The sequence below is a fragment of the Duganella sp. 1411 genome (genome assembly GCF_017833525.1).
Lineage (GTDB): Bacteria > Pseudomonadota > Gammaproteobacteria > Burkholderiales > Burkholderiaceae_D > Rugamonas.
Map to the genome: position 1 here is coordinate 517,255 of NZ_JAFICD010000001.1, position 57,671 is coordinate 574,925.

Genomic DNA, 57,671 nt, shown 5'->3' on the forward strand with positions numbered 1-57,671 from the left:
CAGACAGCCGCTCTGCCTCAAGCCCACGACGCGCTGCAGAGGGCCGGCGAGTTTCTCATCATGCACCTCGAGCGATAGAAGTCGCAGACATGCGATGGACGTACTGTAACGACTACTGACACCAACCTAGGAGATTGTCATGACTACCAACACCAACACACCGGCAACGGCATGGATGCAAATCGTCAAAAAGAAAGGGACGAGCGACTTCGCGACCTCGTTCACCGCCGACGCCAGCCTTCAGACCTCGGCCCTCGGAAAAGCCGTGGTCGGCCCAACACTCATCGGAGCATTCTTTACCGCGACGAGCACGATGTATGAACACTTCGCGTTCACCGCGGAGACAGTGGACGGCGCCAAGACTTACCTTGAGTGGGATGCCGTCCACGGTGGCAAGCCGATCGCCGGCGTCACCATCCTCACTCGGAACGCGTCTGGGCTCATCGACAACATCAAGCTCTTCCAGAGCCCGTTTCCCGTCGTGCGTGAGTTCTCGTCCGGCCTCAAGGAGCGACTCGAAGGAACGCTCGGCCAGGACTTCTTTAGCTAAGCCTGGAAACCAGCCCACGTCATCGCCTCGTTTAACCTGAACAACACAACGGAGGAAACACCAATGCCTGTCTTTCACGCCCACCTTCCGGCTCAACAGTTCTCCAGCGACGAAAAGCGGGCCCTGGCCGACGCCTTGAATCTTGCGCTGCATGAAGCCATGGAGACGCCGATGGATGACCGCTTCGTCATCATCAGCGAGCACAAGGACGATGAATTCTTCATTCATCCCACGTTCCCCGGCCTGAACAGGTCCGACAAGCGCATGGTCGTGACGGTGACTGCCGGTACGAGCAGGACGGTGGAGCAGAAGCGCAAGCTCGCCGAGCTGGTCACCCGCTACGCGGTGGAGAAGGTCGGCGTCAGCCAGGACGATGTCACGCTGCTGATTTATGCCATGCCCTTGGAGAACATGAGCTTTGGCGGTGGCAAGCTGGTGTCGGACATCGACCTTCCCATGCCTTGGGTAAACAAGTAGCAAAAACGAGGCTGCCCTGTGCTTTCCTTGCACCCACCCCAAACGAGATAACACCGTGACCGACTGGCATTCCTACGAACCGGCGCAGGGGCATTCCCTGCGTCACGATCCGCTCAACGCCATCGTCGGGCCGCGACCGATCGGCTGGATCAGCACCGTCTCCAGCGACGGTGTGCGCAACCTGGCGCCCTACAGCTTCTTCAACCTGTTTAGCTACAAGCCGCCGATCGTCGGCTTTTGCTCGCTGGGCGCGAAGGACTCGCTCGCCAACGCGCGCGACACCGGCCAGTTCGTCTGGAATCTGACGACACGGGAGCTCGCCGAGGCGATGAACGCCTCGGCGGCGATGGTGCCGGCGGACGTCGATGAGTTCGAGTTGGCCAGGCTCGAGACGCTGCCCTCCGCCAAGGTGCGGCCAGCGCGCGTTGCGGCCAGCCCGGTGCAGTTCGAGTGCGTGGTCACCCAGATCGTGCAGCTCGAGGCCGTGGGCGGCGCGGCGCTGCCGGCGTGGCTGGTGTTGGGCGAAGCGGTCGCGATCCACATCGACCGGCAACTGATCAAGGACGGCGTGTACCAGACTGCGCAAGCGCGCCCGATCCTGCGCGGCGGCGGGCCGGCCGACTACTTCGAAATCGGCGCGGGCCAACTCTTCAGGCTGGAGCGACCCGGTGCTTGACTTGGCTTCCGGCGAGCGCGGCAAAACGGTGGACGGCGCGGGCCGTCGCCACGCCGGGGGCGGATGCTCCCGGCCACCGCCGCCGCCAAGGCAGGGCCGGTGCCCGTCGCTTTGACGGCGCCGCCCGACATCTTTCTACAAGGAGAACTCCCGATGTTTCAACGTACCGATATCGCATTCGAAGCCGAGGGCGGCGTCACGCTGCGCGGCTGGCTCTATGTGCCCACCGGCGGCACCGGCCCCTATCCCGCCATCACCATGGCGCATGGCTACGCCGGCGTGAAGGAACACGGTCTGGAGCGATTCGCCGAGGCCTTCGCCTCCCACGGCTTTGTCGTCCTCCTGCACGATCACCGCAATTTCGGCGCCAGCGACGGCACGCCGCGCCAGGATATCGACCCATGGCGCCAGATCGCCGATTGGCGGCGCGCCATCAGCTTCCTCGAACAACAGGACGTCGTCGACGTGCAGCGCATCGGCTTGTGGGGCACGAGCTATGCCGGCGGCCACGCGCTCGTGCTTGGCGCAACCGAACGCCGCTTGCGCGCGGTCGTCGCGCAGGTGCCGACGATCAGCGGCTTCGAGCAGGGACTGCGCCGCATTCCGCCCGACGCCGTCGCCGCCATCGAGGAGGTCTTCGCGGCGGACGAGCGCGCGCAAGCACGCGGCGCGCCGCCGCGGAGGCAGACGATCGTCAGCGCCGATCCGGCCATCCCTGCTTCGTACCGCGCCAAGGATGCCATCGAGTTCTATCTGCAGCCCGTGCCCGACGGGGCGTGGGAGAACAGCGTCACGGTGCGCTCGACGCGCGCCGCGCGCATGTACGAACCGGGCGCGTGGATCGCGCGCGTGTCCCCCACGCCGCTGCTGATGATCGTCGCGCTGCAGGACACGATCACGCTGACCGATCTCGAGCTGGCCGCCTACGAGCGCGCCCTTGAGCCGAAACGCCTGGTGACGATCCCCGGCGGCCACTTCGATCCGTACATCACCAGATTCGATCAATCCAGCGCCGCCGCGCTGGACTGGTTCAAGGAACACCTCGCGTAACCTCAACTTGCGACAACACAGGAGCCCGGCATGTCTCACCTCACCCATACCATCGAACACGGCATTGCCACGATCATTCTCGATCGCCCGGCGCAAAACCGCATCGGCGACCAGATGGTTGACGAACTGGCCGCGGCGATCCACGCGATCGAACGCAGTGACGCGCGCGTCGTGCTGGTGCGCGCCGAAGGCGAGAACTTCAGCTTTGGCGGCGACATCATGCCCTGGGCCGACGATACCCCCCGCCGGTTGCGTGCACGCTTCGAGGGCTACATGGACGTCTTCAATCGCTTCGAACGCCTGCCCTTGCCTGTCATCGCGGTGGTGCACGGCTTGTGCGCCGGCGGTGGTTTCGAACTGGCGCTGCGCGCCGATGTGATCTTCGCCGCCGAAAGCGCAACGTTCTGCCAACCGGAACAGTCGCTTGCCCTCGTCACCCTGCTGGGCGGCATCTACCGCGTCGCCGAGCGTGCGGGACGCGCACGGGCCATGGAATGGGCGCTGACTTCCGAGCGCGTCCCCGCCGCGACGATGGAGCGTTTCGGCGTGATCAACCGCGTCATCGCCGATGCCGGGCTGCTGGCGGAGGCGCATGCCTTCGCCGCCAAGTTCGTGCACGGCCCGACACGCGCCCACGCCGCCCACAAGGCTTTGCTGCGCACGGCGGCCAACGGCGGTGTTCAGGCGGCCGACGATGTGATGTTCGACATTGCCATGCCCTTGTTCGAGACAGAAGACGCGAAGGGCGGGCTGGCTTCGGCCACCAGGGCCCTGGTGGCAGGCACGCCGCGCCCTGTGCTCGAATTCAAGGGCCGCTGATCCGCCGCGCCGTACATTAGCGGATGGCTTTGCGCTCCATCGCGCATGTCATGACGCAAAAATCAGTACCAGCTGGTGATTGCCTTGCCGTCCTCGGTGCGGAGCTGGTCAAATGCTGAGCGCGCCGGACGCGGCGCACCCAGATGCAGGTGACGCAGGTCGTCCATAAAGGCGCTCCAGAGTGAGGGACCGCCCTTTTCCAGCAGTATCGCCGGCAAAGACGCCTCCTTGCTCGGATGCGTATGCCGAACGCCCCAGGCCGCCATATGTGCGAGCAGAGGTACAAGCTGTATCGCCGCTTCCGTGAGGCAGTAGATTCCCTTCTGCTGATGATTCGGATCCGGAGATCGTGTCAACAGACCGGACGCGGTCAAATGCTTCAGGCGGCTTGCGAGGATGTTCGACGCAATGCCTTCCTCGTTTTGCTCCAACAGGGCGCCATAGGTGCGTCTGTTCGCGAACATAACATCGCGAATAACGATCAGGCTCCAACGGTCGCCGATTTGTTCAAGCGTCAGGTTGATCGGGCAGCCCGATCGTCTTGTTTGCGGCACCACTATTCCTCCCCTTCATTACACCTTGCATTATGCAACTAGTAGCGGGTTTTTTCAAGCACTCATTGCTAGTCCACAGTTCCTGCGCGACGGGCCCCGTGGATTGAGCATCAAGGCGCCTTCCGGTAAGATGGAACGATCAGTCCATTTATCGTGGAACGAACGTTTCACCTTGTCAACCGGAGAATTTATGAGCGGGAAACCCCAATATGACGAATCCGCCGTCATCGACGCCGCAATCGCTGTGTTTTGGCACCACGGCTACGCGAGCGCCTCTGTCAGCGACCTGACCGAGGCGACCGGCCTGTCGCGCTCCAGCCTCTACCAACGCTTTCGCGACAAGGATGGATTGTTCAACGAGGCGCTTGCGCGGTATAGCGAGCGTGTCGTCGCGCGCATGCGATCGGTAAAGGCGAACTCAGCCAAAAAACGCATGGAGGCCCTGCTTCGTGATTTCTTGCCGAAGGATCGGGCTGCGCCGCGGCCTGCAGGCTGCCTGCTGGCCCGTAGTTGCACCGAGCAATCAAGCCTCACCACAATCGGCAAGGAGGCCGCCAACGCCGGCGTCGGTCGGCAGCGGGAAGTCCTGCTCGATATTCTGAAAGCGGCGAAGACGGAGGGCGAAGTCCGGCGGGACGCCAATCTGGAATCTCTGTCTTGGTACTACTTGGGGACCTTGCAGGCCATCGTCAACCTGCCCCCCGCCGGCGCATCCATCGATGCGCTCGAAGATCTGGTCGGCATCGCCATGTCCGCTTGGCCACCACCGGCGACCCCGCGCATAAACTTTAGCCACTCGTGAAGGCTTGTGGGTCAGAAGTAAAAGCGCTCGGAGCTATGCGTGCTGTCTCAGAAAAAGCGGCGAAGGGCCTGGCTGACGGGCTGGTGAGGAGAATGCCGCTTATTGTCCGCGCTCCACCTGAACTTGACAGCTGGGTGGAATCAACCTACGCTAGTGCAACTATCAACGTTGCTTCACCCATGAAAACCTCCCGTTCCACGCGCCTTGTGACGGCCATCGTCGCGCTTCTCAGCATGCTGTACATGCAGCTTGCGGTGGCGTCGTATGTGTGTCCGGGCGTGCCGGCGGGAAGCAACGATAGCGCGGTATCGGCCCAGGCCGCCATGATCGACATGCCAAACTGCCAGGGCATGGATGCCGTCCAGCCCCAACTCTGCGATCTGCACGCGCATGGCGAACCGGCCAAACAGGCGCTCGACAACCCCGCGTCCGACGTGCCGCCTTTCGTGCCCGGCGCGTTGATGTTGCAACTGCAGCTATTCGACGCGGTCGCCATTCCGGACGCCGCATCCTACCGGCCGATCGCGTTGGCGCGCACGACCGCTCCGCCTGTCGCCATCCGCAACTGCTGTTTCCGCATTTAATCCACCAGATTGCCTAGTTCGTCATCGCGTCGCCGAGGCCGGCGAGCGTGATGTTGTCCATCGCATTCTGGAGGTAACATGTCTTCCCCGCAATTCGTGCATGCCTATGCGCGCCCTGGCCGTCCCCGCCCATGGTCGACGATCAGTCTCGTCCTCGCCCTCCTCGCCGCCGCCCCCGCCGCGCCGGCCGAGCCCCCGCAGCTCACGCTGGGTCAGGCCCAACAACTAGCGGTGGCCCGCTCGCGCCAGCTCGGCGCGCAGGATCAAGCGGCGCGGGCGGCCCTGGAAATGGCGGTCGCGGCCGGCCAGCCGCCCGATCCCGTGCTCACGGTCGGCGTCGACAATCTGCCCGTCAGCGGCCCCGATCGGCTCAGTGCGGGCAGCGATTTCATGACCATGCGCCGCGTCGGCGTGTCGCAGGAACTGACGCGCGCCGACAAACTGCGCTGGCGCGCCGCGCGCCTCGAGCGCGAAGCCGACAAGGCGCATGCGGAAAAGGAGCTGGCCACGGCCGCGATCCAGCGCGACACCGCGCTTGCCTGGCTGGATGTGTTTTACACGGAACAGATGGCCGAGGTTGTTGCCGGGCAGGCAGCCACGTCGCGCCAGGAAATCGAAGCCGCCGAGGCCGCCTATCGCGGCGGGCGCGGCAGCCAGGTCGACATCCTCGCCGCCCGCGCCGGCTTGCTCACGCTCGATGACCGTGGCAGCGACATCGGCCGCCGGCTGCGTGTCGCCCAGACCATGCTGGCCCGGTGGACCGGCGGCCAGGCGGGCGTGGCCGGCGCGCCCGACATCGACAGCGTCCGCCTGGACCCGTCCTCGCTCGACCGCGACCTGGCCCACCATCCGCAAATCGCGGTGCTCAACAGGCAGGAGGACATCGCCCAAGCCGAGGTGAATCTGGCGCAGGCCAACCGGCGCCCGGACTGGAGCGTGGAGCTCGCGTTCCAGCAACGCGGCTCGGCCTACTCGAACATGGTGTCGATCGGGATTTCGGTGCCGCTGCAGTGGGACAGGAAGAACCGGCAGGACCGCGAGCTGGGCGCGAAACTGGCGCTGGTCGAGCAGGCCAAGGCCGAGCGTGAAGAGAAGCTGCGCGACCACGTCGCCGAGACGCGCTCGCTGATCGTCGAGTGGCAAAGCGGAAAGGAGCGGATCTCCCGGTACAGGCGCGAGGTGCTGCCGCTGGCCGGCGAACGCAGCCAGGCCACGCTGGCCGCCTATCGTGGCGGCAAAACCACCTTGGCCGAAGTGCTGGCGGCAAGGCGCAACGAGGCGGAAACGCGCATGCAAGCGTTGCAGCTGGAACTCGATACCGCGCGGCTATGGGCGCAACTGAATTTCCTCGTCCCGGAAGGCGAATCCGCCCGGCCAGCCGCCACCAACTATCCACAGGAATCCCAATGAAGAACAAGAAAATAGCGGCGCTTCTGATCGCAATCGCCGTCGCCGCCGGCGGCTACGCGGCCTACCGGTACGGCCTGCGCCAAGGCATGCAAGCCATGCCGGCCGAGACCGGCGCAACAGCGGCCCCCTCCGGCGCGGCCGCCGGCAAGCCACTCTATTGGCACGATCCGATGGTGCCCGGCCAGAAGTTCGACAAGCCCGGCAAGTCGCCGTTCATGGACATGGAGCTGGTGCCGGTCTACGCGAGCGCCGGCGCCGATAACGATGATGGCGCCGTCGCCGTAAGACCCGGCGTCCAGCAGAACCTGGGCGTGCGCACGGCGCTGGTCACCACCGGCAGGCTGCCCTCCGGGCTGGTCGCGGTCGGCAGCGTCGCGTACAACGAGCGCGAGGTGGCGCTGGTCCAGGCCCGCGGCAACGGGTTTATCGAGCGCTTGTACGTACGCGCTCCGCTCGATCCGGTCAGGCAGGGACAGCCGCTGGCCGAGCTGTACGTCCCCGACTGGATCGCGACGCAGGAGGAATACCTGGCCGCCCGCCGCATGCACGGAGGCGACACCGCATCGTTGGTCGATGGGGCCCGCCAGCGCATGCGGCTGGCCGGTATGAGCGACGCGCAGATCCGGCTGGTCGAGTCCAGCGGCAAGGTCCACCCACGCGTCACCGTTTCGGCGCCGGTCAGCGGCGTGGTCGCCGAGCTGGGCGCGCGCGAAGGCATGACTGTGGCATCGGGAGCGCAGCTGTTCCGCATCAACGGCCTGTCCACGGTCTGGGTCAACGCGGAAGTGCCGGAGAACCTGGCTGCCAAGGTGCGGCCCGGCGACGCCGTCGAGGCCCGTACCCCGGCGCTGCCGGGTCGCGTCTTCAAGGGCAAGGTCGGCGCGGTCTTGCCGGAGGTGAGCGCGGCCACGCGCACGCTCAAGGCGCGGATCGAGCTGACCAACACAGGCGGACAACTGGTCCCCGGCATGTTCGCCACGATCACCTTCGCCTCCGGCCGTGGCGCCGACACGCTGCTGGTGCCGTCGGAGGCGCTGATCCAGACCGGCGCGCGCAGCGTCGTGATCCTGGCCCTGGACGGCGGCAAGTTCCAGCCGGTCGACGTCGAAGCGGGCGCCGAAAGCGATGGCATGACCGAGATCCGCAAGGGCCTGGCGGCGGGGCAGAAGATCGTGCTGTCGGGCCAGTTCCTGCTCGACTCCGAGGCCAGCCTGAAGGGGACGGCGACCCGCATGGACGACATGCGGAGGTCCCCTGCCCCGGCGGGAGCGAAGAAATGATCGCGAAACTGATACGCTGGTCGATCACCAACCGCTTCCTGGTCCTGCTGGCGACCGTTTTCATCGCCGCGTGGGGCGTGTGGTCGCTGGCGCGCACGCCGCTCGACGCGCTTCCCGACCTGTCGGACGTGCAGGTGATCATCCGCACGACCTATCCGGGCCAGGCGCCGCAAATCGTGGAAAACCAGGTGACCTACCCGCTGACGACCACCATGCTGTCGGTCCCCGGCGCCAAGACCGTGCGCGGCTATTCCTTCTTCGGCGACTCCTTCGTCTACATCCTGTTCGAGGACGGCACCGATCCCTATTGGGCCAGGTCGCGCGTGCTCGAATACCTGAACCAGGTGCAAGCGCGCCTGCCGGCGCAAGCGAAAACGGCGCTCGGCCCGGACGCGACCGGCGTGGGCTGGATCTACGAATATGCGCTGGTCGACCGCAGCGGCAAGCTCGACTTGTCGCAGCTGCGGGCCTACCAGGACTGGTTCCTGAAGTTCGAGCTGAAGGCGGTGCCGAACGTGTCCGAAGTGGCCAGCGTGGGCGGCATGGTGCGGCAATACCAGATCGTGCTCGACCCCGACAAGCTGCGCGCCTATGCCATCCCGCACGGCAAGGTGATCGAGGCGGTCCAGCGCGCCAATCAGGAAACCGGCGGCTCCGTGCTGGAGCTGGGCGAGGCGGAGTACATGGTGCGCGCGTCCGGTTACCTGCGCTCGCTCGACGACTTCCGTAAAATTCCCCTGATGACGTCGGAGGGCGGCGTGGCCGTGCGCCTGGGCGACGTGGCGCGCGTGCAGCTGGGGCCGGAGATGCGGCGCGGCATGGCCGACCTCGACGGCCAGGGCGAAGTGGCCGGCGGCGTGATTGTCATGCGCTCCGGGAAGAACGCGCTGCAGACCATCGACGCCGTCAAGGCCAAAGTCGCCAGTCTCAAGGCGAGCCTGCCGGCCGGCGTGGAGATCGTCCCCGTGTACGACCGCTCCAACCTGATCAAGCGCGCGGTCGACAACCTCGAGCACAAGCTGATCGAGGAGTTCATCGTCGTCGCCGTCGTTTGCGCGCTGTTCCTGTTTCATCTCCGCTCGGCGCTGGTGGCCATCGTCTCCCTGCCCCTCGGCATCTTGATCGCCTACATCGTCATGTCGTACCAAGGCGTGAACGCCAACATCATGTCCCTGGGCGGCATCGCGATCGCCATCGGCGCCATGGTTGACGCGGCGGTCGTGATGATCGAGAACGCCCACAAACACATCGAGGCATGGAATCACGCCCATCCGGGCCCAAAGCTGTCGGGCGACGCCCAATGGACCGTGATCGGCGACGCGGCGGCCGAAGTCGGCCCGGCGCTGTTTTTCTCGCTGCTGATCATCGTGCTGTCCTTCATCCCGGTGTTCACGCTGGAAGCTCAGGAGGGGCGCCTGTTCGCGCCGCTGGCGTTCACGAAAACCTACGCGATGGCGGCGGCGGCCGGCCTGGCCGTGACATTGATCCCCGTGTTGATGGGCTACCTGATTCGCGGGCGCATCCCGGACGAACAGAAAAACCCGCTGAACCGATGGCTGATCGCGCTCTACCGGCCGTTGCTGGAGATCGTGCTGCGCCATCCCAAGGCCACGCTGGTGGCCGCCGGCCTGGTCGCGCTGGCGACGGTCTGGCCGATGGCGCGGCTGGGCGGCGAATTCATGCCGCCGCTGGACGAGGGCGACCTGCTGTACATGCCATCGGCCCTGCCCGGCATCGGCGCCGGCAAGGTCGCGCAGCTGCTGCAGCAGACCGACCGCCTGATCAAGACCGTGCCGGAAGTGCAAACCGTGTTCGGCAAGGCCGGCCGGGCCGAGTCCGCCACCGATCCGGCGCCGCTGGAAATGTTCGAGACGACGATCCAGTTCAAGCCGCGCGACCAGTGGCGCCCGGGCATGACCACCGACAAACTGGTCGCGGAGCTCGACCGCATCGTCAAGGTGCCGGGACTGTCCAACGTCTGGGTGCCGCCGATCCGCAACCGGATCGACATGCTGGCCACCGGCATCAAGAGTCCGGTCGGCGTCAAGGTGGCCGGCGCCAGCCTGCGCGAGATCGACCGCATCGCCGGGGACATCGAGCGGGTCGTCAAGGGCGTGCCGGGCGTGTCGTCGGCCCTGGCCGAACGGCTCAACGGCGGCCGCTACGTCGACATCGAGATCGACCGCGACGCGGCGGCGCGCTATGGCCTCAATATCGCCGACGTGCACAGCGTCGTGGCTAGCGCCATCGGCGGCGACAACATCGGCGAGACGGTCGAAGGCTTGCAGCGCTTTCCGATCAACGTGCGCTATCCGCGCGAGGTGCGCGACTCGGTCGAGAAATTGCGCGGCCTGCCGGTGCTGACCGCGCGCGGCGCCCAGATACGCCTGGGCGACGTGGCCACGGTCCGCATCGACGACGGACCGCCCATGCTCAAGAGCGAGAACGCGCGCTTATCGGGCTGGGTGTACGTCGACATCCGCGGCCGCGATCTGAGCTCCGCCGTCCATGAGATGCAGCGGCGGGTGGCCAGGGAGGTGGCGCTACCGGCCGGCTACTCCGTGTCCTGGTCCGGGCAGTTCGAATACCTGGAGCGCGCGACCGCCAGGCTCAAAGTGGTCGTGCCGATGACGTTGTTGATCATCTTCGTGCTGTTGTACCTGACCTTCAAACGCGTCGACGAGGCGGCGCTGATCATGGCGACGCTGCCGTTCGCGCTGGCCGGCGGCATCTGGCTGCTGTGGGCGCTCGGACACAATCTGTCGGTGGCGAGCGGTGTCGGCTTCATCGCGCTGGCTGGCGTGTCGGCCGAATTCGGCGTGATCATGTTGCTGTACCTTAAGCACGCGTGGGAGGCGCGGCAGGCGCGCGGCACTCCGGGCGAGGCCGAGCTGCTCGACGCCATCCGCGAAGGCGCCGTGCTGCGGGTCCGGCCGAAGGCGATGACGGTTGCCGTGATCATCGCCGGCCTGGTGCCGGTCATGGTGGGATCGGGCACCGGCTCCGAGGTCATGCAGCGTATCGCGGCGCCGATGGTCGGCGGCATGATCACCGCGCCGCTGCTGTCGATGTTCGTCGTGCCGGCCGTGTATCTGCTGATGCGGCGCCGCTCCATCCAGCCGCGGACCGGGGCCGGCCAGGTGGAGGTTGCTTAAGATCTAGTGCCGATGGCGATGGTGGATATCCGGGTAGTGTGGATGGCTGTGCCTTAGCGGCGCGTGGTGGTGCGCATGCGTGTGCGGCTCGGCGCCGTCCCAGTCGAAGTCGTGCTCATGCTGGTGGTGCTCGTCATGGCGGTGCCCATGCGCGTGCGACATCGGCGGGTGTTCATGCGTGTGCGCATGCGATTCGGTCAGGTGCAACCAGATCCCGCCCGCCATCAACGCCGCGGCGACCCAGAACAAGGGCGCGGGCACCTCACCGAGCATCAGCAGCGACAGCGCCGCGCCGGCAAATGGCGCGGCGGAGAAATAGGCGCCGGTGCGGGCCGTCCCAAGATGGCGCAGCGCCAGCACGAACAGCACCAGGCTCAGGCCGTAGCCGCAAAAGCCGACCACGCCGGCCAGCAATACCGTAGGCGCCGCCGGCATGCTTGCGCCCAGCGCCAATCCAATCCCCAGGTTGACCGTTCCGGCCACCAATCCTTTGGCGCCGGCGATCTGCAACGGGTCGCTGGCCGATACCTTGCGCGTCAGGTTATTGTCGATGGCCCAGCACAGGCAGGCGCCGATGATGGCGAGCGCACCCCACGGCGGCCCGGTAACGGGCGCCTGGTCCCACGACAGCAGCGCGCCGGCCGCGACAATGAGCAGCATGCCGGTGAAAATGCGGCGGTCGAAGTTCTCCTTGAACACGAACCAGGCCAGCATCGACGTCAACACCCCTTCCATATTCAGCAGCAGCGAGGCCGCCGAGGCGGAGACGCTGATCAGTCCCGCCATCAGCAGCAACGGCCCGGCCACCCCGCCGGCGGCGATCGCGCCGGCGAACCAGGGCAGGTCACGGCGGGTCAGCGCGACCGGTTGGTCCGGGTCGTTGCGCTTGACGAGCGCGCGCACCGCGTAGCAGATCAGCAGCCCGATGCCGCTGCCGAGGTAAAGCAGGCCGGCCAGTGTCAAGGGCGGCACCTGGCCGACCAGGGTCTTGGCGAAAGGGGTACTGGCGCCGAACAGGGCGGCGGCCAGCAGCGCGTAGATGACACCTATATGCATAACATGATCCAGAACCGAGTGGGCAGAAATAGCCGGGTCCGGTATGACCGATCCCATGGCCGTTCATTTTACGGCCACGTCGCCGACACGGGTGGTTTTATCGGTAGGGCAAACACCGGCGCCTTCCAGGACTATTTTGTCCTGGCCCGCCAAAAGCCCCCCCGGCTGCCCTGGTGATGCGCGCCGACCGCGATTTCCACTCCCGGGCCATGACAAATTTGTCCTGGCGCGCACCGGCGCGCGCTAAAAACGTCTTTTAAATCAGCCGCATAGATTCTTCGCCCGGGTGGCATCGCATTTGCTCTATCAGAGGGTAATTGGCCTGTGGGCTGCGACATGGAACCGAACCCATCCGAATGGAGACTTGTCACCGAGCTGTCGACCTATTGGTGTGAACATCCGCTCGCCTGCGACACCGCCGAAGGTATACGGCGCTGGTGGCTGGCCGGCGGGCTGGATGTTCCAGGCGATGTCGTCGCGGCGGCCTTGGCGTGGATGGTGGCGCGCAATCTTGTCGCGGTGTCGACCGCTGCGGACGGACGCATCCGTTTTCGCCGCCGGGTGGACGTCGACATGGCCAAGCTGCGGCGTCTGGCCGGGATGCATCCGGACGCCTCCGAACCTGATGGATATTGATCGAGACGCTATGTACACCAGCCTGGCCGCGACAAGTGGAACCATCCGTCAATTGCTGGCCGAAGCGATGGCCAGCGATATCGGGCCGTCCGGCCTCGCCTCGTTTTTCACCGGGACCACGGTGGTGTCGCTCGAGACGCCGCAGGAGATGATGTCGGCCAGCCGCCAGGGTTTGTCGGTCTGGCTGTACCGCGTCACCCGCGACGACAATCGCCTCAACGATCCGCCCGTGGTGCGCACGCTGCCCACCGGCCGCACCGAGATCGTGCCGCCGCCGCTGCCGCTGCGGCTGCACTACCTGATCACGCCGATCGCCACCGGCAGCGCGGACAGCCCGGAGACCGAACAACGGATACTGGGACGTGCTTTGCAGCTGTTCCACACCTACCCGGTCCTGGCCGGCGCGCTGCTGCGTTCCGACCTGGCCGGCAGCGACGCCGAGGTGCATGTGCATCTGGAGGCGCTCGGGCTGGAAGAGATCACCCGCGTATGGGAGGCGCTCGAGGGCTCCTACCAGCTGTCGGTGTCGTACGAGGTCACGCTGGCGAACATCCAGAGCGAGGCGGCGCCGCTGCGCGTCGAACTGGTCGAATCGGTGCGGGCCGACATGGCCGCCATCGTGGCGCGGGGAGCCTGACATGCCGCGCCGCCTGGTCTCCGCCGAAGCGCTGCAGTACACCATCGCCGATGACGATCCGCTGCCGGCCGGCATGGCCTGGTGGGCCGTGCTGCGCGCCCGCGTGATCGACGAGCTGACGCTGGCGCCGCCGCGCACCCCGATCCGGCTGACCAGCAACCTGGTGGCGGCCACCCCGCGCGTGGGCGACGGCGGCTATTGCGGCCTGGTGGCACGGCCGCGCGATGTCGCCCATGCGCTGCTGACGCCGGGCGCGCTGGCGGCGGCGGTCGAGGCGCCGGGCTTCCTGCCGCGCGACCTGACCCCGGCCGTCGACGCCGCGCGGCGCGCGCTCAACACCGCCGCCGCCGCCGGCGACCCCGCGCTCGACGTGCTGCCGCCCGATGGCCTGCCGCCGCAGTTCCGCCCCGGGCGCGGCGTGCTGGTGGCGCGCCCGGCGCCGGCCGGCGCCGATGAATTCAACGCGGTCGCCGCCAGCGCCAGCCCGCCGCCGCCCGGCCAGGTGCCGCTGGCCGATCCGGTCGGCGCGCCGCATGCGCTCAACACGCGCGTGGCCGGCGTGCCGCTGGTGCTGCCGGACCAGCACCTGCACCGCGCCGGGCCGGTCAGGCTGCGCGGCCGCGCCCAGCGCCGCACCGGGCCGACCAGCATCGTGCCGGCGCTCGGCGCGCAGATCGGCATCGCCGGCATCTGGCTGGCCTACCCGCATACGCAAACGCAGGCGCCGGTGGCGCCGGATTTCTGCGCCATCGCCCCCGGCCTGCGCTTTCCGCACCCGGTCGGCGCGCCGATCCAGCGCGGCACCTTCAACGCCGCCGGCGCGCCGCGCGGCCTGCGCCAATTCGCCCCGGCCGGCGCGCGCGCCATCGTGGTGGCGCCCAATCTCGGCCTGAACCCGGCCGGCGGCGACCTGTTGCGCCTCGGCGATCCGCTCGCCAGCGAGGACGAGATCGTCGTCAGCGCCGGCTTCGACGCCGTCGGCGACCCGAACGCGCCGGTGACGCTGCGCCTGACCGCGCCCACAGCCCACCTGCACCGCGCCCCCGGGGTGGTGCGCGACATCGCGCCCGCCGCGCTGGTGGCCGCCGGCGCCGTGGCGCGCGAGACGCTGCCCGGCGACCGCGTGCTGTTCGCCGCCGGCATCGGCGCCCTGCCCACGGCCAGCATGCTCGCCGTCGAACACGGCGCCGCGCGCGCGGCTTATTATCACGCCACCCAATATCCGTCGCACAGCGGCGGCGCCTTTTTCCACCAGCTGCCGCTCGACGCCGAGGGCCGCTTCGTATCGCCGCCGCTGGCGCGGGTCGCGCAGTTGCGCGTCATCGCCAGCCACCCGCTGCACCCGGCGCAGCAGCTTGACGTCGCCCTCGATTACGGCGGCGACAACGTGCTCGCCATCGTATTCAGCTAACCCCAAGGAGAATGTCGATGCCTGAATATCTCGCCCCCGCGGTCTATGTCGAAGAAGTCGATACGGGCAGCAAACCGATCGAAGGCGTGTCGACCAGCACGGCCGGCATGATCGGCGTGACCGAGCGCGGGCCGGTCAACGTGCCGATCCTCGTCACCAGCTTCGGCGAATACCAGCGCTGGTTCGGGCAGGCCCTCAATCCCGTCTTCTACGGCGAGCACCGCTTCCTGCCGCATGGCGTCGAAGGCTTCTTCGCCAACGGCGGCCGGCGGCTCTACGTCACCCGCGTGCTGGACTTCACGCAGGCGCTGGCGGCCAGCCGCCAACTGGTGGCGCCCGATCTCGCCGCGCCCTTGCAGACCAGCCTGATCCTGCCGGCCGCCCCCACCGCCAGCGCGATCACCCTGGTGGCCGATCCCGGCTTCGTGGCCGGCAACACCGTGCAGATCGGCGCCGGGGTCGGCGCCGAGTTCATGCAGATCGCCGGCGCGGCCGCCGCCGCCAACACCGTGACGCTGCGGCTGCCGCTGTCGTTCGACCACGCCGCGCCGCAAGCGGTGGACCACGCGACCATCGCCGACGCCGCCCCGGCGGCCAACCACAGCGCCACGCTGGCCCAGGATGCCGCCGCCGGCGCCGGTTCGGTCGTGCTCGGCGCCGCCGCCTTCGTCCCGGCGCTGGCGGCCGGCGACGTGCTGCGCGTCGGCAGCGGCGACCAGGAGGAGCTGGTGGTGGCCGCCGGCCCGGCGGCCGCCAACCGGGTGACCTTGCGCGCGCCGCTGCTGCTGCCCCACGCGGCGGCCGGCCAGGTGGTGCGCCAGCTGGTCACGCCGATCGCGCCCGCCACCCAGGTCGGCGCCAGCACCGCGCCCGGCAGCGTGGTGGTGCCGGTCTTGCTCAACACGGGCCTGACCACCGCCGGCGACGGCATCCGGTTCGGCCATGCCGACCCGGCCCGCACCGAGTACCGCCGCATCGGCGCGCTGACGCGGCTGGCGCTGTCCCAGCCGGCCTATGGCAACTACCCGGCCGGCACCCGGGTCGAGGGCGTCACCCTGGGCGCGGCCGGCGCGGCGGTCGACCTGAGCGCGAAGGCCGACCCCGGCGCGACCGTCATCACGGTGTCCGACCGCACCGGCATGACCGAGGGCGCCATGCTGGCGATCGGCCTGGGCGCCGATCTGGAACTGGTCGAAATCGTCGGCCTGCCGGCCCACGCGCCGGCGCCCGATGCCGGCAACGTGGTGCTGCGCGCGCCGCTGCGCATCGCCCACCTGGCGACGGCCGGCATCGTGGTGCCGCGCGCGGCGCCGACGGCGCCCGTGCTGCAGACCGTCGTCGCCCTCGACGCCGCCGACGGCGCCGACCAGATCCTGGTCGGGCGCGCCGGCTTCGCGGCGGCCGGCGCGATCCGCGTCATGCCCGCCTCGGGCGGTCCGTACTACCATCTGGTGAACGGGGCGCCGGCCGCGGTCACGCCGCAAACCATCGCGCTGAGCAATCCGCTGCGCAATCCGCACGCCGCCGGCGCGCTGGTGGCCCGGCGCAGCCCGATGATGACGGTGCGCGCCATCGACGCCGGCGTCTGGGGCGACCGCCTGCGGGTGGCGATGGAGCCGCAGGACAGCGCGCTGCTCAACACCCGGGTGCGCCAGGTGCTGCCGGGAGGCCGGCTGCGGCTCGATTCGGCCGCCGGCGTCGAAACCGGCACCGAGCTGCTGGTGACCGACTCCAGCGCCACCGTGACCGCGCTCAAGGTGCTGTCGATCGACCGCGGCGACGACTACCTGATCACGCTGGAGGCGGCCACGCCGCTGCCCGGCCTGGTCGTGCCGGGCGACGCGGTGCGCAGCCGCGAGTACCGCTTCCTGGTGGAGTTGCTGCGCCAGCCGGATCCCTCCAACCCGGCGCGCGACAATATCGCCATCGACCGCGAGGTGTTCGGCGCGCTCTCGCTCGACCCGCGCCACACGCGCTACTTCCAGCGGGTGATCGGCTGCACCTGGAACATGGGCGTGGCCGCCACCACGCTGGACGACATGGGCCGGCCGCTGCGCCGCGCCGACCGCCGCTCGGAGGGCGAATCGGTCTACGTGCGGGTGATCGACGCGGCGCCGTCGACCGGCCTGCGCGCCGGGCCGGTGGCCACCTACGACGTCCGCCCCGGCATCCCGCGCCGGCTGGTGCTGCTGCCGCTGGCGCAGGGCAACGACATGATAGGCGCGATCGGCGACGCCACCTATATCGGCCTCGACGACGTCAACCCCGAGCTGCGCACCGGGCTTTTCACGCTGCGCAACGTCGAGCAGATCAGCATCATCGCCGCGCCCGGGCGCACCAGCGCGCAGATGCAGGGCGCGCTGATCAACCATTGCGAGTTGATGCGCTACCGCTTCGTCGCGCTCGACGGCCTGGCGCCGCCGGGCGACTCGATGACCGACATCCAGGCCCAGCGCCAGCAGTTCGACACCAAGTACGCGGCGCTCTACCACCCCTGGCTGCTGATCCCCGACCCCTACCCCGGCAACCCGGCGGCGCCGGCCGACTACCCGATCCCGCCGGTCGGCCACGTGCTGGGCATCTACGCCCGCACCGACATCGAGCGCGGCGTGCACAAGGCCCCGGCCAACGAGGTGGTGCGCGGCGTGACCGGCCTGCAGCGGCTGTTGAACAAGGAGCAGCACGACATCCTCAACCCGTATCCGGTCAACATCAACGTGATCCGCGATTTCCGGCCCAACAACCGCGGCATCCGCGTCTATGGCGGGCGCTGCATCACCAGCGACTCGGACTGGAAATACGTCAACGTGCGGCGCCTGCTGATCTTCATCGAGGCCTCGGTCGACCGCGGCCTGCAATGGGTGGTGTTCGAACCGAACGCCGAGCCGCTGTGGGCGCGCGTGCGCCGCGCGATCAGCAATTTCCTGACGCTGGTGTGGCGCAACGGCGCGCTGGAAGGCACCAAGGTCGAGGAAGCCTTCTTCGTCAAATGCGACCGCACCACCATGACGCAGACCGACATCGACCAGGGCCGCCTGATCTGCCTGGTCGGCGTCGCCCCGGTCAAGCCGGCCGAATTCGTGATCGTGCGGATCGGCCTGTGGACCGCCCACGCCGAGGATTGAGGAGAACACCATGGCAACCGACCAGCGCAACGACCCCTACCGCGGCTACAACTTCGTGCTCGAGATCGACAACCTGCCCAAGGGCGCGTTCTCCGAGGTGGGCGGGCTCACCGCCGAGGGCGACAGCGTCGACTACCGCGAGGGCACCGACCTGCAATCGAACGTGCGCAAGCTGATGGGCATGCGCAAATACACCAACCTCACGCTCAAGCGCGGCTACACCCAGGACAAGGCGCTGTGGCAGTGGTACACCAACATCATGAACGGCGTGCCGGACCGGCGCAACGTCACCATCGTGCTGCTCAACGAGCGGCGCGAGGCAGTGCTGCGCTGGCACGCGGAGAACGCCTGGATCAACAAGATCGAAGGGCCGTCGCTGAAGGCCTCGTCCAACGACGTGGCGATGGAATCGATGGAGCTGATACACGAAGGCCTGACGCTGGAAATGTAAGCGGACGGCGGCAAGCGGCCGGCGCCACCGGCAGTCACGCAATGGGAGCGGCGATGCGAGTCTATGAAACGCCAGGGGTGTATTACGAGCGGGCCGACGCCTCGGGCGGCGGCATCGCCGCGCTGCGCACCGACGTCGCCGGCTTCGTCGGCATCGCCCAGCGCGGGCCGCTGGGCATCGCCGTGCCGGTGGAGTCGGCGCGCCAGTTCGAGGCCTGGTTCGGCGCGCCGATCGACAACGGCTACCTGGCCTACTGCGCGCGGGCGTTTTTCGAGAACGGCGGGCGGCGCATGTGGGCGGTGCGGGTGGCGTCGGCGGCCGCCTCCAGCGCCGCGCTGACGCTGGAGGACGGCGCCGGGCCGGCGTGGCGCATCGAGGCGTCCAGCCCCGGCGTCTGGGGCAACAACCTGAGCGTGCGCGTCACCGAGTCGCGACGGGCCCAGACCCGCGCCACGGTCGACGCGGTCGACCCGGCCCGGCTGCTGGTGGCGGACGGCGCCGGCTTCGGCCGCGCCAGCCTGGTCGAATGCCAGGCCGGGCCCGTGCGCGAGCGGGCGGTGCTGGCCGCGCCGGACGCGACCGCCGGCGCGCTGGCGCTGGCCCGGCCGCTGGCGCTGTTCGCGCCCAACAGCCGGCTGCGCGTCGAGACCATCGCCTACGCCATCGAGGTGTTCGACGGCGGCCGCCTGATCGCGCTGTACGACGACGTCTCGCTGATACCGGAGCATCCGCGTTACGGTCCGCTGCTGCTCAAGCAACCGTGGCAGACCCCCGACCTGCGCCAGCCCGAGCTGGACAACCGGCGCGCGCCGGAGCCGGACCTGGCGCTCGACTACTTCCGCGCCGCCCGCAACCGCGGCGCCATCGCGCCGCCGGCCATCGTCATCCGCGAACTGCGCACGCCGGCGGCGCGCGACGCGCTCACCCTGCTCGCCGGCGCCGGCGGCGCGGCGCCTGCCGCGCCGGTCCCGCTGGCCGGCGGCGCCGACGGCCTGGCGGCGCTGGCGGTGGCCGATTTCGTCGGCGCCGACCAGCCGCCCGGCGCCGCCAGCGCGGCGCTGGCGGCCGCCCGCAGCGGCATCGCGGCGCTGGCCCCGGTGGAGGAGATCGCGCTGCTGGCGGTGCCCGACATCCATATCCAGCCGCGCCAACCGAACCCGCTGCGCCCGCCCGCCGGCTGCGTGGCCGATCCCTGCCTGCCGCTGCCGGTGCTGCCGCCGGCGCCACGGCCGCCGGCCGTCGGCGACCTGCCGCCGCGCTTCACGCTGGCCCAGATTTACCAGGTGCAGGCCGCGATGGTGGCGCAGTGCGAGGGCCGGCGCGACCGCGTCGCCCTGCTCGACGCGCCGTTCGACACCTGCAACCGGCTGAGTTTTTCGGTCAACGAGCTGCGCGTCTGGCGCAGCCGTTTCGATACCCGCTTCGGCGCGCTCTACGCGCCTTGGCTGCTGGTGGTCGATCCGGCGCGCGCCGGCGCCACCCCGGCCAGGGCGCCGACCCGGGCGGTCCCGCCCAGCGGCCACGTGGCCGGCCTGTGCGCGGCCATCGACCTGCGCGCGGGCGTGCATGTGGCGCCGGCCAACGTCCCGCTGCTGTGGGCCCAGGACGCCTCGCTGGCCTTCGACGACGCCCGCCATGGCGAACTCAATATGCTGGGCGTCAACCTGCTGCGCGCCCTGCCCGGGCGCGGCGTGCGGGTGCTGGGCGCGCGCACGCTGTCGTCGGACCCCGACTGGCGCTTCGTCAACGTGCGGCGCCTGATGTCGATGATCGCCAAGGCCATCGACCTGTCGATCCAGTGGGCGGTGTTCGAGCCGAACGACTGGCACACGCGGGCCAAGCTGTCGATGGTGATCGGCTCCTTCCTGCGCGGCCTGTGGGCGCGCGGCGCGCTGGTCGGCGCCGCCGCCGACGAGGCCTACTACGTGCGCTGCGACGACAGCAACAACCCGCCCGGGACGCGCGAGCGCGGCCAGCTGCTGGTCCAGGTGGGGGTGGCGCCCAGCGTGCCCTTCGAATTCATCGTGCTGCGCATCGGCCGCGACGCCAACGGCTTCGCGATGAGCACCGACGCCGCCACGGCCGACGTCTAGCACCAGGAGAACGCCATGGCCCTGCTCTCGCGCGCCGACCCGGTGCTCAATCATAACTTCGTCGTCAGCCTGCTCGACACCAGCAGCGTGCTCGCCACGCTTGGCTCGGCGGCGCTGTCGGCGGTGCTGGACGTGGCCGTGGGCGGCTTTTCCGAGTGCTCGGGCATCGAGATGACGATGAAGACCGAGGACTACAAGGAAGGCGGCAACAACGGCGCCGTGCTGCGCTTCCCCAACCGCGTCGAATGGGGCGCGCTGACCTTGAAGAAGGGCCTGGGCTCGGGCAGCACGCTGTGGGACTGGCACTACGGCTTCGCGGTCGGCAAGGGCAAGCGGCGCGACGGCCTGGTCATCCTGCTCAACGACCAGCATGTGCCGAACAACATCTGGTTCTTCCGCCGCGGGCTGCCGACCAAGTACAGCGGGCCGCAGCTGAACGCGACCCAGAACAGCGTGGCGATCGAGGCGCTCGAAATCGCCCACGAGGGCATCTTCCAGCTGCCGCTGGTGGGCGCCGCCAGCGGCATCGGCGCGGCGGTGGCGGGCGCCGGCATCGGTGGCGCGATCGCGGCGGCGGGCAGTCTATCGGGTTCGATCGGGAATTTTTGAGGCGCGGCTTAGACGGGAGGGACAGAGATGACACAGGTCCGGATACGCGAGGTGGTCGGCACGCTGCAGGCGGTGGACAGCGAATCGCTGCTGTCGCCGCAAATCATGGAACGCATCGTGGCGGCGGTGCTGCAGGCGACCCGCGGCGCCCAGCGCGACGAGGCGGCGCGCCAGCGCGACACCCGCATCGGCGCGGCCTGCTGCCACGGCGGCGACGAGCATGGAGGCAAGCCGTGAGCGAGCCCGCGAAAGCCATCTTCCGGGTCTACTGGCACGGCCGCGGCCAGCCGGAGGACATCCCGGTGCAGTACAACCCGAGCGAGTACACGCTGGACAAGCAGGTGCAGATCGCCGAGGTGCAGATTCCCGGACTCGACGCGCCGCTGCAGCAGTTCGTGCGCGGCCAGGCCGAGAAGCTCACGCTCGACCTGTTCTTCGACACGACAGAACACGGCATGGGCGCCGGCGCCACCAGCGTGACCACCGAGACCGACAAGATCTACCAGCTGATCAAGATCGAACCGACGCGCCACGCGCCGCCCATCCTCGAATTCATCTGGAGCGACCAGATGGCCGGCACCCACATCGGCGGCGCGCCGGGCAGCGTGGCGGCCGCCGCCGCGAAGGCGGTCAGCGGCGCGGCGCAGGCGGCCGGGTCGGCGGTGGGCGCGGCGCTGGGCGCGGCCGGCAGCATCGGCGCGGCGGCGCAGGCGGTGGTCGGGCCGCCGCTGGGCAGCCAGCGCCGCAACGGCTTCCGCTGCCTGCTCGACAGCGTCAAGCAGAAGTTCACGCTGTTCTCGCCCGAGGGCGTGCCGCTGCGCGCCACGCTGACGGTCAGCCTGCGCGAATACAAGCGGCTGCGCGACCAGTTGCTGGAGCTGCATCTGAGCTCGCCCGACCGCACCCACGTGCACGCGCTGCAGCAGGGCGAGCAGCTGGCCAGCGTGGCGCAGCGCTATTACGACAGCCCGGTCGACTGGCGCGCGATCGCAGGGCACAACGCGATCGACGACCCGCGCCGCCTGGTGCCGGGCCGCCTGCTCACCGTACCGCCACTCGACTGAGGCCGACCATGCCCGCCATCACCTTGCAGCAAGCCGCCGCCACCTACGAGGACTTCTACGTCCCCCGCTTCGAGATCAAGGCGGGCGGCAAGGCGATTCCGCCGGCGGTGCTGCGCGACGTGGTGCAGGTGACGTACAACGATTCGACCACCGAGATCGACAGCTTCGACATCACCGTCAACAACTGGGACGACAGCACGCGCAGCTTCAAATACGTCGGTTCGGAGCGCGCCGCCAGGCTGACCGGCGCCACGCCGGAGGAACAGGTGCAGCGCCTGTTCGAGCCGTGCGCCGGCGAGTTCGAGCTCAAGCTGGGCTACGGCTCCAAGCTTGCCAGCGTGGTCAAGGGCGCCACCACCAGCCTTGAGCCCACCTTCCCGGCCGGCGCCGCGCCGACCCTGACGGTGCGCGCGTTGAACGTGCTGTTCAAGCTGCGCACCAAGCAATACCGCGACCACTGGAGCGGCAAGAAGATCAGCGAGGTGGCCGAGGACATCGGCCGCCGCAACGACACCGACGGCAAGAAGCGCTTCCCGCTGCCGATCCGCATCGACCGCACGGCCAAGGGCAAGGAGCCCAAGCTCGATTACATCGCCCAGGACAACCAGTACGACATCGACTTCCTGCTGCTGGAGGCGCGCAAGATCGGCTACGTGGTGTATGTCGACCTCGAACCCCAGGGCCAAGGCAAGCCGCCGCGCGAGGTGCTGCACTTCGGGCCGTCGGACGCGCTGCACGAGGGCGTGCCGGCCGTCAGCTATGAGCTCAAATGGGGCATCTCGCTGATCGATTTCAGCCCCAAGCTGTCCACCGCCAACCAGGTCAAGTCGGTCGAGGTCAAGAGCTGGAACCGCCAGACCAACAAGGCGATCAGGAAGAAGGTCGACCTCAAGCACCCGGACATCAAGATCAACCGCGACCTGCTGCACCTGCTCGACCAGGACGGCTGCAAGCCGCGCGAGGAGGTGGTCGTCGACGAGCCGCAATACACGCCGGAACAGGCCGAGCGGCGCGCGCTGGCGCTGTTGTCCGACAAGCTCAAGCTGATGGTCGAGGCCACCGGCACCACGGTCGGCCTGCCCGACCTGCGCGCCGGCCGGCGCGTGCGCATCAAGGGGCTGGGCGCGCGCTTCTCGGGCATCTATTTCGTCATCAAGACCACCCACACGCTGAACGACAGCGGCTACCAGACCAAATTCACCGCCCGCCGCGAGCAGGGCGAAGAGGGGGAACTATGAACCAGCGCGGTGTCGTGACGGCCTTCGTCGACGAGGTCGACGTCAAGCAGGGCCGGGTCAAGGTCGAATACAAGGCCATCGAGGACAAGCTGATGTCGCCGTGGGCGTATATCGCCGCGCCGATGTCGGGCAAGGGCCGCGGCGCGCTGTTCATGCCGGAGAAAGGCGACGAGGTGCTGATCTGCTTTGCCGACGGTCAGTTCGGCCACCCCTACGTGGTCGGCTTCCTGTGGAACGGCGAGCAGGTCTCGCCCGAGAAGGAGGCCCACAACCGCGTCATCGTCACCCCCGGCGGCCACCAGCTGCGCTTCGAGGACAAGCGCGACGACACCCGCGTCATCCTCAAATCGAACGGCCAGCACGCGTTGACGCTGGAGGACCAGGCCGCCGGCCCGCAGGTCCTGCTCAAGAGCAAGGACGGACGCGAGCTGCTGCTCGACGACCTGCCGGCCAACGGCAAGGTGCGCCTCAAGTCGGGCGAGAACCAGATCCTGATGGACGACCTGCCCGCCGGCACCAAGATCGAGCTCAAGGCCGGCAAGGGCGTGGGCGTGACGATCACGATGAACGCCACGCCGCAGCCGTCGCTGTCGATCGCCGTCGGCGCCGGCAACACGATCGACGTCAGCAGCAGCGGCGTGAGCGTGACGGCGGCCGGCACGCTCAGCGTCAACGCCGGCGGCGCCTCCAGCGTCACGGTCGGTGGCGCCGCCAGCGTGACGGTGGCCGGCGCGGCCAGCGTCACCGTCGGCGGCGCGGCCAGCATCACGGCCGGTGGCGCCGCCAGCATCACGGCCGGCGGCGCGGTGGCGATCACCGCCGCCGGCGCGGCCAGCATCACCGCCAGCGCCCTCAGCGTGACCGCCGGCATCGCCACCTTCGCCGGCGTGCTGCAGGCCGCGACGGTGATCACCAATGCCGTCGTCAGCCCGGTCTACACGCCGGGCGCCGGCAATCTCCTGTAGCGGCCGCCATGACAGCGCAACTCACCCTCCCCGCCGTGCAACTGCAGACCGACCCGGCGGCCGGCCCGGCGTCGCTGGAGCGGCCGGTGACGCTCAAGCTCGGCCCGCTCAGCTTCCCCGACGGCCAGCCGCTGCGCCAGGACGACACGCGCAAGATCGGCGCCTTCGTCTACCGCGCCCAGGGCGGCGCCGAGCAGATCTGGAACGAGGGCGAGCGCAACTGGACCAGCGTGCCGGCCGACCTGGCCGTGCTGGCCACGCTCACGCCGCTGCCGCTGCAGTCCAAGGACGGCGACCCGGCGCCGTGGCAGGGCCTGCTGGTGGCCGCCGGCCAGACCGACCAGGGCGGCGCCCCGCGCTACGCCAAGGCGCAGAACGGCGCGCCGGCCTACCGCCTGCGCGCCTTCGTCAAGGCGACGCGCGGCGGCGCCGACTATGTGGGCCTGGGCCCGCCGTCGGCCGACCTGCAATTCGTCAGCCTGGCCGAGTCGCAGCGTTTCGCCGTCAGGCTCGACACCGGCGACGCGCAGAGCTGCCAGCAGGTCAGGCTGATGCTGAAGAACGGCGCGCTGAACGAGGCCGGCTATGTCGAGATCCGCAGCAACGGCGGGCAGGAAGTGGAGATCGCCAATTGCGGCCCGGGCGGCGCGGTCAAGGCCAGGATCGTGCTGCTCGACAGCGGCGACATCCGGCTGGAGCCGGCCAGCGGCCGCAACATCGTACTCGGCGGCGATCTGCAGGCCGAGCGCATCACCTACCAGCCGCACAACGGCGCCGGCCGCCAGACGCTGTAGCCGGCAACCAAGCCAACCGGGAGAGAGAAAAAATGTATGCCCCACCCCAGAACCGTGCATTCCTCGGCGTCGGCTGGCGTTTCCCGCTGCAGGTGACGCCCAACGGCCGCATCGCCCAGGCGCGCCACGAGCAGCGCATCGAAGAGGCGATCGTGATCATCCTGTCGACCGCGCCGGGCGAGCGGCCGATGCTGCCGGAGTTCGGCTGCGGCATCCACAACACGCTGTTCGCGCCGAACGACTCGCGCACCATCGCGCTGGTGGTGCACCAGGTGCGCCAGGCGCTGACCCGCCACGAGGCGCGCATCGACGTGCTCGACGTGCACGCCGAGAACAACCTCGACGCGCCCAACCTGCTGCTGATCCGCATCAACTACCGTGTGCGCGAGACCAACGCCATCGGCAACCTGGTCTACCCCTTCTATATCCGCGAGGACCGCTGACATGCCGCTCAAAGACGCCCTGCCCGTCATCGACGACCGCCGCTACGGCGACATCGTGGCCGAGATCCGCACCCGCATCGCCCGCTACACGCCGGAGTGGAAGCCCGAGTGGAACGATCTCAACGACAGCGACCCCGGCGTGATCCTGGCGCAGACCTTCGCCTGGCTGTCCGAGATGATGCTGTTCCGCATGGCGCGGGTGCCCGAGCTCAACTACGTGAAATTCCTCGAGCTGATCGGCGTCGAGCTGACGCCGGCGCAGCCGGCGCGGGCCGACGTCAGCTTCGCGCTGGACCCGGCCTTCGCGGGCGCGAGCGTCATCGTGCCGCCCCGGACCCAGGTCGGCGCCGCCGCCGACGACGGCCCGCCGCTGGTGTTCGAGACCGAGCGCGCGCTCACGGCGGTGGCCTGCGAGCTGCGCTGCGTGCAGAGCTACGACGCGGCGGTCTACCGCGACGTCAGCGCCGCCAACGCCGCGCCGCAGGGCGCCGCCGGCTTCTTCCCCTTCGGCGAGGCGCCGCGCGACGACGGCGCGCTGGTGCTCGGCTTCGGCTTCCCGGCGACGTATCCGACGCCGGCGCGGTTCCCGGCGCTGAACCTGGACCTGGCCTTCTGGACCCGCGACCAGCCGAGCCAGGGCCGCATCCAGCAATGCGCGCCCGCCACCCGCGCCTACGCCAGCGCCAAGCTGCAGTGGGAGGGGTGGGACGGCAGCGACTGGCAGCGCGTCGACGCCCTCAACGACGAGACGCTGGCGTTCACCCGCGGCGGCCACATCGTGCTGCGCATCGGCGCCGGCCTGGGCCTGCAGCGCGCCTACCTGGGCGAATACGACGCCATCGACCCGGTCACCCGGCAGCCGCGCGACCCGCTGTTCTGGCTGCGCGCGCGGCTGGTGCGCACCCAGTACGAGCGCGCGCCCCTGCTGGCGGCCGTGCGCACCAACACGGTGCCGGCGATCCAGGCCCAGACCGTGCAGCGCGAGATCCTCGGCGGCACCTCGGGCGCGCGCAACCAGGTGTTCCAGGTCGAGAACACGCCCATCCTGCAAGGCAGCCTGGTGATCGCGATCGACGAGGGCACCGCCGCCACCCCGCGCAACTGGACCATCGTCGAAGACCTGTTCGGCGCCGGGCCCGCCGACGAGCAGCTGGCGGTCAACTGGACCAGCGGCGAGGTGCGCGCCGGCGACGGCGAGCACGGCCAGGTGCCGGTGGCCAACGCCAACAATCCGGACACCAACGTCGTCGCGCTCGAATACCGCTATGGCGGCGGCAAGCGCGGCAACGTGGGGCCGGGCGCGATCCGCAACCTGCTCGGCGCGGTCGACGGCATCGATGGCGGCAAGACCAGCAACCTGTTCGAGGCCAGCGGCGGGCGCGACGAGGAGCGCCTGGAGGAAGCCCAGGTGCGCGCGCGCAAGATGCTGCGGGCCCGCGAGCGCGCCGTCAGCGTCGACGATTTCGAGCTGCTGGCGCAGCAGGCCGGCAACGTCAAGCGCGCCAAGGCGCTGCCGCTGGCCAACCCGAACTTTCCCGGCGTGACGGTGCCGGGCGCCGTCACCGTCATCGTCGTGCCCGATTCGGACAGCCCGAATCCGCTGCCCGGCGACGGCCTGCTGCGCACCGTGTGCGCCTACCTGGACGCGCGGCGCCTGCTGACCACCGAGCTGTTCGTGGTGGCGCCGCGCTACGTGCTGGTCGAGATCGACGCGCAGGTGGTGGTCAAGGACAACGCCGACCCGGCGCAGGTCAAACAGGAGGTCGAGCGGGCGCTGTCGAGCTATCTGCACCCCTTGACCGGCGGCGACGACGGCCTCGGCTGGCCCTTCGGCGGCCCGTTGCGCTATTCCAAGATCGTGCAGCGCGTGTTCGGCGTCGACGGCGTCGACAGCGTGCCGCAACTGGTGCTGGTGGTCGACGGCGACCGCCAGCCGGAATGCCGCGACGTGCCGATCGAACCGCTGGCCGCCCATGCGCTGGTGTACTCGGCCGGCCACCAGGTCGAGGTGCTCACCGCGCGCCAATTCGAGGAGACGCCATGAGCCTGTCCGCCTCGCGCCCGGCGCCGCCGCCGGCCCCGCCGCACGACCCCTACTCGCTGCTGCTGTCGGGCCGCATCGGCGCCCGGCCGGACATCGGCTGGCGCGTGCGCCGCCTGGAGCGGGTCGAGATCGACCTGCCGACGCGCGCCCTGGTGCTGGGCCCGGCACCGGCCGCCGCCCGCTGGCTGAGCGAGCCGAACGGCGGCTTCGGCGGCCTGCGCAGCCCGCCCAACGTGGCGCGCACGGCGGCCGGCGAGTTGCTGCTGCTGGATGCGGCCAGCGGCGCGCTGCTGCGCTTCGACCCCTGCGCCTGCCGCTTCCAGCGACTGCCCTGCTTCACCAGCGTGGCCGGCGCCGACGCGGCGGGCTGCCTCGACCGGACCGGCCTGGCCGGCGCCGCCCAGCCGCCGCTGAACCGGCTGCGCGACCCGCGCGCGATCGCGGCCTGGCGCGGCGATCTGTATGTCGCCGACCGCGGCCACGGCCGCGTGGTGCGCTACGCGCTCGACGGGCTGGTGCCGCGCGACGCCGTGCGCCTGCCGCCGGCGGCGCGGGCGACGCTGGCCGTGCCCGTCTGGCATCCCACCGGCCTGGCCGTCGACGCTCGCGGCACGCTGTGGGTGTCCGACCCCGACAACGGCCGGGTCGATTCGTTCAATCCGCATGGCAAGTGGCTGGGCTGGGTCGCCGTCGGCGTCGGCGCCACCCACCTCGCGCTCGATTGCCGCGACCGGCCGCATGTGGTGATCGAGGCCGACCTACCGGTCCAGGCCAGCGTCGGCGCCGGGCCGCTGGCGCTGCAGCTCGACGGCCTGAGCGCCGGCTTCCACTGGCAGAGCCTGCGCCTGCCAAGTCTGCCGGCCGGGGCCCGCTTCACGATCGCCATCGACGCCGGCGACGCCCCCTGGAGCCCGGCCGAGCTGGATGACCCGGCCAACCCGCGCTGGTCGGCCTGGCTGGCGGCCGCCGACCTGGCGCGCCTGGCGGACGCGCTGCCGCTGGCCGGCGTCGGCGGGCGCTATCTGCGGCTGCGGCTGGCGCCCGAGGCCGGCCATGCGCCGACACCGCCGTTCGACTTGCTGGCCCACGGCGCGCGCGTGGTGCGCATCGACGGCCAGGCCGTCGAACCGTTGCCCTGGGCGCGCGCCGACCTGGTCGAGGGCTTCCCGCCCAACCCGCTACAGGCCGACCTGCGCGGCCATCTGCACCTGCATTGCGCGGACGGTCCGGCCGTGTTCGATCCGCACGGCCGTCCGGTGCCGCCCGAGCAGCGCCTGGGCGGCGAGCGCTACGAGCGGACCGGCCGCTATGTCTCGGCCGCGCTCGACGCCGGAATCGACGGCTGCCAGTGGCACCGCGTCGAGCTGCGCGGCGCGATCCCGCCCGGCTGCGGCATCGAGGTGCGCACGGCCAGCGCCGCCATCGAGCTGACGCCGGACGAGGTCGATTCGCTGCCCGACCATGCCTGGTGCACCCGGCTGGTGGCCACTGGCATGACGCCGCGCGACGGCGCCACCCCCGCCGACTGCGGCTGGGATTGCCTGATCATGAGCCCGCCCGGGCGCTTCCTGTGGCTGCAGCTGGGCCTGCGCGGCGACGGCCGCGCCACGCCGTGCGTAGCCGCCGCGCTGGTCGAATACCCGCGCATCAGCCTGCGCCGCTACCTGCCCGGGGTGTTCGGCTTCGACCCGGTCGGCGCCGATTTCACCGACCGCTTCAGCGCCATCTTCGACGCCACGCTGCGCTCGATCGAAGGCCGGCTCGACCGCCAGGCGATGCTGTTCGACCCGCTCTCGGCGCCGGCCGAGGCCGTGCCGGGCGGCACCGATTTCCTCGACTGGCTGGCCGGCTGGATCGGCGTCACGCTGTCGCGCGACTGGCCGCTGGCGCGCCGCCGCCACTACCTGAAGCAGGTGGCCCGCCTGTATTGCCAGCGCGGCAGCGCCGACGGCCTGCGGCGCCAGCTGTTGCTGCTGCTGGGCTTTGACCGCGCCTACGCCGAACACTGCCTGGACGAGCGGCCGCGCCGGCGTTGCCTGCCGGAACCGCGCAACTGCGCGCCCTGCCCGCCCTGCCTGCCGGCCTGCCCGCCGCCGCTGATCCTCGAGCATTTCAAGCTGCGGCGCTGGCTGTATGCCGGCCAGGGCCGCCTGGGCAGCGACTCGGTGTTGTGGGGCAAGGGCATCGTCGGCCGCTCCGAGCTGTCCGGCGCGGGCCGGCCGCCCAGCGGCAACGCCCAGGTCGGCGTCACCACGCTCAACCGCGTGCCCGACCCGCTGCGCGACCCGTTCCACGTGCAGGCCCACAAATTCAGCGTGTTCGTGCCGGCCCGCATCCGCGCCGTGCCGACCGAACGGCGCGCGCTCGAACAATTGCTGGCGCAGGAAACGCCGGCGCATACCCAGGCCGACATCCGTTATGTCGAGCCGCGCTTTCGCGTCGGCGTGCAGGCGATGATCGGGCTCGACAGCGTGATCGCCAGGACGCCGGCCGGCGTGCGGCTGGACCAGGCGGTGTTGAGGCAAGGCACGGTACTGAGTGGCCGCCACTCAGCCGAGAGCAGTTTTCTGTGAAAGGACACACCATGGGTTGCCAGCAGGATCATCCGGACCATCAAACCTGCACCGAGTGCGAGTTCGATCCCTTCGTCCGCAACCACTTCTTCACCGGCAAGATGATGGGCGCCGGCGAATTCATCACCGAGTCGCGCTATCAGGCCGAGAAGATGCGCCACCACAACCTGCGGCTGCACGGCTGGGGCGTGGTGTGCGGGCTGCGCGTGCGCCAGCACCCGTCGCCGGACTGCCGCAGCCGCTACGTGCTGGTCGACCCGGGCAGCGCGCTCGATTGCTGCGGCCACGAAATCCTGGTCACGCGCCAGGAGATCCTCGACGTCGGCCAGCACCCGCTGGTCAAGCAAAAGACCGCCGACGGCCTGCTGCACGCGCTGCAGGTGGCGCTGTGCTACCGCGAATGCCCCACCGAGGAAGTGCCGGTGCTCTATGACGAGTGCGGCTGCGACGACACCCAGTGCGCGCCCAACCGCATCCTCGAATCGTTCAGCTACGACGTGCTGGTCGACCCGCCGCTGTCGTTCGACTTCGGCGCCGGCGCCACGCTCGGCGCCTTCGTCCTGAGCGACCTGCACGGGGTCACGGGCCCGATGCGCGCGAGCGCCGCCGGCAAGGTGGCGCTGATCGATCCCGGCAACGCCCGCCAGGCCTGGGTGCTCGACCCGGCCCACCGCAGCCTGCTCGGCCTGGACCTGCCGGCGCCGGCGCGCGCGCTGGCGATGGCGCCGGACGGCGTGCGCTTCTTCGTCGTCACCGACCCGGTCGCGCCCGGCACCTTGTGCGAAGTGCACGTCTACCTGACCGCCGACGGCGCCGAGGTGGCGCCACTGGTGGCCGGCACGGTGCGCACGCTGCCGGGCACGACCGCCAACAGCACCTTCGCCGCCGCCGCCAGCAGCGCCGCCGCGCGCCGGCTGCTGGTGCTCGACCGCGGCGCCGGCCGGCTCTACCTGTGGGCCGAGGACGCCACCGCCGGCATCCAGGACGCGGCGGGCGCCGCGCCCATCGCCGTTGCCGTTGGCGGCCAGTCGTTCAGCGCGACCGGGGACGGCGCCTTCGCCTTTGCCATCGGCGCCGGCGGCGTGGTGCAGGTCATCGATTGCGCCGCCGGCACCGTCGCCCCACTCGCCGGCCTGCCCGCCAGCGCCAAGCCGAACGCGCTGGCGCCGTTCGTGCGCGGCGCCGACGCCATGCTGGCGGTGGCGAGCGGCGACGAACACCGGGTCTACCTGGTCGACCGCGGCGCCGCCACGCTGGCGGCGACGCTCGACCTGGCGCATCCCCCGGTGTTCCTGCATGCCAGCAGCGGCGCCGCGCCCTGGCTCACCGTCTACGAGGAGGAAGCGGGACACGCCCATGTGCAATCGGCGGCGCTGGCGACCCTGCCCCCGCTGGTCAGCGCGCCGCGCCGCGCCGGCAGCGGCCCGCGCCGCATCGTGCTGGTCCAGGCCGACGGCCAGGCCAGCCTGCTCGATCCGGCCCAGCTGGCGCAGGGCGACTGCGCCAGCCTGCTGTGCCGGCAAATCGACGACTGCGGCGGCTGCGACACGCCGGACTGCGTGGTGCTGGCGACGCTGGCCAACTACCTGCCGCCGATGCAGATGCTGGATCTGCCTGCGCAGGACGACGATCGCGCCAAGCAGATCACGCGCATCGACAACCGCCGCGGCCGGCGCGTGCTGGCCAGCACCGCCACCTTGCAGGCGTGGCTGGAATGCCTGCAACTCAAGAACGCGCCGGGACGCGACGGCACCAACGGCACCAATGGCACCAACGGCACCGACGGCCGCCCCGGGCGCGACGGCGTGGACGGCCTCGGGCTGGACGCCAACCTGCCCAAGATCATCGACATCGGCTGGGTGCACGGTGGCATGGTCAGCCTGCAAGCCCTCGACACCCTGTACACCGGCATCAAGGACCTGGACGACGCCCGCAGGCGCATCGCCCAGGGCGCAGACCCGCGCGGCGGGGTGCCGCTGTTCACCCTGTACTTCAACCGGGCGGTGACGACCAATCCGCGCTGGTGGCGCCAGATATTCAACCTGCGCGTCGAAGCGCCGCTGGCCTTGCCGATCGGCGCGCCGGCGCCGCAGAACAACCAGCGCCCGTGGCTGTCGCCCGGCTTCTACTGGCCGCTCGATTTCAAGCTCTACGGCGACATCGCCGAGGTGCCCGGCCCGCTCACCACGCCGCACACCAACGAGCAGGCCGCCTGCGCGGTCAGCTTCATCCTGCGCCGGGAGTTCTTCGTGCTCGATAACAACAAGCGCGGCTACGGCTATATGTACCTGCTGCTGGCCGGCCTGCTGGCGCGCGTGGCCAACCAGACCCATCAGTTGCCGGAGGAGCAGCAGGTCGAGCAGCCGCAGCTCTGTATCGAGTTCAAGAGCGCGTTCGTCGGCGTCACCGATGCCGCCGGCCGCATCCTGCAAACCGGCGTGGTCGATGGCGACAACATCGGCGGCCGCGTCGGCCTGAACGAGGCGCGCGGCGGGCCCATCCTCGGCGGCCTCAACCCGTCCGGCAACCTGACCCAGGGCGGCACCTTCGAGAGCTGGATCACGGTCGGCGCGTCGGACCGCCTGGGCGAGGCCGACCTCACCCACGGCCTGCGGGCGTTCGGCGGCGCGCCGATGGCCCAGGGCTTCATGGCCGCCGGCGCCGCCATGCCGCCCAGCGCCAACCTGGTCAGCGCCGAACAGCTCGGCGCCGTGCCCGGCATCCAGGCCGCGCTGGCCAAGCGTTTGCTCGCCGAACGGGCGCGCGCGCCGTTCGCCGGCGTCGAGGACCTGCGGCAGCGGCTCAAGCTCGACGAGCGCGAGCTGACGCTGCTGACCGACCGCCTGCTCATCATCTGACCGCATCGAGGGAGAACCCAAATGCCGCATGACATCAGTTACGACGCCTACACCCGGCGCGAAGCGGACAATCCGTGGACCCAGGCCAAGGCCAAACCGCGCCAACGCACCGACCCGTGCGCCGACGACTGCACCCCGCGCTGCCCCGCCTGCGGCGGCCTCAAGTGCCTATGCCGGCCGCGCTTTTTCCCCGGCCAGTTGTTGACCGACGTCGACCTGAACCGGCTCGAACAATACGTGGTCGACAAGAACCGCCTGCACAACCGCTACCTGCACGGCTGGGGCGTGGCCTGCGGGCTGGAGGTGGTGTGCGACCCGTGCAACGCCGGCCACGTGCTGGTGCGCGGCGGCTACGCGCTGGCGCCCTGCGGCGACGACATCGTCGTCTGCGCCGACCAGTCGGTCGACATCTGCAAGCTGATCAGCCAGTGCGCGCCGGTGCGCGAGCCGCTGTGCGACACGCCGTACGACGTGCCGCCCGAGGACTGCTCGGGGCGCGCGCGGCGCTGGGTGCTGGCGATCTGCTATGACGAGCGGCCGGTGCGCGGCATCACCGCCCAGCTCGGCATGGGCGACACCGCGTGCGGACCGCGCTGCGGCTGCGGCGGATCGGGTGGTTGCGGCTGCGGCGCGAACGGCGGCGCGAACGGCGGCGGCTCCTGCGCTTGCGGCGGCTCGGCCCAGGCCGGCACCTGCGGCTGCGGCGCCGCCGCCAAGGCCACTTCCGGCCGGACCAAGCCCGGCAACCCGCAGTGCGAACCGACCCAGATCTGCGAGGGCTACCGCTTCGTGGCCTACCCGGCGCCCAAGCCGCTGGCCATGCCCGACATCGGCCAGCGCGAAGATCCGGCCGGCAACAGCAGCAGCGCCAACCTGCTGTGGGCCTGGATGTACGCCAATCGGGCGCGCTTCGGCCCGCTGCTCGAGCGCGTGCTGTGCTGCCTCACGCGCGCCATGCAACTGCGCGGCGAGATCCGCGAAGGCAAGCGGCTCGACAATGTCGCCGCGCTCGGCGTTTATACCGACTACGCCGGCGCCCTGCGCGAATTCGCGGCCGATTTCGCGCTGCACCGCTGCGCCTTCGTCGGCCGTGTGTCGACCCAGTACGAGGACGCCAAGGCCTGGGTGCGTGGCCTCGGCGATGTCGGCGAGCTCACGCAGGCGCAGCAGGCCGAGCTTGGCCAGCGCGTGCACGCGCTGGAACTGAGCTGGCTCGACATCGTCTCCGAGTGCTTTTGCTCGGCGCTGCTGCCCGCCTGCCCCCAGCCCGCGCCCGACAACTGCGTGCCGCTGGCGGTGGTCACCGTCGGCGGCACCACCTGCCGCGTCGGCGAGATCTGCAACTGGGAGGCGCGCAAGCTGCTGATCACCTGGCGCACGGTGATGTACTGGTTCTCCTGGCTGCCGTGGGGCTTGCTGCGCCAGTGGATCGCCAAACTGTGCTGCGGCGACGAGCGCGACCGGGGCACTTACAACATGCTGATGCTGATGTTCGGCGCCGCCTTCCTCGGCTTGAAGGGCGGCGCCCAGACGGCCGCGCCCGGTTTCGATTCCGCGATGCGGGCGGCGGGCGCGCCGGCCGCCGCCGCCGGCGAGCCGCAGGGCGACCCGCTGCAGGCGGCGCTGGCCGCGCCGGACATGCTCGCCTTCATGCTGCGCGACTTCGACACGCTGCGCGCGCAGGGGGCGGCCTCCGGCACCCACCCGGCCTGGGCGGCGCTGGTGGCGCGCATGGCCGACGCCTCGGCGCTGGCGCCGCTGGCGGGCGGCGGCGACCGCTCCGGCGTCACCGAGCTGGACCGGAAGGTGGAGGCGCTGAACCGCACCGCCGCGGCCCAGCAACAGCAAATCGCCGCGCAGCAAAAGCAGATCGAGGAGCTGATCCGGCGCACGCAAGGCGACAACCCGCCCGCGGCGCCGGCCAGGAAGCGGAAATAGGAGAACGTCCATGGACATGCAAGACCAACGGCCGCGTTTCTTCGAGGGCCAGTTCCTGTCGGCCGACGACCTCACGGCGATCATCGACTACCTGCGCACCGGCGACGCCCGCCAGGCGCTGGGCCCGCACACCTGGGGCATCGCGCTCGGGCTCGGGCTCACCGAGCGCGACGCGCCGGGGGCGCCGGACCGGGTCGAGGTGGTGCTGCAGCCCGGTTTCGGCTGGGACGGTTTCGGCCGGCCGCTGGCCGTGACGCGGCCGGCCCGGCTGGCCGAATCGCTGTTCGCCGAGATACCGTTCCACGCCACGCTCGACGCCCCCGGCGGCGGCGGCCGGCTGGTGCCGGTCTGGCTCGCCTACGACGAAGTGCCCGGCAACAACGCGCCGCCCGGCTTCGAAACCTGCGCCGGCGACGACCAGAACGCCCGCATCGGCGCCGCGTTCCGCTTCGTCATCGGCAAGCAGGCGGCGGGCGACCAGCAAGCGCCGGTCGCCATCGGCACCCAAAGCATGCCGGCGCAGCAGGCGCTGAGCAGCTTTGACGCGGCCGCCGGCACGCTGTGGGACGGCGCCGTGCCGCACCAAACCTTTCCCGGCTCGGGCAAGCCGCCGCGCTGGCTGCTGCCGATCGGCTACGTGCGCTGGATCGCCCGCCAGGACGCGCTCGGCTACTTCGCCAAGCGCGCGCTCAAGGCGGACCAGCACGCCGACGGCCGCATCCGCGCCTTCCGCCGGCATATCGGCGCGGTGGCCGAGCGCATCGAGGCGGCCGACGGCGCCATCGTGCTGCACGACCGCTTCGAAGACCCCGCCGCCCTGCACCGCTACGCGCGCCTGCTCGGCGATCCGGACAAGGCGCTGTCCTACCGCGCGGACCTGGTCTGGGTCGAAGGCAATCTGCGGGTGGGCGGCGACGCCAAGATCAATGGCGGCAAGCTGCACCTGCGCGACGCCGACGGCGAGGCGCGCGGCACGCCGCTGTACCTCGCCCGCGCCGGCGACGACAATCCCAACGACGACGGCAAGCGCCAGTTGCGGGTCGCCATCGGCGACAGCACGCAGAAGAACAACAAGCTGTATGTGGGCCCGCAGCAGAGCGTCGCCGGCGTCACCGGCATCGCGCCGCGGCTGGTGGTGCAGAGCGGCGTGGACGGCAACGACAACGAGGGGCGCGTGGGCGTCAACACCGACACCCCGCACGCCGCGCTCGAAGTCAAGGGCGACTGGGACGGCCAGGACGACGGCGCCGTGCGCCTGGCGGGCAACCAGCCCACCCTCCGCTTCGAGGGCGGCGCCGACGTCGGCGCCCACAAATGGATCATGCAACTGGGCAGCCAGCCGCCGGGCGCGCTCAAACTGGCCCACCGCTTCGGCAACCAGCCGTGGGAGGGCGTGCTGTACGCGACACCGGAGCGGCGCGTCGGCATCGGCGCCACCGCCCCGCTCAGTCCGTTCGCGGTGCGCGCGCAGCAAGGCGCGCCGGGCGTCGAGGACCTGGTCAGCCTGGAGGACATCGGCGGCGCCACCAAATGGCATCTGAACCTGCGCGCGGGCGGCGGCGGTAAGCACCTCAACTTCGGCGAGACCGGCGCGCAGGAGGGACGGCTGTTCCTGCAGGCGGGCGGCAACGTCGGCATCGGCACCGTCGATCCGCAAACCAAGGTACACATCCACGGCGCCAGGCTGCGGCTGCAAAACGTCACCGGAATCCCCGGCGCGCGCGTGCTGGACATGCGCACCGACGGCAGCGCGGTGGACCTGCAGACCGAGACCTGCGACCTGCACCTGCGCAGCACCCACCCCGGCGGCCCGCCGGACCGCCATATCGTCATGAACGCGCTGGCGGGCGACGGCAATGTCGGCGTCGGCCGCGTGCCGGTCGGCCAGAAGCTCGAAGTCCAGGGCAACATCCTGTTCGGCGCGATGGCCAACCTGTTCGCGGTCGGCGCCAACCTGCCGCTGCGCGCGGTGATCGGCCAGGTCGGCGCCAACGGGGTCGGCATCGGCAGCGGCTTTGTCGCCAGCCGGACCGCGACCGGCGACTATCTCGTCATCTTCGCGCCGCCGTTCACCGCCCCGCCGATCGTGGTCGCCACCCCGATCGACTCAATCAACGACGACAACGTGCTGACGCTGCGCGCCGTCAACGCGGTCAGCTTCCAGGTGCACACGCGCGACATCACCGGCAACGACGATCCCGACGTCCAGGACACCGCGTTCAGCTTCATCGCCTTCGGCGCGACCTGAGGCGGCCATGGGGGCCATCGACAGCGTCACCATCGACCGCCTGCACTTCGCGCTGGTCGCCAGCGCGGTGCCCGAGCGCGCCGGCGCGCTGCTGGCGCGGGTGTGCGAGGTGGTTCGCGCGCAAATGCCGCAGGCCGTCGCCCGCCGCGCGCCGGACGCCGGCGAGCCGGCCTACCTGTTTATCGAGCGGCTGGTGTTCGACTGCCCGCTGAACGCCGCCTGGAGCGACGCCCGGTTGGCCGACGCGCTGGCCAAGACCCTGGTCGCCGCGCTGACCGCCAGCGCGGCGCGGCCGGAGCGCGCGCTGGCCTTCCGCGACCGCGCCGAATACCTGGCGGCCTTCCTGATCGCCCTCGTCGACGGCGGCGCCTGGCGCCAATGGTGCTTCGACGAATTCGACGGCCTCAAGCCGTTGCCCGTCTCCGGCGCGCTGCGCACGCTGCTGATCGACGAGGCCGACGCTGGCCGCGCGGCGCTGGCCAGGCTGACCGATGACGCGCTGCGCCGGGTGCTGCAAAACCTGAGCGGCGCCGACGCCGCGCGCCTGCTGGCCCACCTGCTGGCCGGCCCGTCCGATGGCGCCGCGCCGGCGCCGGCCACGCTGTTGCGGCTGTTCGACGCGCCGCTGTCCGGCGCCCCGGGCGGCGCGGCGCAACGGCTGGCATGGCTGGTGGCGCTGGGCCGCGGCGCGCCGGCCCATGCCAACACGGCTGGACTGGACGCGCTGGCGTGGCTCGACCGACTGCGGCAGGCCGCGCGTACGGGCGAGCTGAACGCCTTGCTCGACGCGGATCCGGCGCCGCCCGACCTGCTTGCCGCCTGCTGTTGGACGGCCGGACTGGCGGACGCGCCACTGGCCGCCTGGGCGGATGCCGACCGCGCGGAGCTGGAGGCGCGCCTGCGCGCGTTGGCGCCGGCACGCGGCGCGGCGGCGGGCAGCGGCGGCACGGCCGAGCGCTGGTACTGTCCGCATGGCGGCGCCTGGCTACTGCTGGTGCAATTGGCGCGCCTCGGCTGGTGGGCGCGCTGGCGCTCGCGCCTGCAGGTATCGAATCCCGGCACCGCCCCTGCCCTCGCCGCCCGGCTGGCGCTGGCCGTGGTCGCCCGCGCGCTGGGCGGGCCGGCCTGTGCCGCCATCGAAGCCGACAGCGTCCTGCGCCGCGCGCTTGGCATCGCCGACGAGCCGCACGCGGCGCCCTGGGCCCAGGGCCACCAGCGGATGCTGACTAAAGCGCTGGCCCTTCCGGCGGCGCCGTCGGCGGGCGGCGCCGCCGTGGTGCTCGGCCAAGGCGCGCGGCGCCGCCTGGCGCAGCTCGAAGCGGCGCGCGGCACGATCGTCGCGCTGCGCCCATTAGGACCCGGCGTCGCCCCGGACGTGCCCGACGCCGGGCTGGCCGCCACGGCCGCCTGGTGGCAGGCGCACGACCCGTTGCGCGGCGGCGGCACGCCGCTCGAACGCGCGCTCCAGCTCAACGCGCTGAACCTGCTGCGCGAATTCGCCGCGCGCCTGCCCGGCTGCGACGAAGCCAGCCCCGACCATCTGCGCAGCCAGTGCCTGAGCCAGGGCGCCGACGTCGTCATCGGCGACGGTCATATCGCCGTCCATCCCGGCCGCGCGCCGCTCGACGTGCTGCTGACCTTGGCCGGGCTGAAGCGCGCCAGCGTGGTCCTGCCCGACGGCCGCACGCTGGCCTTGCAACCGGAGCCTGCGCCATGATCGCCGACGCTCTCGCCGCCTTCGAGCCGGAGCTGGCCCGGCTCGACGCGCTGATCCTGCGCCAGATCGAACTCCTGCGGGCGCGTTACGAACTATCGCTGGATGAATTCCGCGGCCTGTATATCAGCGACCGCCAAGTGGACGAGCTGGTGCGCGCCAGCCGGGCGGCCGATGCCGAGCCGGCGCCGGAAATCGACATCGCCGCGCTGCGCCAGGCGGGCGCGCCCTCGCCATGGTCGCACTTGGCGCGGGCCCTGGCGCTGGACGACGACGAGCGCGACCTGGTGCTGGTCTGCCTGGCGCCGGAGCTGGACCCGAAATACGAGACCCTGTATGCCTACCTGAACAACGATGTCGGCCGCAAATGGCCGAGCGCCGAGCTGGCCGCCCGCCTGCTGGGGCGCGACGGCGCGCACCGGGTGGCGCTGCGCGGCCTGCTGGCGCCCGAGTCCCGGCTGGCCGCCAGCGGCGCCATCGAGGCCGTGCCCGGCCAGCGCGAATTGCCGCGCGCGCAACGCCCGTTGCGCCTGGCCGCCGCCGTGGCGGGTTGGCTGCAGGGGCTGCCCTACGTCGACGAGCGGCTGGTGGGGGTGGCCCGCGCCGGCCACGCCGGGCCCGTGCTGCCGGCCGACGCCCTGGACCCGGAGGCACAGGCGCTGCTGGAGAACGCCGCCCGCGCGCTCGACCAGGGGGTGGCCCTGCCGCCGCTGGTGCTGGTCGCCGCGACCGCCGGCGACGCCGCGCTGGCGGCGCAGGACGTGTTCGCCCGCGCCCACTGCCCGGCCCTGTTGCTGGACCTTGCCACGCTGGCCGGCGCGGCCGCGCCGGCCGACGCCTTCAACGCGGCCGAGCTGATGCAGCGGGTGCTCGGCATCGGCATCGCCGCCGCGCCGCTCGACGCGCTGTTCGATCTCGAACGCCACCCGCTGGAAACGGTCGCCGCGCCGCTGCGCCGGCTGGTGGGCCGGTCGCCGGCGCTGCTGCTGGCGGCGACGGCCGGCGTGCATTGGCGCGAGCTGCTGCCCGACACCCAGGCGCTGGAGATCCGCCTCGCCGACCTCGACACGCGCGGCCGCGCCCGGCTCTGGCGCGCCGCGCTCGAGGGCGATGCCGACGGCGCGCCGGTCGACGCGCTGGCCGACCGTTTCGCGCTCGGCCCGGGCCGCATCCGCCAGGCCGTGGCCGCGGCGCGCCATGCCGCCACGCTGGCCGGGGACGGCCCGCCGTCGGCGGCGCAGCTGTTCGGCGCCGCGCGCGCCGCCTCGCTCGACGGCGCCGGCGGCACCACCCGCGCCATCGGCACGCCGTTCGACTGGGACGACCTGGTGGTGCCGCCCGATGTGCGCCAGCGCCTGGCGGACCTGCTCAGCGCCATCGAGCTGCGCTACCGGGTGCTCGACGAATGGGGCTTCGCCGGCCGCATCGGCGGCGCGCGCGGCATCAAGGCGATGTTCGCCGGCGCCTCGGGCACCGGCAAGACGATGGCCGCCGCCATCATCGCCAAAACGCTGCAACTGGAGTTGCAGCGCATCGAGCTGGCGGCGGTGATTTCGAAGTACATCGGCGAGACCGAGAAAAACCTCGACCGCGCGTTCGCCGCCGCGCGCCGCGCCAACGCCGTGCTGTTCCTCGACGAGGCCGACGCCCTGCTCGGCAAGCGCGCCGAGGTCAAGGACGCCCACGACCGCTACGCCAACATCGAGACCGCCTACCTGCTGCAAAAGATGGAGGAGCACGAGGGCATCGTGATCGTCGCCACCAACCTCGCGCGCAACATCGACGAAGCGTTTTCGCGCCGCATGCAGTTCGTGGTCGAGTTCCCGCACCCCGACAGCGCCAGCCGCGAGCGGCTGTGGCGCGGCATGTTCCCGGCCACGGCGCCGACCGCGCCCGACCTCGACTTCGCCTTCCTGGCGCGCCAGTTCCCCCTCACCGGCGGCGACATCCGCAACATCGTGCTCGACGCGGCCTACCACGCGGCGCGCGAGCGGACCGCCATCGGCCTCGGCCACGCGCTGCGCGCCATCGCGCGCCAGTACGCCAAGCGCGGCAAGGTGCCGACGGTGGCCGAGTTCCGCGAGCACTACGGCATGTTGATGCACGAGCCGGACATGGGGCGTCCGGCCGCCGGCGACACCTGGGCGCTGGACGGCCATGCCTAGGCTGCCCAAGGCCCGCGAACGCGCTGCGCGCCGCGCGAATGCGCCGCCGCCACCGACGACGGCCGAGCCGCTGGCGGCGCCGGCGCCGCGGGAGGCCGGCGGCAACCAGGAAACGCTGCGTTCCCTCGGCATCCAGGCCAAGCTCACCGTGAGCCAGCCGGGCGATCCGGACGAACAGGAAGCCGACCGCGCCGCCGACGCCTTCGTCAACGGCCGGGCGGCACCGAGCATCGGCGCGCGCGCCGGCGGCGCCATCCAGCGCCAGTGCAGCGGCTGCAAAGACGACGCGCCTATCGCACGCAAGGCCGGGGCCGGGGCCGGGGCCGCCGCGCCACGCCTGGCCGGCGCCGGCGCCGCGATCGGCGCCAGCCATGGGGAGGCGCTGTCGCCCCATCTCCAGCGCGACTTCGGCAGCTTCTTCAACACCGACTTGAGCCAGGTCCGGTTGCACACCGGCGCGCCGGCCCACACGGCGGCCGACGCGCTGGCGGCGCAGGCGTTCACGCGCGGCGGCGACATCTATTTCGGTCGCGGCCGTTTCGACCCGCGGACCGGCGGCGGCAAGCATCTTCTTGCCCATGAGCTGGCACACACCGTCCAGCAGTCGGGCGGCGCCGATGCCGGGCAGCGGCTGCAGCGCGCCGCGACCTGCACCGTGTCCGGGCCGCCGCAGGCCAACGCGGGCACGGACGCGGTCACCAAGGCTGTGCGCGACGGCGATGTCGACGTCGTCGTCACCAGCATGAGGGGCATGGGCGTGCCCGAGCTGTGCGCCCTGCGTGGCGCGGTGGTAGGCATCAGCGGCCAGAAGCTCGAACGCTGGCTGATGAGCCACAGGAGCCGCGCCGATGCCCTCGGCACGGCGGCGCGCCTGCTGCCGGTCGCGGCGGCGCTGGCCGCGCCCGCCATCGGCCCGGGGCTGGCGACGCTGGCGACACTGCTGCCGGGCGGCACGGCGGGCAAGAAGTCCGGCGCCACCGCCGAGGAAGGATTGCGCCTGATCCTGCCCGTGCTACCGCTGATCGACAAGCTGGAGATGTACGACGAGGGCTATCGGGAGATCGAGCAGGCCCAACTCGACATCATCCGCAATGCCGCCGAGGATGAGCGCCGCGCCGCGAGTGCCGAGTCGGCCAGGCTGGAGGCGATTTATGCCCACATGGACGTCAAGGAGGAATACGACGCCCGGCTGCTGATCGACCCGGAGAAAAAATACGCCGCCGCCGAGCATCTGCTGACCCGCGCGCCCGGCGTCGTGTCCGACGACGAGGATCTGGTGTTCGACGCGATCTGGGCGCTGGCGCCGTCCGAGCGCAAGGGCTTTTACAACAAACACAACATGGACTTGTATCATTTGTTGTCGGACGACCGCTTCAAGCTGCTGGGCACGCTGTCCACGGGGACCGAGGCCCAGGCGCTGATCGCCCGGTTGCGGCTGGCCACCGAGAGCAGGATCGACGACAAAGAGGCGATCCAGGCCGTGGTCGATCGCGCCGTCGCCTTGCTGGCGGAGCAGAAGGGCCTGCGCGCCACCCTGGCCGTGACCACCTTGCCGCCGGAGGAGCTGGACAAGGCCAAGGCCAGGTTGGCCGAACTGGGCGAGCTGGAAGCGCTGGTCAAGTTCGGCAAAGGCAAGCTCGATCCGGCCAGCTTCCTGGGCCGCCTCGCCGACGCGGCCGATTCGCCCGACGCGTTCGGCGCCATGGCACACAAACTGGGCACCGCCTTCGCCGATCCGCAAGAGCGCACCGAGTTCGCCTTCGCCGCCGCCAAGCAGCGCATCATGATGGCCGCCAGCGTCGGCGGCGCCGACGAAGACGCGGTGCGCAATGCGATCCTCGAGTTGCGCGCGCCGCCGATCGACGACGCCGTCAAGCTGACGCCGCCCCAGCGCGACCAGAAGCAGGCCGAGGCCAATGCCAAGCTGCGCCAGCGGCTGGTCGACGATGACGACGTCAAGCGCGTCATCAACGGCATGGTGGGCACGCAGCGCCGCCGGGTACTGTCGTTCATCAGCGCCGATCCGTTCGTCGAGAAGCTGACCGACCTCACGCTCGCGCTCAACAGCGCGCGCTGGGGCGAGTTCTTCCAGCTGGTGTTGCAGATCGCCTTGCGCGACGACTGGAGGAAGCGCTTCGAGGACACCTCCAGCAGCCCCTTCGACACCTTCGCCCGGGTCCATGGAAAGCAGCGCGACATCATGCTCGAGATCCTCAAGAGCAAGCGGATTCCGACCGAACAAATCCTCGGCTTCACCGGCGACGTCGAGACCTTGCGCGCGGCCTTGTCGAACATGGACGAGACCGAACGGACCCAGTTACGGCTGGGCTACCTGCTGTCCAGGACCGGGCGCCAGCCGGCCGACGACAAAGCAAAGGACGCGCTCGCCGCGTTCCGGAAATTCGACGCCAATCTGCGCAAATCGCAAACCACGCTCGGCGCCGTCGATACCGCCGGCATCGAAGCCGTGTTGGACGCGGCCTTGGGGAGCGAACCGACCGAGCAGGAAATGGCGACCGACGAGGGCAAATACAACGCCGCCGCGCTGATGTACGAGCGGATACAGGCGCGGCTCGCCCTGGGGCGCGGCGCCAGCGCCTTGTTCACCGAGACCGACGAGACCATGCTGGCCGCCGGCCGCGAGTTCGCCGCGCTCTGGCTGCAGCTGCGCGAGCGCAAACCGCCCAAGCTGACGACGATAGAGCTTGGCACGCTGGCCGCCTTCTATGACCAATTCAACCACCGCTCGGAAGAGTTCACGGAGGCCAGCAACACTGCCGGCGAAGTGGCCGGCATGGTCGCCGCGACCATCGCCGGCACGCTGATCGTGATAGGCACCGGCGGCATCACGGCGCCCGCCGTGATCGCCGCCGCCGCGGCCGGTGGTGGCGCCCGCGTGGTCAGCCGCGAGATGTTCGGGGCCGACTATTACAACCCGGTCGGCGCCGCCGGTACGCGCGACGCGGTGCTCGGCGGCATCGACGCGGCGCTGGCCGTCGTCGGCGCCTCGCTCGGGGCCAAGGGCGCGGAACTGGTCGGGCTCGGCGGCAAGGCCTTCCTGACCAATGCCGCCAAGATCGGCGGCCAGGTGGCCGAGCAGGCCAGCGGCAAGCTGCTGCACCGGGTCGCGGCCGGGGCGGTCGAGGCGGCGATCGACGGCGCCTTCTCCGGCTTTGTCAGCGAGGCCGCGAATGCCATGACCGATAGCCGCACCTGGCGCCGCGGCGTCTGGTCGGGCCTGGTATCGGTGGGTCACTCAGCCCTCGCGGCGGGCCTGGTTGGCCTTGCGGGCGGCGCGGTGATCGGCGGCGCGCTGCCGGTTCTTGGTCGCGGGGCAAAATTGGCGCTCGAAGGCGCGGCGGCCTTGCGCGTGGAGGCGGCCCTTGAGCGGGCCGGTGTCGGCAAGACCCTGGCCAGCGCTCGCCAGGCGGCCACTGCCGGCGACGTCAAAACACTCGACCGGCTGTTTGCGGAGCTTGAAGGGCATCTCACCGGCGAGCAGGCAGGCCTGCTGCGCAAGCGCTTGTACTCGGACCTGGAGGGCTCCCTCGGTCATCCTTACGGCAGGGCCGAACTCGAATCGCCGGAACAAACCCGGCTGCTGGCGCAGACCGCCGCCCTGGAAGGGGACGGGTTGAGCGCCGCCCAGCGCGAGGCCGAGCTGGGGATCGTCGGCCGCAGCGAGCCCCAGCCGAGCACGGTGGATGGCTATGTCGACGAAGTGAACCTTGGCAATCGCCATACCTGGCGGCGGCGTGACGACGGTACTTGGTGCCGGTTTTCAAAACCCAGCCTGTGCGGCACCAGTATCCCGGGTGCGAAACCGTTTCGGGGGCGGGCCCGGACAGGCACCCCGCCCCCCCACGGCTATAAGACGATCCAGGTGGACATGGCGACGCTTCCGCGTGACCGGGCCGGCAACCTGGCGCCATTGAAGGAGGGCGTTATCTATGAATTTCCCGGCGGGCACCGCGTTTGGCGTGAAGGGGACTTGATTCGTCACGACAGCGTGTTGGGAAGGTCGACCGGGCGCAAAGGAACGGAACTGGACATGTTCGCCGCGAAGGAGAGTGGCATGCCCGAGATCGCAGGGATGCAGAGAGCCCACACGCTTGGCCAGGGTACGGGCTTTGAGAGTCCGTTCGGCATTTTCTACGCACCGGCGGAGGTGAACCAGATCATTCAAAACAACGGGGTGGAAGAACTATTGCGCGGTTTTCGTGACAAAGCGCTCAACGGCGAGGCATTTCATGTCTCGACCCTGACCTCCGCCCATCCCGGCGGCTTGCGGTTGAAGGAAATTCGGTACCGCGTCGAGGTCGCGCGTGGTGGCAAGAAGGATTTTCTATTCGAGTATGTCATCAGCGTTGGTAACGACGTGCCGAACCCCACGATCACGCATGGCGTGGCAAACGTCACGGAAAACCCGAGCGTCGCGCAATACTTCGACCTGGTCGATGTACCGGCGCGGCTGCGCAGCCGCTTCCGTGGGTTCAAGCGCTAGCAGGTGGACGCCCATGTTCCGTCCCCCACCCTCCGCTACCAAGTATCCCCAGCATCCCCCGGGAGCAAGCGCATCGCCTTCGCCGGTCATGGCGCCCGAGCGCGCGGCCGGCATGCGCCAGGCCGGCAATTTACAGGTCCAGCGTGCGTTGTCCCCGACCGAAACGGCAGCGTCGGCGCCGCCCCAGGCTGGCGGCGTTCGACTGCCAGCCGCCACCCGCCGCGAGTATGAAGGCTTTTTCGGCACCGACCTGTCGTCGGTGCGGGTGTTCACCGATCCCGTCTCGGCCGGGATGGCGCGCGACCTGCACGCGCACGCCTTCACCCAGCGCGGGCACATCCATTTTGCCCAGGACCGCTACCAGCCGCACACCGTCGCCGGCCGCAAGCTGCTCGCGCATGAACTGGCCCACACCCAGCAAGGCCCCGGCGCCCAACTGCGGCGCACTCCCAATCCATCGGCGGCCGGCGCCGGCCCGACGCCCGCCACGCTCGACTCGCTGATCCGCACCACCCCGCCCGGCTTCACCGACGCCGCGCTGGACGCCGCCTACCGGCGGTACGTCCGCAGTGAAAAAGACCCGCTCGCGCCACGCCTGTGGGCGCTGCGCCAGACCAGCGGCGCGCCGCGCGAGCGGTTGGAGCAGTTGCTGGGGCCCGATTATGCGCGCGGCCAGCTCAGCGGCGAAGCCGCGCCGCCGGTCGATGTCGGCCAGGCGGTCGCTCCGAGCGGTTATGACCCGGGCCGGGCGGCACAAGACATGGGCACGCTGTCCGCCCAACCGCAGGCGCTGACCGACCGCCTGTCGAACATGCTCGACACGCCGATCCAGAACAACCAGGTCAACGCCGGCCATTTCAATATCCTGCAGGGTAATGTGGCCGAGGTGCTGGCGCGGCCGATACTGGACCAGGCGCTCCAGGAGGCCCGGCGCGATGCGCCCGACGCGCAGCTGTTCCTCGGCGTGCGCGCCCGCGTACTGCGCAGCGACGGCACGCCGAGCGACCCGGTGCTGTTCTCCGACGGCCTGGTGGCGGCCATCCGCCCCGGCGGGCTGCAGGTGTTCAGGGTGGCCGAGATCAAGTCCGGCGAGCAAGGCGGCGTGCAGGGGCAGGAGCAGATCCACCGCTGGATCGAGCTGCATGCGGGCGACGAGATCGAGATCCTGCTGCCCGGCGTGGCGCGCACCTTCCGCCTGTCGGACACGGTGCGCGAGGTGGTCGGCCTGGCGCGCGCGCCGCGGTTGCTGATCGCGCCACGCGGCGCCAGCTTCACGACCGAGCGCTCCGGCCACGGCGTCGCGGCGCCGGTCGAGCGGCGCGAACTGGCGCAGAGCCCGGAGGAAATCCAGTACCTGACCCGGCTGGTGGCGCAGCAGATCATCCAGATGCAGCAGGCGCGCCAGCTGCTGGCCCAGGCACGGGCACGGCAACTGGTCGCGGCGCCGCTCGAGAGCCTCGCCCAGCTGCAGGACCCCCGCGTGGTGAATCGGTTGTTGAGCGAAAACAACGGCACGGCGCTGATCCAGGGCCAGCTTTACCGGGCGTCGATCGAAGGCGAGTCGACCCGGGTGCGCCTGCTGCCGGCGGCGCCGCTGTCGGTGCCGCGGCTCGGCGCGCCCGCCGTCATGCCACAGGCGCCGGCGGCGGCGATGCCGCAGCCGGTCCAGCCGGCCCTGCCCGCGACCACGACGGCAGGCGCTTCCCAGCCAGCCTCGCAGCCGGTGCCCACGCTGCCCGCATTGGGCGCGGGCGCGGCGGGCGGACCCGCGCCGGCCCTGCCGGCATTGGGCGCTGGCGCGGCGGGCGGCCCGCAGGCTATCCCATTCACGCCCCCCGGTGGTGGCATCGTGCCGCCCAACATCATCAACTTCAGCGGCAGCGATATCGTGATCGGCGGCCGCACGATCGCACCGACCCCCAGCGAACCGGTGCGCGAGGGCGAGCTGGTCGTCATCGGTTACAGCGCCTACTGGGCGGTCGGCGATATGCGCACCCGCCAGCCGATTGCCGGCGTGCTGGAAGGCGGCGAGTGGTATCGCGTGGTCGCGGGCGGGCGCGTGCTCCCGATCGACGCCGATGGCCGGGTGCGCACCGAGGTCGAACCGATCCCCTTCGAGCACCTGCCCCAGGTCGCGCAAACCCGCCCTCCCGCCGGTCCGGGCGGCGGTGGATCGAGCTACAGCGGCCCCACGCGTGTGGCCGCCGCCGGGATCGGCCTGCTCGTCGTCGCCAATGAGATCCTGGGGCCGATCGGCCAGGCGCTACAGCAGCAGCGGCGCAATATCGCGTTGGGCGTGGCCGAAACGAACTTCTGGATCCGCTTCGGCGGCAATCCCAGCTTCGGCGTGTGGAGCCAGAACGACCGAGCCCAGCTGCCACGCGGCAGCCAGCCCGACACCGCCGTGTTCGGCTCGCCGAGCTATGGCTATGTCATCGACATCGACGTCGCCGCGTTCAAGGCGACGCTGCCGACGATGATCGGCAGCTACCGCGACTACCTGCTGTTCCTCGACCTGGCGAAGACCCTCGGCACCATCATTGAAGAGCCCCAGATGCCGCAATTCCCCAGCCCGGAAGAACGCCGCGCGCCGCGCCGTTACCGCGCCTTCGTCAATCGCGAGGACCGCGCGGGCCGGCGCTACTACGACATTACCGACACCCTGCTTGCGATCCGCGACCGCACCCTCGGCCAGCTCGACGACGAGATGCGGGCGAAGGTACGCGGCCTTCCGGCCGGCGAACAGGGCAATATCTTCCGCCTCAAGTCGGGCAGCGCGACGCCGTTGTTCCGCTCGGCGAGCGGCGCCCAGCCGATCCTGTCCGACCAGCAACTGCTGGGCGACGATCCCTGGGTCAGGCCGGTGGGCCGCCGGGTCGGCGGCGGCGCATGGAACTGGTTCGTGCGCGGCAACTACGCCGACCGTGTGCTGGTCGAGCCGGCCAATGCCGATGCCCGGCGTGGCACCGTGCTCAGCGTCTACGCGGTGAAACGGCCGATCGACGAGGTGCTGGACGAGGTGCGCGAAGGCGGCCGCCCGATCACGCAGCGGCAGCCGCCGGAGGGGCGCCTCGAAAGCTTCGTGGCGGGTCCGGACCCGGACAATACACGCTTCGGCGAGACCCGCTACTACCGCCATCCTGAAATGCCCGGGCAGCAGACGGCCGCGCTCGGCGAGCTGCGGCAGTTCTGGGTCAATGCGGACGATATCGAGCCCGTCGCGGCGGCCCGGGTCGGCGACTACGCCAATCCGGCCGTGCCCGCGCCGCCGCCCGCAGCGCCATAGCGCCGCCCGTTTGCCGGGACCATGCCCCCGGCGCGCTATGCCCGGTAGCGCGCGGCGTCGATGCCGTGTTTGCGCACCAACTGCCAGAACGCCCGCCTGTCCTTGCCGCTCGCCTGCGCCGCGTGGGTGATGTTGCCTTGGCAGAGCAACAGCATGCGCTCGATATACATCCGCTCGAAGGATTGCACGGCCTGGGCCTTGGCGCGGCGGAACTCCAGGCAGGCGCAGGCATCCGGCGCTTCCGGAAGATCGAGGTCGCCTTCCTCGATGGTCTCGCCCCGGCACAGCAGCACGGCGCGCTCAAGCGTGTGCTCCAGCTCGCGCACATTGCCGGGCCAGGAATAGGCCGCCAGCCGTGCCAGCGCGGCCGGCGACAGCCCGCTCACCTCGCGCCGGAATTCGGCGGCAAAGCGCTTGAGGAAGTGATGGCTGAGCAATTGCAGGTCGTCCATGCGCTCGCGCAACGGCGGCAAGCAGACGGAAAGAATGTTCAGGCGGTAATACAGGTCGCGCCGGAAGCGTCCCTGCTGGACCAGCGCGCCGATATCGCCGTTGCTGGCCGCCAGCACGCGCACGTCGGCGCGCTTCGTTTTCGTGCTGCCGACCGGGCGGTATTCCTTTTCTTGCAGGAAGCGCAACAGCTTGGCCTGGGTGCTCAGCGGCATACTGTCGACCTCGTCGAGGAAGAAGGTGCCGCCCTCGGCTTCGGCCGCCAGGCCGCTGCGCTCCTGATGCGCGCTGGTGTAGGCCCCGCGCGCATGGCCGAACAGCTCCGCCTCCACCAGCTCGGAGGGCAGCGCGCCGCAATTGACCGCCACCCACGGGTGGGCCGCGCGCTTGCTCAGATAGTGGATTGCCTGCGCGCACAACTCCTTGCCCGTGCCCGTCTCCCCCAGGATCAGCACGCCCGCGTCGCTCGCCGCCAGGGTCGGGATGCGCTCGAGTTGGCGGACGAAGTTCAGGCTGTTGCCGACCAGCTTGGAAAGCAAGGGATGCAAAGGGGAACCGGCCGACCGGCACGATGCCGCCAGCCGGTGACGGTGTTGTTCGCGCAGGCGCCACAGGCGTGTCGCCAGCTCCTCGCCGCCATGTTCGCTCGCCATGAAATCGCTGGCCCCGAGCGCCAACAGGCCTTGAATCATCGATCCCGTCAGGCCGCGCGTGACGGCGACGATCGGGCTGTCGCCCTGGCGGCCGACCAGCAATTGCTGCCGGGCCCAGGCCAAGGTGTCCCGCCCCACCAGCATCAGCGTCACATCGCAGACGTCGACGGCGGCCGGCGACGCCTGATGCGCGCTGCATGGGCGCAACGACACCCCAGGATAGACTCGGGAAGACCAATCCTGCAGCCACTGCAGATGCGCTGGTGCGGCGATTACCCTGCACTCGACCGGTTCCATTCAACCTCCCACCCCGCCAGGATGCGTAGGTGCTCATCTTAGCTCCTTAATTACATTAAAAATACGACAATTTTCAACGACAGAAAAAATACAACGGCGCCTGAATCCACCGGCATTCCTTGCCGCTTGCCCGTAAGCAAAATCATGTGCTCCGCAGCGTGCCCATAGGCTGGGTTTTGCAGCGCGACCCTCGGGTGGTGAAGGAAATCCTGTTCGGCTTTGTGAACTAAATCTTATAATTGCCATAACCTGCGCCGACGGCGAGCAAACATAATTAACAGCCTATGCGTGACGAAGATTTCGACCAGTACCACGTTGGCGTGCCGCCAGGCCGGGAGCTATCCTATCGGGAGTTTCGGGCCGAGATCATCGAGCAGTGCCGCGATGACTGGCGGCGGCGACTTGGCGCCGATGACGAGGTATCGCGCTTCGGCCTGCTGCGCGGGCAGCTCCGCGCGTTCCGCCACCACTTGGTTTTCCGCGCGGCTGGCTGGCTCGAGTCCGGGCGCTACCCCTCCAGGCACATCCACCGCGCGCTTGGTCTTGATCCGGCATTTACGTTGGAATTGTCGCGACGCGAACGCTGGCTGAGGACATTGATGTGGCTGCTCCTGCCGACGCACACACTGATGCGGCGCGCCGTTCCGTGGCTGCGCAGGGCGCGCACGTTCGAAGGGCGCGCTGTCATCTTCAGCGCGCGGCTACCGGAACGCTGGGCGCGAAACCGTATCGGCCATTACGATCGGGCGCTGGATTATGGTTTGATGCGCTGGGGGAAATTTCCATCGGAGAAGATCATGGAGGGCTTCTCCCACACGCATCTGGACTGGATCCGCGCGGCCCACCATCTTGGACTCGATGATCCGCAGTCGATGCTGGCGTGGATTCCAAAGCGGCCGCATGCGGATAACGCCCCGCTGTTCTGGATACTGGTGCGCCAAGGCGCCATCACCGGCTTGGCCGAGCGGGAGTGGGTGGACCTGTCGCGTCGCCGCGATTCGTCCAGCCGCTGGGATGAGCGGCGTATTGGACATATCATCGGCGTCCTGCGGCAATACGGCGTCGAGCGGCAACGCATCGTGGAGGCGCTGTGGACGCTCCCGCATCATTATCTGAAACCTGAAATACTGGCCCGGACCCTGGCCCTGCTCGAGCATCGCGGCATTCGAGACCACGGGCTGCTACTTGAGGGCCTGGGCATCAGCCTGTCCAGTGTGGCCGCCGAGCGTTGGATCACGCTGCTTGATGGGCTCGGGGTACGCGACGCCGCGACGATCATCCGGTTCAAACCTCTGCTCGAGTCCCATAAACCGGTAGCAGTCGAATTCGGGCGGGCCTTGACCGCGCTCGGCGCCGGCGCCGCCGAGCTGGCCCTGTGCCAGCAGCTGATGCTGGACGTCGGCGCCGCGCACGATCCCCAGGCGCCGGCGACGGCGCTGGCGCTTCTGGCCTCCCCTCCCCATTCACTGGGCTTCGCGGAGATCGCGCAAGCCAGCGCATACATCGGCAAGTCCACCGACCTTGCGGCGTTTCTCCGGGTGTTGGATCAGTATGGCTTCGGCCGCGCGGGCGACGTGTTGCGCTTTCAGCCCTGCTACTCCGCAGTTGCGCCAGCGAGGCTGGCGCGCTTGCTGGCGTTGACGAAAGCGCTGGCCACGCCAGCGGCAATCGAGGATGTGCTCGAGTGGGTCGAGTACGCCGGCAACGCCCAGTATATCGATGCGTATGAATATCTTGCCGGCGCGTTAAATCTGCGCACCGTACGGCAACTGCTGCAGGTTGCAAGGGTCGGATTTCTGAGTGAGGAGTTGTTGCGGTATCTGGTCGAGGAACGCGGCCTGCGCACCCGCAAAAAGCTCACCGATTGGTTCTACCGCGCGTTCGGCATCAAGTCGGTACGATGGTGGGGAGCCTCGCTCGATCCTATCGATAGACTTCTGTTTGGGGAAGCCGTCACGCGGCAGTCATTCAATTTTTGGGAATCCAATCGGCAGTGCATCGACGATGTCGTGCGGGCGCGTGTGACTGGCTTGCTAGGCCAGCGCCCCTTCATGGGGACCGAGGAAGCGCTGCGCGACTACGCGACGGCGGAGCAAGCGGCCACCGAAGCGGCCCATGCGACACTGCTGCAGGCACTGCCGGCCATGTTGCAGGCGACCTCGGGTATCCTTTTGCCAAGTATCTCCGCCACTGTGTGGGATGGCGCGGATGCGTCGAGTCGGCAACTGGCGCAGCTGGCGCCGTTGCTCGACGAGCTAGTCATGGGCCGGGGACCGGTGGCGCCAACACTGACGCAGCTCGAGACCGAAGCGGTGGCATTGATTTACCGGACCGCGCCGGCGACGGTGCAAAGTCGTTGGCAAGAACTGATCGGTCATCAAACCGACATCGCCGGATGGGGAACGGCGGATAGTTACGCGATGACCTGGTGCCGCGCCGCCCGGACGCTGCGGGGGGAGCTCGACCGCGCAGGGTTGGAGGCCGTGGTCGAAGCCGCCCAGTGGGCGGCGCGGTTCCGCGAACGGTGCCAGACGGATATGGCGCTGGCCTGCGACGGTCTGCAGGCCGCGCCGGCCGACGCTACGCCTGATCTGCGGGATCTGGTGCCACGGCTGGGCGTGCTGCTCGCCGTGGCGGCAAATGATCCCGCCGCCGCCGCATGGTTAAAAGCGGTTCCGCTGTTGCCATCCGTTCGGGACGAAAGCGGGTATGAGCAAATACTGCGCATGCAAACATTCTTCGGTGTCGGCCTGTCCGATGCGCTGCTGGCCTGCGGCATGGCGTTCTGCGGATCGCTTTCGACTCCTTCGGCGTTGATGTTGGCCGACAGACTGGGCGCGCACAGCGACGTCGATCCCTCGGCCGCGCTGTATCGGCTGCTTGAGCAAACGGCCCAGTCCGTCGGCGCGCGCTTCCTTGAGTGGTCGGGGCGTGAGCTTGCCAAGTTCGGCAACGACAAGAATGACGGTGGCAGCACCACAGTCAACGCCATGGTGACAAAACATCCGGCGGCGTTTTTTGCGAAGGAAGCCGCGAAGCTGTGCACTGCCGATAATGTGCAGATGTGGCAAGAGGCCCGGCACGCCCATCTGGTCGTGTTCGACCCGCCGCACCGCAGTTTCCAGGGCATGGCGTTGTTGTACCGGGAGATCCTGCCACAGATCCACCCATCCCGGCCGGTGCTGGTGATCCGTGCGATCAACCCGACCAGCGACGCGATGGCGACCTATGATGTGAGCTCGATCGTCGACGCTTTTTTTGCGGCCGCGACGTGCATCGCGCGCGATAGTGGATGCGCGGCGCTGGCATTCCCGCCCAATACATCACAGCACCTGTTGTCGAATCTCGACCCGGTGGACCAAAATATCCAGACGCGCTACCTCGCTCAAGGCGGGACGCACCGTGGCCGCCTGGTCCTCGATGAGGAAGAGAAATGGTTGCGCCCGGCGCAAGAGGTGCAGGCGTCATTCGATGCGTACCAACGAGGCGAGCACCGCATTGGCAGTCTGTACCTGGTTTGGCAGGCCCGCGCTTAGCGCAACGCCGGCATCAAGGCAGAACAGCGGCGACCTGAACGGCGACTCCATGGTCTTCCACCGACGTCGTATGGGCTTGCACATCTTTTGCGTTCGATGCGAGCGTGGTCCATATCAGCGTGGCGCCGGGGGGCGCTTCACTGATCTCGATGTGGCGTATCCAGCGCTCATATCCGTTCAAACCAGCGAGCCGCGAAATGATATAGCGTCGATTATCGAGGGTGATGGCGTCCCAGCTGACCAGCCGGACCACCGCGATCGAGAGATCCCGTAGTTCACGCAGCGGCTTGAGCCAAACCGCCAACGCGCCCAACACGCCGACGAACAGAACATACAGTACGGCTCCCGCTAGCGCTCGTTGGACCACATCGGGCGTCAGGTTTGGAAACCACCTCTCCGCCGCCATGTCAGCGATCAGGCAAAATACAAAAAAGGCCCCGAACCAGCGAGAGAATGCTTGCCGCGTCAGGCACGATTGCTTTAAAAACGCCGGTGCTGTCTGTGGTTGTAGGAGGTCGCTTTGAGCGGCATCGTGGAGCTGGTCGACAATGGAGTCTGCCTTCACCTGAAAACTCGTCAGTTTCTGCCCCACCGCTAACGGAATGGCGGGAGCCCACGTGGGCTTCGCACGGTCGGCCCAGATCAGCCGCGCAAAAACCCAAAACAAATAAATGGCAAATACGGTGACAAACCGTGCGCTCGCGTGCCCGGCGCGATTGACCGGAAGCGACAGCGTGGCGAGCCAAATCGCCCGGGAAAATACCGCCAGCGCGCTGCCGGCGACGTGCTCGTTGCTCAACTGCTCGGTGCTGATAAATGGCGTGGCGATCGTCACCACCCCGGTCACCTTGGGATCGCTTGCCGCCAGCGCCGCGACCAGGCCTCCATAAGAATGTCCGATCAACGAATAGGTATCGAACCGGGCCGCATTCGCTTCCATCCATTGCTTGAGCGACGCCGCCGCCGCCGCCCTCCCCGATTCGCTGTTGGCTGCCGACCAGCGCACGCCGACCACGTAAAAATTCTTCTGGGACAGTAACGTCAGGTGGTGATTCCAACGCTTCCAATCGTAGCCGATGGTGCTCCAGGTGCCGGGCACGATCACCACGCAGTGCTTTGCGCTTGCTGATTCATGCAGGACGATGCATTCCTGCCGCAACCTCCCGCCGCCGCGGCACAGATACAAAAGATTACCAAAAAAATTCCCCATAACAAAGCCCACGGCAGACCGATGATTTCGTAAAAAAAGAAAAACCCCTGGCAGCCCGAGCACTTGGCCGAGGACGACCGTCAACCCCAGCAAAGCGATGATGCCTCCGGCAGCCATGTAAACAGCATTTGTCGCATGATTGATACCTTCCATGTAAACCAGATCCCTTCAAGTTGTGCGTGAACCGGCGCTTGTGGCCAGCGCTGTATCGGCAGACACGGCGTGCCGTCCGCAGGGGCCAAGTGAACGGAAACTATATCCTGTGGGATTGAGGACAAATGCGCACTTTGTCACATCGCTCAATTTTCAGCGCTGCAGCGCCGGCAGTTGTTCCACCAGCGCGTCCACCGCCAGCCGCAGGCGCAGCGACATGTGGGGCGCGGCCGGCCACAGCGCGTGGCAGTCCATGGTCGCGCCGGGCTGGTCGTCCATGACGCCGACCAGCGCGCCGCTGCGCAGCCGTTCGCGCACCAGCCATTCCGGCAGCCACGCCCCGGCGCGCCGGCTGATGCTCGCCGAGGGATTGGACGCCGCCAGCGCCGCGTTTGAAGTGGGCTACGAAAGCGCGAGCCAGTTCAATCGGGAATACAGCCGCTTCTTCGGCCGCTCGCCGATGCGTGACGTCAAGGCGCTGCGCGCGCCCGCGCGATAGCCCCCGAACCCGCCCGCGCAGGTAGTGCATTGCCCCGGTGGCGTGCGCTTGCTGCCGACGTGCGTGGTGCCGGCGATGCCGCCCCTCCCCCTGCGGATTGTCAAGGTCCCCCATGTCGGGCGCGCTAGAGTCCGATGGTGACTGGCGCGCGAACGGGACAGTTAGCCGGATGTTTCATGCCCGCACAGGGGCGCGCCATCGCCGCGGAAAGCGCTTGCCGGCTCCATCCAGACGTCCATCGCAAGGAGAACATCATGCCCAGCGTATCCCTGTTTATTAGTCCAGCCGAGAATCAGCCTGGTAACTATCTCGTCGTCGTCAACGGCGAAGGTTTCTATCAGTCCGCCAACAAGAGCGTTGGCGCCCGAATACGCGGCGAAGATCCATGGTTCGACGATAGGCTGTTCAGCATCGGCGGGACCGGCCTGGAGCGGGTCGGCCAGGACGGACGGTTCACCTTGTCCGCGATTGTTTCGGGCTCCCAGCTCAACGAAGACTGGGGCCAGGACGAAATCTACGCCTTGGTCAGCGTGGCGGGCTTGAGCGGTTCCTACCGGAGCAATACGGTGAAGGGAAACTTCTAAGGTGGTGCCCCGCTGGGGCGGCGCCTTGCAAAAAGACCGCTCCCATAAAAATAATCACATTTTTGATTATTTTTATGGCCGCCCAACCTTTTACAGATATTTATTTATAGCCAGATGATACTTATTGCTCAATAAATAATTTTTCGATAATGGAAAAAAGATTCCTACTGTTGGTAACCGCGATTGCCATGGCCAAGCCTGACATCGTATTGAAGAAGGTGGTGGCCAAAGCTCAACGCGATCTGCGTTTTAACGTTCGCCATTCCGCCGACAGTGATGGCTTGCTTGCCATTGGCACTATGGCGGATAAAAAAGATAATCTGTCTTATTATCTTACCGCCACGGCGACACGTAATTCCTCCCGACCCACCGCCTATAGCAGCCAACGCTCCGGATGAGGCCACCATGGCAAGAAAACGTTTTACGTTTGGTTTATCAACTCAACAAAAGGCAGGCTCAATGAAAACTCTCATGTCATCAATGTTATTGCTGTCGGCGCTCGCCGTTTCCGGCTGCGCCAGTTGGCAGGCGAATTCGGACGCCGTGGCGCGTGGCAATTCCTGCTCGACGGCTCCGGGTGGCGCCTGCTACGCCGGGCCGGGTGGTCCGGCCTATGCGGGTCCCGGCGGTCCGCGCTACGCGGGGCCGGGCGGCCCGTTGTACGCCGGCCCCGGCGGCGCTTGTGACGCCGGCCCGGGCGGCGTCTGTGGCGCCATGCCGGGAACGGAAGACCGGTGCCCGGAGATATGCAGGGCCGCAGCCTCGGCGCCGTCGCCGGCGAGGTAAATCAGTCCCGGCCCGGCGCCGCCTACGACACCAACCTGACGCGCCCGAAGAAGTCCAGGTCAAAGTCGACGGCCAAGCTGGAGAGCGCATCACGGCATCGGCGGCGCCGAGTTCAACTTGATCTCCAAGCTTATACAATTTCACTTGGCGATTAACGGATTTCGTAATTGCATCTCAATCGTGTGCCGCGCAGAATTGATCAATACACCGGGCAGCCAGGCGTTCCATCGGCGAGCCCGGGACCTGACAAGGAGACACGGTAATGAAAACCTCTAGCGCACGCGCAAGCGCCTT

General features: G+C 69.4%; 41 protein-coding genes and 1 pseudogene (1 of these 42 running past the window's edge). 37 read left to right on the forward strand and 5 right to left on the reverse strand.

What is annotated here, in order from left to right; all coding sequences use genetic code 11:
- The 6 genes from JOD97_RS02065 to JOD97_RS02090 form a co-directional block, all read left to right on the forward strand.
- Positions 1 to 78 carry the final stretch of an alpha/beta hydrolase gene (locus JOD97_RS02065; RefSeq protein WP_209712958.1) on the forward strand. 816 nt of this gene lie to the left of the window's left edge, so the window shows 78 of its 894 coding nt (coding positions 817-894); its start codon lies beyond the left edge, outside the window; it ends in the stop codon at positions 76 to 78.
- A 61-nt stretch (positions 79 to 139) separates the two neighbouring features.
- Positions 140 to 550, forward strand: a complete 411-nt coding sequence (locus JOD97_RS02070; RefSeq protein WP_209712959.1) for a hypothetical protein — start codon at positions 140 to 142, stop codon at positions 548 to 550.
- Between the two features lie 63 nt (positions 551 to 613).
- The gene (locus JOD97_RS02075) at positions 614 to 1,027 is read left to right on the forward strand and encodes a tautomerase family protein (RefSeq protein ID WP_209712960.1); all 414 of its coding nucleotides are present in this window, start codon (positions 614 to 616) and stop codon (positions 1,025 to 1,027) included.
- Positions 1,028 to 1,082: 55 nt separating this feature from the next.
- Positions 1,083 to 1,703: a flavin reductase family protein gene (locus JOD97_RS02080; protein ID WP_209712961.1), complete on the forward strand. Its 621-nt coding sequence runs from the start codon at positions 1,083 to 1,085 to the stop codon at positions 1,701 to 1,703.
- 153 nt (positions 1,704 to 1,856) lie between these two features.
- Positions 1,857 to 2,753: an alpha/beta hydrolase gene (locus JOD97_RS02085; RefSeq protein WP_209712962.1), complete on the forward strand. Its 897-nt coding sequence runs from the start codon at positions 1,857 to 1,859 to the stop codon at positions 2,751 to 2,753.
- A 30-nt stretch (positions 2,754 to 2,783) separates the two neighbouring features.
- Positions 2,784 to 3,572 (forward strand): enoyl-CoA hydratase/isomerase family protein, encoded by a 789-nt coding sequence (locus JOD97_RS02090; RefSeq protein ID WP_209712963.1) that lies wholly within the window; start codon positions 2,784 to 2,786, stop codon positions 3,570 to 3,572.
- A gap of 62 nt (positions 3,573 to 3,634) precedes the next feature.
- Here the strand turns inward: JOD97_RS02090 and JOD97_RS02095 are convergent, their stop codons facing one another.
- Positions 3,635 to 4,129, reverse strand: a complete 495-nt coding sequence (locus JOD97_RS02095) for a winged helix-turn-helix transcriptional regulator (RefSeq protein ID WP_373999770.1) — start codon at positions 4,127 to 4,129, stop codon at positions 3,635 to 3,637.
- Positions 4,130 to 4,316: 187 nt separating this feature from the next.
- On the opposite strand from JOD97_RS02095, the gene JOD97_RS02100 reads away from it, so the two are divergent.
- From JOD97_RS02100 to JOD97_RS02120, 5 genes are all read left to right on the forward strand, one after another.
- The gene (locus JOD97_RS02100) at positions 4,317 to 4,928 is read left to right on the forward strand and encodes a TetR/AcrR family transcriptional regulator (protein WP_209712964.1); all 612 of its coding nucleotides are present in this window, start codon (positions 4,317 to 4,319) and stop codon (positions 4,926 to 4,928) included.
- A gap of 179 nt (positions 4,929 to 5,107) precedes the next feature.
- Positions 5,108 to 5,512 (forward strand): hypothetical protein, encoded by a 405-nt coding sequence (locus JOD97_RS02105; protein WP_209712965.1) that lies wholly within the window; start codon positions 5,108 to 5,110, stop codon positions 5,510 to 5,512.
- 78 nt (positions 5,513 to 5,590) lie between these two features.
- Entirely contained in the window at positions 5,591 to 6,922 is a 1,332-nt protein-coding gene (locus JOD97_RS02110; protein WP_209712966.1) for a TolC family protein, read from the forward strand.
- Entirely contained in the window at positions 6,919 to 8,202 is a 1,284-nt protein-coding gene (locus tag JOD97_RS02115; RefSeq protein WP_209712967.1) for an efflux RND transporter periplasmic adaptor subunit, read from the forward strand. The genes JOD97_RS02110 and JOD97_RS02115 overlap by 4 nt, the downstream gene beginning before the upstream one ends.
- Positions 8,199 to 11,357 (forward strand): efflux RND transporter permease subunit, encoded by a 3,159-nt coding sequence (locus JOD97_RS02120; RefSeq protein WP_209712968.1) that lies wholly within the window; start codon positions 8,199 to 8,201, stop codon positions 11,355 to 11,357. The genes JOD97_RS02115 and JOD97_RS02120 overlap by 4 nt, the downstream gene beginning before the upstream one ends.
- Positions 11,358 to 11,360: 3 nt before the next feature.
- On the opposite strand, the gene JOD97_RS02125 is transcribed toward JOD97_RS02120, so the two are convergent.
- The gene (locus tag JOD97_RS02125) at positions 11,361 to 12,413 is read right to left on the reverse strand and encodes a DMT family transporter (RefSeq protein WP_209712969.1); all 1,053 of its coding nucleotides are present in this window, start codon (positions 12,411 to 12,413) and stop codon (positions 11,361 to 11,363) included.
- Positions 12,414 to 12,749: 336 nt separating this feature from the next.
- Between JOD97_RS02125 and JOD97_RS02130 the strand changes: the two genes are divergently transcribed.
- The 22 genes from JOD97_RS02130 to JOD97_RS02235 all read left to right on the forward strand — a co-directional run bounded on the left by JOD97_RS02130 (position 12,750) and on the right by JOD97_RS02235 (position 49,209).
- A complete protein-coding gene (locus tag JOD97_RS02130; protein ID WP_209712970.1) occupies positions 12,750 to 13,049 on the forward strand; it encodes a hypothetical protein in 300 nt (99 codons plus the stop codon).
- Positions 13,050 to 13,059: 10 nt separating this feature from the next.
- On the forward strand, positions 13,060 to 13,686 hold the full coding sequence (locus JOD97_RS02135; RefSeq protein WP_209712971.1) for a DUF4255 domain-containing protein: 627 nt from the start codon (positions 13,060 to 13,062) through the stop codon (positions 13,684 to 13,686).
- A gap of 1 nt (position 13,687) precedes the next feature.
- A complete protein-coding gene (locus JOD97_RS02140; RefSeq protein WP_209712972.1) occupies positions 13,688 to 15,097 on the forward strand; it encodes a hypothetical protein in 1,410 nt (469 codons plus the stop codon).
- Between the two features lie 17 nt (positions 15,098 to 15,114).
- Positions 15,115 to 18,222: a phage tail sheath C-terminal domain-containing protein gene (locus JOD97_RS02145; protein WP_209712973.1), complete on the forward strand. Its 3,108-nt coding sequence runs from the start codon at positions 15,115 to 15,117 to the stop codon at positions 18,220 to 18,222.
- 10 nt (positions 18,223 to 18,232) lie between these two features.
- Entirely contained in the window at positions 18,233 to 18,673 is a 441-nt protein-coding gene (locus tag JOD97_RS02150) for a phage tail protein (protein WP_209712974.1), read from the forward strand.
- A 53-nt stretch (positions 18,674 to 18,726) separates the two neighbouring features.
- Positions 18,727 to 20,766: a phage tail sheath C-terminal domain-containing protein gene (locus JOD97_RS02155; protein ID WP_209712975.1), complete on the forward strand. Its 2,040-nt coding sequence runs from the start codon at positions 18,727 to 18,729 to the stop codon at positions 20,764 to 20,766.
- A gap of 15 nt (positions 20,767 to 20,781) precedes the next feature.
- The gene (locus JOD97_RS02160; protein WP_209712976.1) at positions 20,782 to 21,375 is read left to right on the forward strand and encodes a phage tail protein; all 594 of its coding nucleotides are present in this window, start codon (positions 20,782 to 20,784) and stop codon (positions 21,373 to 21,375) included.
- A gap of 27 nt (positions 21,376 to 21,402) precedes the next feature.
- The gene (locus JOD97_RS02165) at positions 21,403 to 21,612 is read left to right on the forward strand and encodes a hypothetical protein (RefSeq protein WP_209712977.1); all 210 of its coding nucleotides are present in this window, start codon (positions 21,403 to 21,405) and stop codon (positions 21,610 to 21,612) included.
- On the forward strand, positions 21,609 to 22,439 hold the full coding sequence (locus JOD97_RS02170; RefSeq protein ID WP_209712978.1) for a LysM peptidoglycan-binding domain-containing protein: 831 nt from the start codon (positions 21,609 to 21,611) through the stop codon (positions 22,437 to 22,439). The genes JOD97_RS02165 and JOD97_RS02170 overlap by 4 nt, the downstream gene beginning before the upstream one ends.
- 8 nt (positions 22,440 to 22,447) lie before the next feature.
- Positions 22,448 to 23,677 (forward strand): phage late control D family protein, encoded by a 1,230-nt coding sequence (locus JOD97_RS02175; protein ID WP_209712979.1) that lies wholly within the window; start codon positions 22,448 to 22,450, stop codon positions 23,675 to 23,677.
- Complete coding sequence (locus tag JOD97_RS02180; protein WP_209712980.1) at positions 23,674 to 24,642, forward strand: phage baseplate assembly protein V; 969 nt, start codon at positions 23,674 to 23,676, stop codon at positions 24,640 to 24,642. The genes JOD97_RS02175 and JOD97_RS02180 overlap by 4 nt, the downstream gene beginning before the upstream one ends.
- Before the next feature lie 8 nt (positions 24,643 to 24,650).
- Positions 24,651 to 25,436 (forward strand): hypothetical protein, encoded by a 786-nt coding sequence (locus JOD97_RS02185; protein WP_209712981.1) that lies wholly within the window; start codon positions 24,651 to 24,653, stop codon positions 25,434 to 25,436.
- Between the two features lie 32 nt (positions 25,437 to 25,468).
- Complete coding sequence (locus JOD97_RS02190) at positions 25,469 to 25,879, forward strand: GPW/gp25 family protein (protein WP_209712982.1); 411 nt, start codon at positions 25,469 to 25,471, stop codon at positions 25,877 to 25,879.
- 1 nt (position 25,880) lies between these two features.
- Positions 25,881 to 27,923 carry a putative baseplate assembly protein gene (locus JOD97_RS02195; protein ID WP_209712983.1) on the forward strand — a complete coding sequence of 681 codons (2,043 nt, stop codon included), beginning with the start codon at positions 25,881 to 25,883 and terminating at the stop codon, positions 27,921 to 27,923.
- On the forward strand, positions 27,920 to 30,496 hold the full coding sequence (locus tag JOD97_RS02200; RefSeq protein ID WP_209712984.1) for a phage tail protein: 2,577 nt from the start codon (positions 27,920 to 27,922) through the stop codon (positions 30,494 to 30,496). Before JOD97_RS02195 ends, JOD97_RS02200 begins: the two co-directional genes overlap by 4 nt.
- Positions 30,493 to 33,354, forward strand: a complete 2,862-nt coding sequence (locus JOD97_RS02205; protein WP_209712985.1) for a hypothetical protein — start codon at positions 30,493 to 30,495, stop codon at positions 33,352 to 33,354. Before JOD97_RS02200 ends, JOD97_RS02205 begins: the two co-directional genes overlap by 4 nt.
- A 21-nt stretch (positions 33,355 to 33,375) precedes the next feature.
- Entirely contained in the window at positions 33,376 to 35,292 is a 1,917-nt protein-coding gene (locus JOD97_RS02210; protein WP_209712986.1) for a hypothetical protein, read from the forward strand.
- 10 nt (positions 35,293 to 35,302) lie between these two features.
- Positions 35,303 to 37,540 carry a hypothetical protein gene (locus JOD97_RS02215; protein ID WP_209712987.1) on the forward strand — a complete coding sequence of 746 codons (2,238 nt, stop codon included), beginning with the start codon at positions 35,303 to 35,305 and terminating at the stop codon, positions 37,538 to 37,540.
- 7 nt (positions 37,541 to 37,547) lie between these two features.
- Positions 37,548 to 39,257 carry a hypothetical protein gene (locus tag JOD97_RS02220; RefSeq protein WP_209712988.1) on the forward strand — a complete coding sequence of 570 codons (1,710 nt, stop codon included), beginning with the start codon at positions 37,548 to 37,550 and terminating at the stop codon, positions 39,255 to 39,257.
- On the forward strand, positions 39,254 to 41,419 hold the full coding sequence (locus JOD97_RS02225; RefSeq protein WP_209712989.1) for an ATP-binding protein: 2,166 nt from the start codon (positions 39,254 to 39,256) through the stop codon (positions 41,417 to 41,419). The genes JOD97_RS02220 and JOD97_RS02225 overlap by 4 nt, the downstream gene beginning before the upstream one ends.
- Positions 41,412 to 45,923, forward strand: a complete 4,512-nt coding sequence (locus JOD97_RS02230) for a DUF4157 domain-containing protein (RefSeq protein ID WP_209712990.1) — start codon at positions 41,412 to 41,414, stop codon at positions 45,921 to 45,923. Before JOD97_RS02225 ends, JOD97_RS02230 begins: the two co-directional genes overlap by 8 nt.
- An 88-nt stretch (positions 45,924 to 46,011) precedes the next feature.
- Positions 46,012 to 49,209 (forward strand): DUF4157 domain-containing protein, encoded by a 3,198-nt coding sequence (locus JOD97_RS02235; protein ID WP_209712991.1) that lies wholly within the window; start codon positions 46,012 to 46,014, stop codon positions 49,207 to 49,209.
- 35 nt (positions 49,210 to 49,244) lie between these two features.
- Here JOD97_RS02235 and JOD97_RS02240 read toward each other — a convergent pair whose 3' ends face one another.
- A complete protein-coding gene (locus tag JOD97_RS02240; RefSeq protein ID WP_209712992.1) occupies positions 49,245 to 50,519 on the reverse strand; it encodes a sigma-54-dependent Fis family transcriptional regulator in 1,275 nt (424 codons plus the stop codon).
- Between the two features lie 374 nt (positions 50,520 to 50,893).
- Here JOD97_RS02240 and JOD97_RS02245 point away from each other — a divergent pair, with 374 nt between their 5' ends.
- Positions 50,894 to 54,145 (forward strand): hypothetical protein, encoded by a 3,252-nt coding sequence (locus JOD97_RS02245; protein ID WP_209712993.1) that lies wholly within the window; start codon positions 50,894 to 50,896, stop codon positions 54,143 to 54,145.
- A gap of 13 nt (positions 54,146 to 54,158) precedes the next feature.
- Here the strand turns inward: JOD97_RS02245 and JOD97_RS02250 are convergent, their stop codons facing one another.
- Both JOD97_RS02250 and JOD97_RS32965 read right to left on the reverse strand, forming a co-directional pair.
- Positions 54,159 to 55,508, reverse strand: coding sequence for a triacylglycerol lipase (locus tag JOD97_RS02250; protein WP_209712994.1), 1,350 nt, complete (start codon positions 55,506 to 55,508; stop codon positions 54,159 to 54,161).
- 153 nt (positions 55,509 to 55,661) lie between these two features.
- A complete protein-coding gene (locus JOD97_RS32965) occupies positions 55,662 to 55,787 on the reverse strand; it encodes a hypothetical protein (protein WP_255584945.1) in 126 nt (41 codons plus the stop codon).
- 64 nt (positions 55,788 to 55,851) lie between these two features.
- On the opposite strand from JOD97_RS32965, the pseudogene JOD97_RS32515 reads away from it, so the two are divergent.
- The 3 genes and pseudogenes from JOD97_RS32515 to JOD97_RS02265 all read left to right on the forward strand — a co-directional run.
- Positions 55,852 to 56,007, forward strand: a pseudogene (locus JOD97_RS32515) (helix-turn-helix domain-containing protein); the annotation flags it as partial.
- Between the two features lie 254 nt (positions 56,008 to 56,261).
- On the forward strand, positions 56,262 to 56,591 hold the full coding sequence (locus JOD97_RS02260) for a hypothetical protein (protein ID WP_209712996.1): 330 nt from the start codon (positions 56,262 to 56,264) through the stop codon (positions 56,589 to 56,591).
- A 188-nt stretch (positions 56,592 to 56,779) separates the two neighbouring features.
- On the forward strand, positions 56,780 to 56,989 hold the full coding sequence (locus JOD97_RS02265; protein ID WP_209712997.1) for a hypothetical protein: 210 nt from the start codon (positions 56,780 to 56,782) through the stop codon (positions 56,987 to 56,989).
- Positions 56,990 to 57,671 lie beyond the last annotated feature (682 nt).

Coding starts and splice junctions, on each gene's coding strand:
- JOD97_RS02070 (WP_209712959.1), top strand. CDS start 140: ATGACTACCAACACCAACACACCGGCAACGGCATGGATGCAAATCGTC.
- JOD97_RS02075 (WP_209712960.1), top strand. CDS start 614: ATGCCTGTCTTTCACGCCCACCTTCCGGCTCAACAGTTCTCCAGCGAC.
- JOD97_RS02085 (WP_209712962.1), top strand. CDS start 1,857: ATGTTTCAACGTACCGATATCGCATTCGAAGCCGAGGGCGGCGTCACG.
- JOD97_RS02090 (WP_209712963.1), top strand. CDS start 2,784: ATGTCTCACCTCACCCATACCATCGAACACGGCATTGCCACGATCATT.
- JOD97_RS02100 (WP_209712964.1), top strand. CDS start 4,317: ATGAGCGGGAAACCCCAATATGACGAATCCGCCGTCATCGACGCCGCA.
- JOD97_RS02105 (WP_209712965.1), top strand. CDS start 5,108: ATGAAAACCTCCCGTTCCACGCGCCTTGTGACGGCCATCGTCGCGCTT.
- JOD97_RS02110 (WP_209712966.1), top strand. CDS start 5,591: ATGTCTTCCCCGCAATTCGTGCATGCCTATGCGCGCCCTGGCCGTCCC.
- JOD97_RS02115 (WP_209712967.1), top strand. CDS start 6,919: ATGAAGAACAAGAAAATAGCGGCGCTTCTGATCGCAATCGCCGTCGCC.
- JOD97_RS02120 (WP_209712968.1), top strand. CDS start 8,199: ATGATCGCGAAACTGATACGCTGGTCGATCACCAACCGCTTCCTGGTC.
- JOD97_RS02125 (WP_209712969.1), bottom strand. CDS start 12,413: ATGCATATAGGTGTCATCTACGCGCTGCTGGCCGCCGCCCTGTTCGGC.
- JOD97_RS02130 (WP_209712970.1), top strand. CDS start 12,750: ATGGAACCGAACCCATCCGAATGGAGACTTGTCACCGAGCTGTCGACC.
- JOD97_RS02135 (WP_209712971.1), top strand. CDS start 13,060: ATGTACACCAGCCTGGCCGCGACAAGTGGAACCATCCGTCAATTGCTG.
- JOD97_RS02140 (WP_209712972.1), top strand. CDS start 13,688: ATGCCGCGCCGCCTGGTCTCCGCCGAAGCGCTGCAGTACACCATCGCC.
- JOD97_RS02145 (WP_209712973.1), top strand. CDS start 15,115: ATGCCTGAATATCTCGCCCCCGCGGTCTATGTCGAAGAAGTCGATACG.
- JOD97_RS02150 (WP_209712974.1), top strand. CDS start 18,233: ATGGCAACCGACCAGCGCAACGACCCCTACCGCGGCTACAACTTCGTG.
- JOD97_RS02155 (WP_209712975.1), top strand. CDS start 18,727: ATGCGAGTCTATGAAACGCCAGGGGTGTATTACGAGCGGGCCGACGCC.
- JOD97_RS02160 (WP_209712976.1), top strand. CDS start 20,782: ATGGCCCTGCTCTCGCGCGCCGACCCGGTGCTCAATCATAACTTCGTC.
- JOD97_RS02165 (WP_209712977.1), top strand. CDS start 21,403: ATGACACAGGTCCGGATACGCGAGGTGGTCGGCACGCTGCAGGCGGTG.
- JOD97_RS02175 (WP_209712979.1), top strand. CDS start 22,448: ATGCCCGCCATCACCTTGCAGCAAGCCGCCGCCACCTACGAGGACTTC.
- JOD97_RS02180 (WP_209712980.1), top strand. CDS start 23,674: ATGAACCAGCGCGGTGTCGTGACGGCCTTCGTCGACGAGGTCGACGTC.
- JOD97_RS02185 (WP_209712981.1), top strand. CDS start 24,651: ATGACAGCGCAACTCACCCTCCCCGCCGTGCAACTGCAGACCGACCCG.
- JOD97_RS02190 (WP_209712982.1), top strand. CDS start 25,469: ATGTATGCCCCACCCCAGAACCGTGCATTCCTCGGCGTCGGCTGGCGT.
- JOD97_RS02195 (WP_209712983.1), top strand. CDS start 25,881: ATGCCGCTCAAAGACGCCCTGCCCGTCATCGACGACCGCCGCTACGGC.
- JOD97_RS02200 (WP_209712984.1), top strand. CDS start 27,920: ATGAGCCTGTCCGCCTCGCGCCCGGCGCCGCCGCCGGCCCCGCCGCAC.
- JOD97_RS02210 (WP_209712986.1), top strand. CDS start 33,376: ATGCCGCATGACATCAGTTACGACGCCTACACCCGGCGCGAAGCGGAC.
- JOD97_RS02215 (WP_209712987.1), top strand. CDS start 35,303: ATGGACATGCAAGACCAACGGCCGCGTTTCTTCGAGGGCCAGTTCCTG.
- JOD97_RS02220 (WP_209712988.1), top strand. CDS start 37,548: ATGGGGGCCATCGACAGCGTCACCATCGACCGCCTGCACTTCGCGCTG.
- JOD97_RS02225 (WP_209712989.1), top strand. CDS start 39,254: ATGATCGCCGACGCTCTCGCCGCCTTCGAGCCGGAGCTGGCCCGGCTC.
- JOD97_RS02230 (WP_209712990.1), top strand. CDS start 41,412: ATGCCTAGGCTGCCCAAGGCCCGCGAACGCGCTGCGCGCCGCGCGAAT.
- JOD97_RS02235 (WP_209712991.1), top strand. CDS start 46,012: ATGGCGCCCGAGCGCGCGGCCGGCATGCGCCAGGCCGGCAATTTACAG.
- JOD97_RS02245 (WP_209712993.1), top strand. CDS start 50,894: ATGCGTGACGAAGATTTCGACCAGTACCACGTTGGCGTGCCGCCAGGC.
- JOD97_RS02250 (WP_209712994.1), bottom strand. CDS start 55,508: ATGGAAGGTATCAATCATGCGACAAATGCTGTTTACATGGCTGCCGGA.
- JOD97_RS32965 (WP_255584945.1), bottom strand. CDS start 55,787: ATGGACGACCAGCCCGGCGCGACCATGGACTGCCACGCGCTGTGGCCG.
- JOD97_RS02260 (WP_209712996.1), top strand. CDS start 56,262: ATGCCCAGCGTATCCCTGTTTATTAGTCCAGCCGAGAATCAGCCTGGT.
- JOD97_RS02265 (WP_209712997.1), top strand. CDS start 56,780: ATGGCCAAGCCTGACATCGTATTGAAGAAGGTGGTGGCCAAAGCTCAA.